The organism is Exiguobacterium sp. s101 (genome assembly GCF_018617835.1).
Lineage (GTDB): Bacteria > Bacillota > Bacilli > Exiguobacteriales > Exiguobacteriaceae > Exiguobacterium > Exiguobacterium marinum.
This window is the reverse complement of record NZ_JACSKX010000002.1, coordinates 227,817-274,218: the sequence shown is the minus strand read 5'-3', so window position 1 is coordinate 274,218 and position 46,402 is coordinate 227,817. Positions and strand designations below refer to the sequence as shown.

Genomic DNA, 46,402 nt, shown 5'->3' with positions numbered 1-46,402 from the left:
CGTCAGACCTGAAAGGCATGACGTTACAGAGCGCAATGAGCATCGTCGCGGTCAATCTGAAGCGAATCATCGCCCTCAGGAAAGAAAAACAGGATGAGGGCAAGGGAAAAAGGACGATTGTCCCGACACTAGTCGGTCCAATCGTCCTTTTCTCTGTTCACGCTCGGATAGAGCGAAGGTTTTTCAGCGCCCTCGTACACGACTACGTCATCACTTAAATCAATTCACCGATGGCTCTTTGTCAGGTGCGACACTTGGTGCCATGTTAACAGCCTTATTCCAATCTTCTTCGGTCACTACGTTGATGACGATTGGATTTGTGAGTTCAGGGCTCCTCACGTTCACACAATCGTTACCGCTCGTCATTGGAGCCAATGTAGGGAGTGCGACGACAGGGTGGATTATTGCCGTCCTTGGCTACAATTTAGACGTGCGCCAGTTGTTTCTACCGCTCATTGGAATCGGGATGGCGTTTCGTCTCTCCCGTCCGCGCCTTCGCCGTATTGGATTGTTTCTCGTCAGTATCGGGTTGATTTTTGTTGGAATTGGAACACTTCAAGAAGCAATGCGGGATGTCGTCACGTTCTCGTTTGGCTCAGTCGGTGAAATGACTATTCTGCATCAGGCAGTTCTGATTGGAATCGGGTTCATGATGACCGCCATCCTTCAGTCGTCGACGATTGGACTCGTGTTAACGATGACGGCCCTTGCGACAGTGGCGATTTCACTCCCACCGGCTGCTTATTTGGTGCTCGGTCAGAGTGCTGGAACGAGCCTTGTCGTGGCACTCGGTTCGATTGGTGGATGGAAATCGGCGCGGCGCATCGTGTTGGCTCATGCCATCTACCATGTGTCGATTGTCCTCATGGGGTGGTTGTCATTTCCCGTTCTCTTCGAGGTCGTCAATCGAGTGGCCGATTGGTTCAACTGGAACGATTTGTTGCGCCTCGCTTTATTCCATACGACATTCCATCTACTGGGTGTGATCTTGTTCCTGCCTTTTTATCAAACGTTCGCACGTCGATTACTGAAGTGGATTCCAAGTCGCTCCGAAAAATTGACACGTCTGCTCGATAAAAACATGTCACAACTTCCGACAGTCGCTTTGGAAGCGGCACGACGTTCCTTACTTGAAATCGAGCGTTATTTAGGGAACGAGACCGAGTTGCTCGTCCGTGAAGGGCGACTACGTGAAGATGAATTGATCCTCGTCGACAAGACGTTGAGCGACGTTCGTTTCTTTTTGAGCACGATACGTCTTGAGGATGATGGAAAGCGAAATGATTATGGTCAACATTTATCTCTCTTGCACACGATTGACCACCTGGAACGCTGGTTATACGTCTTGCGGGAAGTCGAACCGGTCCACGTACTTCGGGACACCGACTTTTTAGTAGCACGAGAACTTGTGTTACATGAGCTTGACCTTGTGAATCAACTGAATCATCATACGCCGCCGGAGGATTCAAAGCTGTGGAAACAGGCCTCGAAACAACTGGCGGAGTATCGGAAAGCACATCGTTCGGAACTGTTAGAAGAGACGGCAGCGAATCAACTGGAGATGGACCTGACGATACAAAAAGTGCAAGTATTGCTCTGGCTCGACCGTATCGGCTATCACATCTGGCGAGCGACGCGTCACTTGATTAAGCCGACCATACCGAGTGAACGGTTCGACGTGAACAGGGAAGATTAGAATAGAAAACGGACTCCATATCAGGAGTCCGTTCGTCACTTACTTCTTATCTGCGTGCATTACACCGGCTTGTCCGTAATGTGTCGCATCCATCTCTTCGATGAAGACGGTGATGTTTTCTTTTGGCGCATTCGTCGTTTCGGAGACGGCATCCGTCACTTTTTCAATCAACGCGCGCTTTTGTTCCACGGTACGGCCCGGGAGCATTTTTACAGTTACATAAGGCATGGTCATTCCTCCTTTGCTGAAGTCTCTTATATTGTAGTGAATCCCGTTCGCTGAGAAAAGAAAAATTCTCATCTACCTCAAAGCAGGCGCTCATTTTTTATATATTTCGGGTATGTAACAAGACAGAGCGAATGTAGGAGGAATGAAGATGAAGTGGAAAGGAAGACAACAGAGCCGTAACGTCGAGGACCGACGGGGACGGAGCATCGGAGGAAAAGGGATTGCCGGGGTCGGGGGTGGTCTCGGATTGATTCTCGTCATCGTCTTTACGTTATTGAACGGAGGCAGTCCGACGGATCTCGTCAACAACATCGGACTTGGGGAACCTCAATCGGAGGGAACGTATACGGGAACGGCTCGTGAAGAGGAGATGGCGGATTTCGTAGCGGTCGTTTTAAAAGATACGGAAGAAGTGTGGACAGACATATTCGCTAAAAATGGGATGACATATGAAGAGCCGACGCTCGTCCTATTTTCGGGACAAGTCGAATCCGCTTGTGGTATTGCCGGGTCGGTCGTTGGTCCATTCTATTGTCCCGGCGACCAAAAACTATATATCGATTTGAGTTTTTATGATGAATTGAGCCAACGTTTCAATGCACCTGGTGACTTTGCGATGGCATACGTCGTCGCCCATGAGGTCGGGCATCATGTACAGACACTTCTCGGGGCGACAGGAGAAATCATGCCGCTTCGTAACGAGATGAGTGAAACGGAATTCAACCGTTATCTCGTTCGCTTTGAATTGCAGGCGGACTACTACGCAGGCGTATGGGCGCATCATGCGCAAGGTTTAGGGTATCTCGAAGCAGGAGACGTCGAAGAGGCGATGAATGCCGCGCATCAGATTGGGGATGACACGTTACAACGTCAGGCGCGTGGATACGTGACACCGGACTCGTTCACGCATGGTACTTCTGAACAACGGATGCGATGGTTCGAAAGAGGATTTGAGAAGGGATCGATTCAAGGTGGGGACACGTTCAATACGAACAACTTATAGGCCGGGTGAACGCTCGACCTTCTTAGCCGATTGGAATATGAGGAAAGAATCCGCTATCATAAAAGAACAAAAGTTGCAGGAAGGGGATGACCCGATGGAATCCTTAATTACGAAAATTGATTTAGCAAAAGACGATATGACAGCGGTTGAAAAGAAAATTGCGGACTACATTTTGTCGCATTCAACGCTCATTCCAAATATGACCACGAAAGAGCTTGCCCAAAAGACGGATGTGTCTGAGGCGAGTATCGTTCGCTTCGCTAGAGTGATTGGAATCGATAGTTTTAAAGCATTTAAACTCGCGCTCGTGAAAGACCTGGCCGTCACGGAGACGACATTGACAGATTTCAATGTCCTTCAGCAAAAAGATACCCCGTACGACTCGTTTCAAAAAGTCATTCACGTCAATAAAGCGGCGATTGAAGCATGCGCCGAAGCGATGGATAAACGAGAACTCGAACATGCGGTGGAGTTGTTCGCACGTGCAAACCGTGTCATTTTTTAAGGGGTCGGCGGATCTTCGACGGCGGCGATTGATGCGCAATATAAGTTTACGAAATTGGGATATGCAGCCATGACATCTCCGGATTTTCATTATATGTTGTCGCTGATCCCGCATTTAGGAAAGTCTGACGTATTTGTCGCGATTAGTACGTCAGGACGAACGAAAGATGTGCTTGAGCTCGTCCGATTTGCGAAAAAGAAACGTGTTCCTGTCATTGCCATCACCAACCTCGACAAATCACCACTTTACCGGGAAGCGGACGTTCGACTCTGTACGCCGAACGTCGAGAGTGACTTCCGAATCGCAAGTATCGCCTCACGGATGACGCAATTAACGATTGTCGATACGTTATATATGGGACTCCTTCACCGAAAAGGAGAAGGATTGATCGATCGTTACGCAGAAGCCCGAGATGAGATGGTGAAATTGCGCCGATGATTCGACCATATGCGGTAGAGGATCGACCGGAGTTGGAGAACTTCTTGATGCGGCAGCGCACGTTCGCTCGTATGAATGGACAATCCACTGAAACGTTTCGCGACGAGAACGTGGCGGATGTTGAAGAAGAAGGGACAATGAGCCTGATTTTTCGCGAAGGAGAGCGAATCATAGCAATCGCAGACCTCTTAAAAAACACCCGGTAGATGGCTCGCTTTGGCTCGGTTTGTTCGTCGTCGATGGGTCGCTTCACGGGACAGGTCTGGCGCAAACGTTGTATGAACAGTTGGAAAATCAATATATGCGTCCATATCAAACAGAGTTTCGGTTAGGAGTGCTTCCTCATAATGAGAGAGCCCGCCGATTTTGGGAACGGAACGGCTATGAATACGAAAAGGATTCGGTCACGAATAAAGACGTGCGCGTTCACGTCCTGAAGAAACAACTCATTCGATTGGAGTGAGTTTTCTTTTGAATCTCATTTGAAATTAAATTTCATAAAAATTAAATTGTAAATTGACTTTAAGTTTCAATATAGTACGATGAAATCATAGAGAAGAAAGGATGGTGGCGATGCTAGATAAATTGGCTACAGAAAGACGGAATGAACGAACGATGCAACTGGACGAGATGTCGATTGAGGAACGATTGACGATTATGAATGCAGAGGATCAAAAAGTCCCTCAAGTGATTCAAGAACAACTCCCGGTCATCGCGCAAGTTGTAGAGCAGGTCATCGCTTCCTTTCGTAAAGGCGGTCGCTTGATTTACATCGGAGCGGGTACGAGTGGGCGACTCGGTATTTTAGACGCTGCAGAGTGTGTGCCGACGTTCGGTGTGTCACCGAATCAAGTCATCGGACTGATTGCAGGTGGCGAACGTGCGCTCGTTAAAGCCGTCGAGGGAGCAGAAGACAGTAAGGAATTGGCGGTTCAAGATTTGAAAGCGCTTCAATTGTCAGCGGACGATACGGTCATTGGGATTGCGGCGAGTGGTCGGACACCATACGTGGTCGGGGGTCTCGACTACGCACGTGAAATCGGTGCGGTGACGGCTGCTATTTCATGTAACCAAGATGCGATTATCAGTCGACATGCGAATTATCCGATTGAAGTGGAGACCGGACCGGAAGTGTTGACAGGTTCGACGAGATTGAAGGCAGGAACGGCTCAAAAACTTGTCCTCAACATGATATCGACGACGTCGATGATTGGAGTAGGGAAAGTGTATCAAAACTTGATGGTCGACGTGAAGCCGACGAATGAAAAGCTAGAAATGCGTGCCAAGAGGATGATCGCAGAAGCGACAGGGGTCGACATGGAGACGGCCGCGCGTTATTTTGTGTCATCCAAAGGCCACGTCAAAACAGCAATCGTCATGATTTTAGCCGACGTCTCTTATGAAGAGGCTATCAAACGATTAGAGAGTGCGAACGGATTCGTCCGTGAGGCGCTATAAGGGGGAATTCAAGGTGAAGAAAGAAGAGGTTTTAGCACGGGACATCCTCGCACATGTCGGGGGGAAAGAGAATATTCGTCAACTCGCGCATTGCATGACACGTGTAAGGTTGACGTTGAAAGATGCGACGAAAGCAGATCTTGACGCACTGAAAAAGATTGACGGGGTCATGGGTGTCATCGATGACGAGACGCTGCAAATTGTCGTCGGTCCGGGTACCGTCAATCGGGTTGCGGACTATATGAGTCACGAGACGGGTCTGGCGATCGGGGAAGAGTCGGTGGATGCGAACTTAACGTTAGAGGAACGTGCGGCTGTTGAACGCCAGAAGGTGAAAGAGAAGCAAAAGTCACCGTTCAAACGATTCCTTCGTCGCCTCGGAAACATCTTCATTCCGCTCATTCCTGGACTTGTCGCTTCGGGGATTATTAACGGTGCGGCGAACTTCGCTGTCAATGCCGGTGTCGACCGGACAGAGACGTGGATGCAAATTCTGCTCGTGCTCGGGAGTACAGTTTTTGCGTACTTGGCCATCCTTGTCGGGTGGAATACAGCAAAAGAGTTTGGGGGAACGCCGGTACTCGGGGCAATTGCCGGGGGAATTCTATTCAACCCGCTCCTCGCGGATATCGTTATTTATGGGGAACCACTCGTTGTCGGGCGTGGAGGGCTGTTTGGTGTTATTTTTGCCGGTTGGCTCATGACTTATATCGAGAAGCACATTCGTCGCTTCATGCCGGTATCGATTGATATTATCTTTACACCACTCTTTACTGTCCTAATCGTTGGATTTACTGCCCTTTATGCCATCATGCCAGTCGCAGGATTATTATCAGACGGCATCATGCGAGGCATCAATGCGACGCTTGAAGTCGGGGGGCCGGTAGCGGGAGCAGTACTTGCCGGATTCTTCTTACCACTCGTCATGGTCGGGTTACACCACGGATTGACGCCGATTCATTTGGAACTGTTGAATACGGTCGGGACGACAGCACTCCTTCCGATATTGGCGATGGCCGGTGCGGGTCAAGTCGGTGCAGCACTTGCGATCTTTGTGAAGACACGCAACCCGCGCCTGCGTAATATTATCAAAGGAGCCATCCCGGTCGGGTTCCTTGGAATCGGCGAACCACTTCTTTACGGGGTCACGCTTCCACTCGGACGTCCGTTCTTGACAGCATGTCTCGGAGCCGCGGTCGGTGGTGCCTTCCAAGCAACGATGAAGACAGCGGCGCTCGGAATCGGTGTATCCGGTCTATCGCTCACACCATTGATTGATAATGGCATGTATTTGACGTACATTGCAGGACTATTGATTTCATATACGGCAGGCTTTTTATTCACGTATTTCTTCGGCTTTAAAGAAGAGATGGCGGACGGAATCTAATAAACAAAGATGGCTCAGAAGCGAGTCATCTTTTTCTCTACTTTTGGTAAGGAGTGATGGGTATGAGAGGGATTTCAATTTACTTGAGCGAGGAACTGTCACCTGAATTAATTGATTGGATGGAACGTATGCGAGAGGTAGGGTTTACGAGCATCTTCACGTCGCTTCATATTCCAGAAGACGACCCGACAACCTATACGGAACGACTCCAGCAGTTAGGTGCGTTGGCAAGACGCCTCGATATGGAACTCGTAGCAGATATTGCCCCGTCTTCTCTACAGGCGCTCGGCAAGGACTGGGACGATGCGCATACGCTTTTAGATTGGGGCATCACGGGATTACGAGTCGATTATGGCGTTACGCCGAAACAAGTCGCTGCTTTATCGAAACAGATGATGGTTGCATTGAATGCGAGTACGCTCACAGAAAAAGAACTCGAAGAGATGCTTCGGCACGGATTACAACGAGAACGCGTAGAAGCGTGGCATAATTTTTATCCTCGTCCGGAAACAGGGCTCGAGCGTACATGGTTTGATGAAAAAAACCTTTGGCTCCGGTCACAAGGAATCAAGATACAAGCGTTCATCCCTGGAGAAGAGCGGTTGCGTGGTCCCCTTCATGAGACGTTACCGACACTCGAAGCGCATCGTCACAAGTCTCCTTTTTCGTGTTATGTCAATTTGCAAACGACAGTCGATCGTATCTTGATTGGCGACCCGTATGTATCAGATACGACGATGCGACAGTTTCAGGCGTACGATGAGGGAATCATCGTCCTTCGAGCGACTGCACGGGGTCGTGATGATTCTCTTCCGACCCGTCACACGAATCGGATGGACCCTGCCCGTGATGTCCTTCGTTCCGTTGAGTCTCGTGCTTACGGCAGACCCGGAAATCAACGGATTCAACCGCGATACACAGAAGAAAGGCTGATTGGCAGTATCACGATCGACAATGAACGTTACGGTCGATATGCAGGAGAATTACAAGTGACGAAGCAGAATTTATCGGCAGATGAACGAGTCAATGTCATCGGAAGAGTCATCGAAGAAGACCGTTCACTGATTCAACAAATCGGTCCAGGCGGACGCTTTCAAATCGACTGGGTGTGACTCATGATTGCCACAATCCTATATCATTGTGTACAGTAGAGAGGGAGGGTGGAACATGAAAGACATTAATTTTAATATTATTTCAGACGATGCAACGGACGGGCATGGTGGTTTTGGTGTCGGTTCGCTTAGTTTAAATAACATGTCCCCGGTGATTATCGATGTCGAGACGGGCACAGCGACAATCGACATGGGCGCAATGCATGCGAAGTCTGCCATTGAGAAACGCATTAAGTTTTTGACGGACCAGGAGGCGGTACCGAACGGGAAACTGTACTGGATTGTGTGGGTCACAGTCGGTCGAAAACCAGAAGGCTTTTACTACGGTGGAATTGCGGCATGTGATATGTTGGTTGACTTAGAAACGAGACGCGGCTATAAATTATTGCCATATCACGTCAATCAGATGGACAAGTCGTTGAAGGGTCGGATTTTAATCGAGATGATGGATGCTCCGTCCCGAGACGTATTAGCGAATTTCTTACAGGAACATCGCCCCGAGATTTGGGAACAGTCGACTGAACTTCATGCAGAGCTCGAGCGCTTACGCGATGAGTAAAAAGATTGGACGAATTTTCGTCTCCAATCTTTTTTGTTTCGACTTTTTGGTATTAAAAGGGAATTTTGTAACTGAAGAGATATTCATTTGTAATTGTATGAAAATTCAGTATTATGATATACTGACTACATTATGAAAAAAGAAAGGGTGATACGATGAGCGAAACGAAAAAAATCTTAATCGGTCTCGCGCTAGGTGTTGTAGTTGGTCTAGGATTGGCGGGATTGCCGGATAATATTTATGAAACTGTGAATCCATATATTTTATCTCCGGTCGGAACGATTTTCTTGAATTTGATTAAAATGTTAGTCGTACCGATTGTCTTCTTCTCGATTATTTTAGGTGTCATGGGTCTCGGGGATCCGAAAGAGTTAGGCCGAGTCGGGACGAAATCGATTTTATTCTTTTTGACGACGACAGCACTCGCCATCATGTTAGCGATGGGTGTCGCATCTGTCTTACAGCCAGGGGAGCGTGGGGACTTCCAAACAACAGGTCTTGAATTTGAATCAACAGCGACCGAGGAATCGTCAAATATCGTACAGACATTCGTCAATATGATTCCGACAAATCCGATTACGGCACTCGCTGAAGGAAACATGCTTCAAATCATCGTCTTTGCGGCATTGATTGGATTTGCATTAATTGCTCTCGGGGATAAGGCGAAGACGTGGCGTCAATTCATCAAACAAGGTGATCGTATCATGATGTACTTGATTCATCTTGTCATGAAGCTCGCACCATACGGCGCTTTCGCATTGATTGCTTCTGCGATTGGAGGCATCGGTCTCGATGCGGTCGTTGCGATGGCATGGTATATGATTGCCGTCGTCTTGACGCTATTCTTACATGCAACGATTGTATACGGAGCAGCCGTTTACTTCATCGGGAAGATGAGTCCTGTATTCTTCTTCAAAAACTTCTATGAAGCGATGACGTTCGCCTTCTCGACGTCTTCATCAAACGCGACCCTTCCTGTTTCTATGGAAGTGGCACAAAGAAAACTTGGTGTCCCGCGTTCAATTTCTTCATTCGTGCAGCCACTAGGAGCAACGGTCAACATGGACGGGACGGCAATCATGCAAGGGGTTGCGACGATTTTCATCGCACAAGTATTTGCTTCTGATTTAACGATGACTCAGTTGTTGACGGTCGTCATCACAGCGGTCCTCGCATCCATTGGGACAGCAGGTGTGCCAGGAGTCGGGCTCGTCATGCTTGCCCTCGTCCTTCAGTCGGTCAACTTACCGGTAGAGGGAATCGCCCTCATTATCGGGGTCGACCGTATTCTCGATATGCTTCGCACATCAGTCAACATCACGGGGGATGCGGCATGTGCGGTCGTCGTTTCGAAATTGGAAGAAAAACATTTACCACCAGTCGACGAAGACTCGTGGGATGAAGCAGGCGCAACGTCTTCTTCATCACTATGATATAGTGAAGGACCATGACGACATGTCATGGTCCTTATTTTGTGCATAGAAAGAGTGATCGTTATGGAATGGGAATTGCTCCCGCTCCCTTTATTTTTGATTATCAGTATTTTATTGAATAGTGTAATCGCGGTCGCCGGTGTCCTACCGAGTGCTTTTCTAACAGCCATCAATGTGAGCGTCCTCGGTTTCGTACCGGGCATACTCGTATCGATTATCGGGGAGGCAATCGGCGCCATCGGGAGCTTCATTCTTTACCGAAAAGCGCTACACCGTTATACATCCCCGAGTGGTAGCCGATTTCAACGCCTCCGGGAGTCCGATGGAGCCGAAGCTTGGTTCCTCGTTCTCGGGATGCGTCTCATGCCGTTTGTCCCGTCTGGTCTCGTCACGTTATCGGCAGCATTTAGTCGCATGACGCTCGCATCGTTCGCGATGGCGAGCACAATCGGCAAAGTCCCCGCCCTGATCTTCGAAGGACTCGCGGTGACGGCGGCCATGCAGTTGACGATGGGATGGCAGTTGTTTTTAGTCGGACTCGTTGCCGTTTCATACCTCGTTTGGCGAATGCGTCAAAGTAGTGGCGAAAAGATATGACAAAACGCCTCGACGAAACGTTTCCTCGTCGTCTTTTTTCGTAACATGGTCCAGTCAATCAAAATCGATTCTTCAAAATCCTTTAAAAAGGTGTCGTGAAGCTCTTGTATGGATGTCGTATCGAATTGGGCAATCGTCATCTCATGATTTAGAAACATGCTTCGAAAATCAAAGTTGGCCGATCCGACAAGGGCAACCTTGCCATCAATCAGAAGCGTTTTCGCATGGATGAAATGTCGATTATATTTATAAATTTTAATGTTTCGTTTAATCAGCTGTTCGAAATAATATTCGGAAGCATGAAAACTGAACCATTCATCGCCTTTCCCCGGTACGACGATTCTTACATCAATCCCGCTACGACCGGCGACCTCGAGAATCGCCAACAGTTCAGGTGGTGGAACGAGATAAGGGGTCGTGAGCCAGATGGACTCTTTAGCCTCCATGAGCAAGCGCATGAGTCCATCACGAATCGTGACATCTTTCCCGGGTGACGTGACGAGAAGTTGCGTCGCGCCGTTTTGTCCTTTCGGTTCATTCACAAAATACCGAGATAGATGTTCTTCGTCTGCGAACAAGTCCCATGTCTCATCTATCGTACCTTGACCCGCATATAACCAATTCTCAACGAAGAGCTGTTGGAGTTCTCGGACGAGTGGTCCCTCAAGGTGTAAATGGGTATCTCGCCAAAAGCCTAGCTTCTCATTTTTACCGAGATATTCGTCTCCTACGTTTAATCCACCGGTCAAAGCGATTTGACCGTCCACGACAATCAGTTTTTGGTGATTTCGAAAGTTCGCGTTGAAGACGAGATAAGGGTGCAAGACCGGGTCGAACGCCTGGACGTGAACGCGTGATTCACGTAACGGTTGAATGAAGTCTTCTCCGATTTCTTGACTACCGAGTCCGTCATACAAAAAACGAACGGTCACGTCTTCATTTGATTTTTGGATGAGTGCATCTCGGACTTTCAAAGAAATCTCATCCGTTCGAAATAGATAGTACTGAATATGAATATGATCTGTTGCATTGTTGATGACTTCTAACAAAGTCTCAAATTTCGATTCACCATTGACGAGAAGCTTCGTCGAGGTATGTCCGTTCGCACCGGTCGCACCTAACTTTTCGAGTGTTCGTGTCAACGGATAGGCGGACACGATCTCAGGTGAGGTCTCAATTTTTTCGCTCTCGATTGCTTGTCTTAGCATCCGAATTTCAGATGACGTCCGTTTAAAGCGTCGATGACGACGTGGAGTGCGTCCGAACATGACCCACGCCAACACACCGATGAACGGTATGAAGAACACGGTAAGTAACCAGGCGAGCTTTCCTTGGGGCTGTACTTGGTCAAATAGAATCTGCCAACCGACGACAAGCGGTGCGACGATGGCGATGCCGATTAAAACAGGTATAAGGATATCCAGCCAAAAAAAGAGACTGACTAGCAAAATGACACTGATGACCATAATCATCAATTGGATGACACAACGTTTCAAACGAAACACCACCTTTCCAGAAACGATGAAAACGAGGGGATGCATCCCCTCGTTTTTAGTACACGCTGTTCAGAACAGCGTTGATTTCATCCGCGTAACGGACAAAGAAGTACACATTTACTGCGAGAGAGAACAAGACGAGGAAGAGACCGAACTGTGCTTTTGTCCAATTCCGATTCCAGTAATAGAAGACGGACAACAACACGGCTAGAGCGATGACTTCAACGATTCCCCAGACGATATCTTTGGATAAAAACATGTCGACGATTGTCATGACGACATTAAACGAAGACGACAATCCCCATAATCACGACTAAAATAGCTAGAATAATGCTAATCCAATCTGAGCTAACTGAGTCAATTAGGTTTTCAATGACCATTTCGTATTCGCTCACAACCGTTCCTCTTTTCGAGAGACTGCATAACTATTCATCTATTCCCCTTTTTTCTATTTCTAAAATTAAGCTTTCACTGGAGAGTGCATAAATGACGGCAATGGAATTTTGGAAACGATGGCTACGACCGCAAATATATAAAGCCAACTATTCGGTGGGAAAAAAAGTACGAGTAGTACGATAATCGCCAACGGTTGTCGCATAGCTGTCGCAAGTAAGGCACTCGTCGTGAGGACGACGGAAAACGTCATATCAATCTCAAATAAGAGGCTGAAAAAATAGCCAAGAGTGAACGAAGAAAAAAGAAATGGGTATATATGACCGCCACGCCAACCGGTAGCTAGGCAGAATGCCGTAAAGAGCAGTTTTAACACACTGTAAAGGAGAAGTGTGTATAGCGGGATGAGTTGCCACTCATCTACGTACTCAAGGATTGTTTCTTCACCAGAGAAGAGTAAGTCTGGATAGAGGAAAGCCATTCCCCCGATTCCGATGCCGCCAAGCGTAGTGAGCAATAAAATAGGAATGTTTGAAAAAAGTCGCATTAATGTATGTTCACTGACTAAGTAGAGCCATCCGAGAATCATACCGGCAAGGACAATCAATAAAATTGACCAATCGATTTGGACGCTTTCAATTGCTGGGAATTTAATGATAAACGGTGGGCGTTCGTCGAGTTGATTGAGTAGATAGAACGTTCCGATTCCAGCGAGTGTAGCAAGAAGGTTCAGCATCGGTTGTTTCTTTCGCTCAGTTTCCTCAGCCGCAATCGCGCCGAAGAGTGGCGCGTTGAAGACAATCCCGAGAACGACCGCATGACCGACTTCTTGTAATTCACCTAATTCTTGGCGCACGTAGCGGATGCGCTCTGAGAACCATGTCGTGAGCCCCCCGACGATGCCGACGAGTGCCGCTTCAGGTCCTAAACTTGCCCCTCCGATGAGGACGAGTAAAGCGGTCAATGTCGTGAACCCGATCAAGCGGTAGTCAATACGGCCGGTCCCTTTCCGTTCTTCTAGTACTTCTGGCATGAGGCGCGGCATCCGACCATAACGGTGTTGCAAAAGACCGATCAACACCCCGGCGAGGACCGGGACGAGGAATAGATACAACCGAACATCAAATTGTTCAGGGACCGTATGCCATACAAAATGAATCCCTTTATAGACGACGGATAAGAAGAGCCAACTCACTAAGCCAATGATAATTCCGAGTACAATCGCATAGCCACTGACAATCCATGATTTCATCTACATACTCACCTCTTTCGCCCGCATCAATCTTCTATAATTATGCTATCTCCTGAACACCTCTGACCGAAACCTAAAAATTAATGAAATAAAGAGGAAGGAATGGGCGGCAGACATTTACTCATCATAGAAAAACGAAAAAGAGTGCAGGGTTTCGACAAGGTCGATGCCTACACTCCTCGTTAAGAAGTTTACTTATGTAATTTCAAAGGTGTGCTTATTCGCTGGTGCCGGTTTTCCAAAGAAATACCCTTGTGCCAAATCGAATCCGAGCTCACGACAGACATCTGCCTCCTCTAGACGCTCTATGCCCTCGGCAAGAAGCGTGATTCCCATCGAATTGGTCAAAGTTCGTACTTTTTTGAGGAAGGACCGCTTCTCGGCATCTTCATCACAAAATGAAATATAAGAGCGGTCGATTTTGACATAGTCTGGTTCGAGTCGTTTCAACATATCGATGGTAGAGAAACCTGCACCGACATCATCTAATGCGACTTTCATCCCCCGTTGTTTATACGTTGAAAAAACGTGTTGAAGATGATCGACGTCATGTACTTTCTCCGTCTCTACGACTTCGAATATAAAGCGGTCTGGGTTGAGTCCATATCGATCGATAATATCGAACGTATGTTGTAAATAATAGTCCGGATTATAAATCGTCGATGGTAAAAAGTTGATAAACGTCTTTTGATGTGGAGCCACGGCTTCGAACGTCGCTTTAATCGCCTCGGCGCGAGCACGTTGATCGAGCTTCGAATGCAACCCAAATCGGTTGGCCGTTCGGAACAGATCACCGGGTGAAATAGAAGCACCACTACGGAGAAGTGCCTCATACCCGAACGTTTCCTTAGAATCGAGGAAGATAATCGGTTGAAGGTGACTCTCAAACGTTCCGTGCTGAATTTGATCAATGATATGACGATGTGCGAGTTGATCGCGTAACACCTCGACCTCGAGTGGAGGCGTTTGATGACTGTTCGATTGATTGTCGACACAGTATACCGTACCCTCAACGTGCATCAGAAGTGCATCTAATTCTTCGAATGATGTATAAGAATATTCTTTCGTTTTTGTGATGAGTTCCCCTTGAGAAATTAAAGGAACCGTTGTGTTACAGGAAGCACAGGGTGACCACATAATATTCCACCTTTCCATTCAAAATTAGTTCATTCAGTATATCGGCTACATCTCACAAAAAACTCACATTCAAGATACATTTCGCAAAAAAATCGTGCAAAATGGGTACAGGTTTTGTATACTTCCTATCGTATGAATAAGAAGCGCCTCAAAACGCCACTCGCATACGAACAACTTTTTGAACAGAAAGGGGTTCTATCGATGGACCAAAAATTAAAATTATGGTTTACGGAGCACCAAACAGAAGATTACGGAATCACGTTCCGTGTAAACCACGTTTATGAGAGCGAACAAACGGAGTTTCAACGATTAGAAATGGTCGAAACGGACGAGTTCGGAACGATGTTGTTACTTGACGGGATGGTCATGACGACGGATAAGGACGAATTCGTTTATCACGAGATGGTCGCACACGTCCCACTCTTTACACACCCGAATCCAAAGCATGTACTGGTTGTCGGTGGAGGAGACGGCGGTGTTATTCGTGAAATTATGAAACACCCATCAGTGGAAAAAGCTGTTCTCGTTGATATCGACGGGAAAGTCATTGAATATTCGAAGAAATACTTACCAAATATCGCAGGTGAACTGGATAACCTACGCGTGGAAGTCATCGTCGGTGACGGGTTCATGCATATCGCTAAGTCTGAAAACGAGTACGACGTCATTATGGTCGACTCGACAGAACCGGTCGGACCAGCAGCGAACCTATTCACAAAAGGGTTCTATGCAGGGATTTCGAAGGCGCTCAAAGAGGATGGCATCTTTGTCGCACAGACGGATAACCCATGGTTCACACCAGAACTCATCCAAACGGTTCAACGTGACGTGAAGGAAATCTTCCCGATCACGAAATTGTACACGGCAAATGTTCCAACGTACCCGAGCGGCATGTGGACGTTCACAATCGGTTCGAAGAAGTACGACCCTGAACAAGTATCGGCCGAGCGCTTCCATGACATCGAAACAAAATACTATACACCGAAGCTTCATAATGCAGCATTCGTCCTTCCAAAATTCGTGGAGGATTTGACAAAATGATCAAACGTTTCGATGAAGCATACTCAGGTAAAGTGTTTATCGCCAGTCTCCCAGAGGTGACAGAGGCGAAGACCGTTCTTTACGGGATGCCGATGGACTGGACGGTTAGTTTCCGTCCGGGCTCGCGTTTCGGTCCGAACCGGATTCGTGAAGTGTCGATCGGCCTTGAAGAATACAGCCCATATTTAGACGGTGACTTGGCTGATGCTGCGGTGTACGACGCAGGAGACATCCCACTTCCGTTCGGGAACGCACCAAAGTCACTCGACCTCATCGAAGCATTCGTCAAAGATGTCGTCAAGGCGGGCAAGTTCCCACTCGGAATGGGTGGCGAACACCTCGTCACATGGCCGATTATCAAAGCGATGCACGACGTATATGGTGACGACTTCGTCATCATCCACTTGGATGCGCATACGGACCTTCGGGATGAGTATGAAGGCGAGCCACTCTCGCACTCGACCCCACTTAAAAAGGCGGCAAACTTGATTGGACCATCGAACTGTTACTCGTTCGGGATTCGTTCAGGGATGAAAGAAGAGTTCGAATGGGCACGTGAAGTTGGCTACAATATGCACCAGTTTGAGGTGATCGAGCCACTCAAGCGCGTCTTGCCGACACTCGCTAGGAAAAAAGTATATGTCACCATCGATATCGATGTCTTAGATCCATCGGCAGCACCAGGTACGGGCACACAAGAAATCGGTGGCATCTCGACGAAAGAATTGTTAGAAGCGGTACACGCCATCGCAAATGCGGACCTCGACATCATCGGAGCGGACCTTGTCGAAGTATCACCGGCATATGATCAGTCGGATATGACGGCCATCGCGGCGGCTAAGATTCTTCGCGAGATGATGATTGGATTCGTGAAGTAAATGCGGAAAAAAGGTCAGCTGGAAATGGAACTGAGCGCCCGCATCACCCAATGGGAGAAAGAATACCTGGGTCGCGGATCATTGACGTGTAAGGCAGACCTGCTTCGAGACCTCGCCATCGTCACACTCCAAGGGGTGTTGACGTCGGCCGAGTATGATTTGGCCACCAAGTCGTCAGGTCGCGAACAATTAAAGAAATACCGCAACAATCTTGTCGAAGCGGGACGCACTCAACTCGAGTCCATCGTCGAGCAAGTACTTGGTCGCTCGCTCGTCTCTCTCCATACGGACATCAGTACGAAAACGGGAGAGCGTCTGATTGTGTTTCGTTTGGACGCGCCTTGGGATCAAACCGATTGACAACGGGAACATGACTTTTTAAAATGACAGTCAGAGACGTATATAGGAGCGACTGGACGAGTCATCATGAAGCGTGCTGTTTGAAATCTTGTTACGGAGCTACTGACCAATTTAATAACCGACAGTTGTCGGCCTGACGGAGCGATTGTTCGAGCCGTCGGCATACAGCGCACGCCTATTTAGGTGTGCGCTTTTTTGTCGCCAAGGAGGAAGACGTATGGAATTGTTTTTATTTTTATTGACGAGCGCCCCGGTGCTTCTGTTTGTGACGGGGGTCATCGCCGCAGTCGGAAAATCAAATCTCAAGATTCCCGATTCGCTGAGCACGACGCTAAACATTTACTTACTACTCGCCATTGGGCTAAAGGGTGGCATGGGACTCGCCTCGGTATCTTTTGAGGAGATTGCGTTACCGCTGACCGTGACGCTTTTGATTGGAATTTCACTGCCGATTCTCGCGTTTTTCGTCGGAGGAATGCTCAACTTTTCATTCCATGAACGAATTGCGATAACTGCGACGTTCGGTTCCGTTTCACTCGTGACATATGTGGCTGCATCGACGCAACTTGAGCGACTCGGGATTGGATATGAGCCGTTCATGACGACACTGGTCGTTGTCCTTGAAATTCCAGGTTTGATTGTGGCGTTACTGCTATATAATCAGACACAAGTTTTGGGCATCACGGCGACATCCAGCAAAACAAACTCATTGTCTGTGCTACGGGATAGCTTATTCTCAAAGAGTATTCTGTTGATGCTTGCAGGTCTTGTCGTAGGACTCGTGACACCAGATGCAACTCCGCTCAAGCCATTCTTTGTAGACTTGTTTCCAGGGGTGTTGCTCCTCTTTTTATTAGGGTTAGGCGTCAAAGTCGGACATCAGTTAAAGACGGTGTCGACGTACGGACTGAAGTTCGTCATCATGGGAACACTCTTCCCGTTGATTGGAGCACTTGTCGGCTTTGTCGCAGCAGGAGTCGCTGGTCTGTCCGATGGAGGGACGATTCTTCTGATGACACTTGCGGCGAGTGGGTCATACATTGCTGCCCCAGCGATGCTACAAGCCTCGGTCCCAGAAGCGAAACCATCCTTCTATTTGACCTTGTCTCTCGCGATTACCTTCCCGTTCAACTTATTAATCGGAATACCAATGTATATCGCAATCGTCACATGAAAAAGCGCCGACTTATTAGTCGGCGCTTTTTCATGTCTCATCTTGGATTATTGCGTAATCTTTTGTGTCTCCATGCATTTGAGAGCGGCAGTCCAGCTTCCGAATAGGACATTAATCGTAGACGTACTCGGCACGTTCCGTCCTTCAGCCCATTTTCGGTAATGGAGGATACTAAAGTGGGATAATTCTTTTTTCGCAAGACGCAACGCTTCAATGACATCCTCTTCATCCCATTTTCTTTTTGGTGGAGCGATGTCCAACACGAAAAGTGCATAGCTCCAAGAACCGTACTTCCGGGCAATTGTGGCGACTGTCGGATAGCCACGTTCTTGTGCCCACACTGCATAGTGTTGTGACGTTAAACGTTCGAGCTCTTCAGACGCTTCAATCAAGGCTTGAATGATTCGTTCTTCACTATTTTTAGCGGCCGTCGTTTGAAGTTTGGCCTCTCGAAGTGCATTCGACCATGAACCAAAACGACTACTGATAAGTGTGAGGGAAGGAGAACGCGTCACTTTTGACCATTCTCGGTACGTTTGACTCGTGAACAGAGCGAGTTCTTCTGCAGCTTTGTTTAATGCGAGTAGAATATCTTCGTCTGAATAATAATGGAACGAGAGCTTAATTTGTGCGGCAACGAGAGCTTCACGCCACGATCCGAATTGGTGAATGACGGTAGAAAGGGAAGGGACATTTTTGTCATGTGACCAAACACTGTATTGTTTGGAATCGAGTTCTGAGTATTCTTGGGCAGCGAGTTGCAAAGCTTGTACGATTTGAGGTCGTGTCCATTTTTTCATCTTGGTGTCTCTCCTTTTGTAGGGACGCTAGCAGGCGTCTTAGAAGGTCTCTTGGTGTGAATGAACATGTATGTTGTCAGAACGGTCGTACAGAAGTGAACAGTGATGCGTTGCAGGTACCTCCTTTTCAATCAAAACACAGTTGTCAACAACACCCAATTTTATTTGGTTTATTCTTTTCATTCCCGTTAGGTGGGAAATTATTCATTATGTGAATGAAATAGTGAGAATAACTTTGTAAACTTATTTGTTACAGCGATTTCATTAATAACAAAAAGCTCGAATTATCCTTAAATTTGTTACAACGACTCGGGTAGTTTACTATCATCAACGTATTCTTCGCACAATCCATGACCCAACAAGACCAAACAACTTAGACATTTGGAGGTGCAGTAAACGATGGCTACACTCGTTAGCGTATATCGGAGAAATCGTAGAAACTTACTATTTTTCTGTGTCGACATTGCAATCGTTTCAATCGTGTTATACATGACGTTTGATATTTTGTTCTCGAGAGTGATGCCTTATACGGCAACGAATTACGATTTGATGCTGATGGTATCCATCAAGATGATCAGTTTTATGTTCGTCGGAATGCTTTTGAAAATTCACCGAATCGATTGGCGTTACGCATCCATTCATGAAATGAAACAAGTGACGATTGCGTTGATTAGCAGTGACTTGATTTTATTCGCTTACAATCAAATTCAATTTGGGCGCGGACTTGGGGTAATGATTGCCGTTCAAGGCTTGCTTGCGTTTAACTTCATTCTGTTTACTCGTGTATTAGCACGAAACCATGTTCTGCATACGTTTAAACTACATGCTTCTCCTCAAGGTCGAAAAACACTCATCATCGGAGCCGGGAACTCAGGTCAACTCATCGTGCGTGAATTGAAGGAGTATCGAACAACAGTACTTCACGTAGTGGGCATACTCGATGACGATTCGATGCTTGAGTCGTTATACGTTCATGGTGTTCCGATTCTTGGAACGACGGATGAATTAGAACGAATCATCGAAGATCAAGGAATTGAAGTTGTGATTCTCTCGATTCCTAGCTTGTCGTACACAAGACGAATCGAGTTGTTAAAACGAATTGAGAAGACAGGCGTTGAATCCCACGCTTTACCGATGATATCGGAACTTGCGACTGGAAATGTTTCAATCAACGAAATCCGCGAAGTGAAGATTGAAGACTTGTTGGGACGTGAGCCCGTCCAACTCGATATTTCTGGTATCTCGAAACATGTAGAAGGCGCAACCGTTCTAGTGACTGGAGCTGGGGGGTCAATCGGCTCAGAACTTTGCCGTCAATTGATCAAGTTCAAACCAGCCGAGATGATTCTTCTCGGACATGGTGAAAACAGTATTTATTTAATCGAAAAAGAACTGAGCGGTCTTGGACTTGAGACGAAGCTTCATCCGGTCATCGGAGACGTGCAGGACATAGAGCGCCTCGAGTATGTTTTTCAGATGTATCGTCCTGAAATTGTGTACCATGCAGCGGCTCATAAACACGTCCCATTAATGCAAGACAATCCGTTAGAAGCCGTCAAAAACAACGTGTATGGAACGAAAAATATGGTTGATGTTGCCTCCAAATATCGAGTTGATCGATTCGTGATGGTTTCAACCGACAAGGCGGTGAATCCGACGAACGTCATGGGGTCGACAAAGCGGATCGCAGAAATGATTGTTCAAGAAAAATCACGATCGAGCGAGACGATCTTCGCGGTCGTTCGGTTTGGTAACGTACTCGGTAGTCGTGGGTCCGTCGTCCCACTTTTTAAAGAGCAAATTGAACGAGGCGGTCCTGTCACCGTAACCCACCCAGAGATGACACGTTACTTTATGACGATTCCTGAGGCGAGTCGACTCGTTATTCAAGCGAGTGTGTTGTCACGAGGCGGTGAAATTTTCGTGCTTGATATGGGCAATCCGGTAAAAATCATCGACTTGGCCAAGAAAATGATTGAACTCAGTGGATTTACCACCGATCAAATTCCGATTGAAGTGACGGGCATCCGTCCAGGCGAAAAATTATACGAAGAGTTACTGGCTACCAATGAACTGGACCCAGAGGCAAATATTTTCCCTAAAATCTTTGTCGGTTGCACGCGTCCATTCACATCAGCGACTCCTATTTTGCGGTTAGTCGAACACTTTAGAGACAATAGTGCAGCACTGACTGATGCCTTACTTTTTGTTGCGAACAGCGATGATATTGATGGAGATTTGCAACGAATCTTTGCAAGTGGATTTGAATTCATCCCAGCCCAGCAAGTGCGGATCCGCGTCGCCGATGGAAATTAAAGGGGGGAGTGCAATGAGTAATCGTGTCATGGTGGTCGGTGTGTCAACGTTTAAAGGATTTCATATTGCTCGACGTCTATTAAAAGAAGGTTACGAAGTAATCGGAATCGATGACGAAGGACAAGCGAAACATCAACTCTCAAAGCAACGACTCTACGTATTGTCTCACCCAATGTTTCATCTCATTCGAACAGATACTTTACACAGGCCGAATATGCGTCAAGTCATGACGATGTATGAGCCCAATCACGTCATCTTATGTGGAGGACCTTCAAGTGTTTATACAGGGAGGGAGATGGAACGCTTTGAACAGGTGAAGCAATTGATCAGAAGTCAAAAAAATAGGGTGTCCGCCCCATCGTTCATCACTTTCGACCTTCCAATCGAAGATACACGACATTCCTCGTCGGCACTGCACCTCGTGACAGAAGATGTTTACGGCCCTTGGGACGATTCGACTACGTTGTTCTCAAAAGTAGTGCTCGCTATTGATCAAGGTCATCGTATGGTTGGTTACTATGCAACGGATATCGTGAAAGCTTCTTATATCGATGATGTGGTTGAAACAGTCGTTCGAGTTCTACGGCTCATTCAATCAGATTTGACTCTCGTTGGGCAGTTTCGAATTAACGCTTCCGACTATGTCCATGTTCAAACGTTATTAACTGAAGTCGGATATTTGATGCATCATCCGGTAAACCTGACGCTTCCGGTTCGTGATCAAGTGTTTCATGAAGTAGATTTGCCTACGCTAGAAGCTATGACTGGTTTTAACCCTCAGACATCCTTATATGAAGGGTTGAAGGAATTGATTGAATGGTACGACACCTATCAAACGATGATGAAGGAGGACATGAGCACATGAATATTCTATTATCAAAGCCGCACATGTCCGGTCGAGAAATGATCTATGTAGAGGAGGCGTTCTCGAGTAATTGGATTGCCCCACTCGGTCCGAACGTCAACGCATTTGAAGACGAACTTGGAAAGTACACCGATCATGCGCATATGTTGGCAACTAGCTCCGGTACGGCGGCGCTCCATCTTGCCTTGATGACGCTCGGGATAGAGAAGAACGATCTCGTCTTTTGTCAGACACTCACTTTTGTCGCTTCGGTCAATCCAATCCTTTACGTCGGAGCAACACCGGTCTTCATTGACTCAGAAGATGAGACGTGGAACATGTCTCCGGAGGCTTTGCGGAAAGCACTCGTTCAAGCTGCTACGAAAGGGCGATTACCTAAAGCAGTCATCGTTGTTCATCTATATGGGGTGGTCGCAAAAATCGGTGAGATTCGTCAGATTTGTAAGGAATTTGAGGTCCCGTTGATTGAAGATGCCGCAGAGTCACTCGGTTCGACGTGGCAAGGTCTAATGACCGGTACGATTGGAGACATCGGTTTTTATTCATTCAATGGTAATAAAATCATCACAACATCAGGCGGAGGGATGCTACTGCTCGGCTCTGACAGTCAACGTCAACATGCGTTAAAACTCGCAACACAAGCAAGGGAGAATGAGTTGCACTATGAGCATGAGGAAGTAGGTTATAACTACCGTTTAAGTAATGTCTCGGCAGGTATCGGTCGTGGACAGTTAGAGGTCATCGAACAGCGGGTACGTGCGCGACGCAATGTCTTTAAACGATATGAACGCATGTTTTCGGAAATGGATGTCACGTACCAACAAGAGGTTCCGTATTCGCGTGCGAATCGTTGGCTGACTGCGATGCAACTTGGTCGAGACGTCGTCAGCCGTGATCAATTGATTCAACACTTAACAGGGGCTGATATTGAATCACGACCTGTGTGGAAACCAATGCATTTACAGCCGCTCTACCGAGATGCTGAATATGTCACAGTCGATGGAGAAGATGTCAGCCGTCGATTATTTGAAAACGGGATTTGTTTACCGTCGAGCTCCAATATGACGATTGGAGAACAGCAAAAAGTGATTCAAACCGTGCTTGATACACGTTCTTTCATAAAAGAAAAAAGCGTGTGAGGAGGAACATATATGACGAAGGAAGCAAAGGTCATTCAAGCGCTTCAAACTGCTGCATCTCTGACTCCATCCCTCACGGTGACACAATATCAGCGATGGAGCCAAAATCGAGATGCCCCCACGTTTCTAGACATTTTGAAAGTATACGGGACGTGGACAAGTGCCTTGAAAGCGTCAGGGTTGTTAGAACCAAGGCGTTATGAATCTCATGATTTTATACAAGCGCTTCGGCTCGCATCGATACAAGGAGGAAAGTTAACGAGCAGTCAATATCAACAATGGGCAGCTGGTCGGAACGTCCCTTCATTAGGTGATATTATTACCCACTTTGGGTCATGGAGTCTCGCTGTAAAAGCGGTCGAACATTTAGAAGAAGAACATTTCACGGTACAACCCGCGAAAGAGAAAGCGGAGATAGTGCAAGCGTTGTATGAGGCCTATCGGGTGTTAACCCCGTTCAATGCGATTACTTATCAAAAATGGGCGAAACAATTTCATAAACCGAGTGTGGCAAAAGTGTCAAGACGTTTTGGTTCATGGAAGCGGGCTCTATATGAACTTGGGATTCAAGAAGTGACGGATCGAAAGCGATAAGTGTGGAGGGATGTGGAGATGACTAGACCCATTGTGCTCATGATTAGTGATCATCATACGTCTGTTTTTGTATATCATGCTATTCGTAATTTTGGAGTAACACATGTCATTCAAGAAGATGGGCCAACCGAACATCGACCGCAGTCTCTCAAGGAATGGCTTATCCATCGATACATTCGGTGGGCGACACCGTTTATGCGTTGGACGAGTCAAAAGCGTATTCAAGAAGTGAGAAAACGGTATCCGTTAAATGATCTATCGATTCCACCCCACCATATCATTCATGTGTCATCATTGAACGATGATAAGACGATGATGTGGCTTGAAAAACTTGCCCCAGAGTTAATTGTTGTCCATGAGACAGGGCCGATTGAGCCGAGTCGATTGAATCAATTTCCGTGTCCGATTCTCACGATACGTCCATCAATGGCGGAAGGACAGCTACAAGCGTATTGGGCGATTCAACATCAGCCTTCGTTCTGTGAGACGACGCTTGAACAATGGACCACACAAGGATGGCGGGTTCTCGAGCGAGTGGTCATCTATAAAGGTGGGACCGACAATTTTGCCACATATCCTTACCTACAATTGACAACGGTCTTACCGATGTTACGTCGACACATCGAAGCGATGGATAGTATGAAAACAGACCACCGACAAATCAAAGTCCAAGCCTGAGGCTTGGACTTAACTGTTGACGATACAATAATATTGGATGGCTTCGTTGTAATAGGCAGCAAGACCTGGCTCGAAACGGTCATAAGATTCGGTGAATCGTTCATCCGCCACATACATCTGTCCGAGTCCACTGAACATGTCGAGCGAACAATCGTAAAAGTGTGTGTCGATGAACAAATGATTGTCTCTGACAATCGATTGAACCCGTTCATCCTCGATTGCGACTTGTGAGCGGAACAGGTCGACGAGTGGCGCAATCAAATCGAGTTGCATCTGATTCATGCGCTCCCAGTCCGTTTTCGAGCGCTTCGCCGCCCGTTCTTGTGTGGTTTTGTAAGCTGAACTGTTCCCCCACCGCTCCTTTACCTCATCTTGATGCTTTGCCTCATGTGCTTGAATCTCTTCATAAGACAATCCGTTGAACAATGATTTGTCTTCCATCGGGATCCCTCCTTTTAGTGAGGTGAGGGTCGCTTCAGCGGTCTCCGCCAACTTCGCAAAATAAGCCGCCTTCTGTCGTAACGCCTCGATATGCTCACTCAACACCTCGATTCGGTCGAACGTCGTCGAATCAAGCAATTGTCTGATTTGATCGAGGGGGACATCGAGTGTTCGGTAGAACAAGATAAGTTGCAACCGTTCTGCGTCGCTCGACATGTAACGCCGGTAACCGTTATCATCGCGAGCGGGAACGAGAAGACCAATCGCGTCATAGTGTCGAAGCGTTCGTGTCGTCGTCCCTGCGAGTGCCGCGAGTTGTTGGATGGTGTACATCCCTTCACCTCCTTAGCTTCAGCGTAAACGTTGACGTCACGTCAAGGTCAAGCCCGTTTTTCAAATAACGAAAATCCGTTCCGTTCCCCGATGTAACGGAAACCGAACTGAGGATAGTACCCATTCAAGAAGGTGTTGTCGGCAACACAGTCTAACCGAATCGTTGATGGTGAATGGGAGAGCGCATATTCCATTAATTTCTCTCCAATCCGCTCACCCTTTAAACTTGAGTCCGTGACGAGTCGATGCAAGTAAACGGCATCGTCCGGTTCTTCCCATAGGTTATGGTCCCAATCGGTCGGTGGGATGAGACTGACCGAACCGACCACTTGCGCGTCACGTTCATATACAAACACGTACCCTTTCGTTAAATCGTGTCGTACATAATCCGAGCGGCTCGGCTCTAAATACTTGACCCATTGTGACTTCCCGGCGACTTGAAACTCTTTCGCTTTCTTCAGAATTAAGTGATCGATTGCTGGGAAATCCCGAAATGTAGCAGGTCGAAACATGATAAAACACCTCGCTTTCATTTCTTTTCAAAATCGTGTAGGGTACACGTTAAGTATGCTGATGAAACATCTTTGTATCATTGAATGTTTTTTGGTAAGATAAATTTATTGCAACGTGCAAACGATTGCGCTAATGATATAAAGTTCACAGCACGGATAAGGTGATTATATATGAAGAGCAGTGAGTTTTGGGATAAGGAGTATCTAGATCACATGCAACTTTTAAAACGAGAACAACAAAAACAAACAAAGACGCTTAAACGCAACTGGTGGAAAGAAGCCGTCGCCTATCAGATTTATCCGCGCAGTTTTTACGACGCGAACGGAGACGGAATAGGAGACATCCAAGGAATCATTGATAAGCTCGACTATTTGAAAGACCTCGGCATTGACGTCATCTGGATTTGTCCGATGTATAAGTCACCAAACGATGACAACGGCTATGACATTAGTGACTACCAAGACATCATGGACGAATTCGGCACGATGGAAGACTTTGACCGCTTGTTGGACGAAGTGCATCAGCGCGATATGAAACTGTTGCTCGACCTCGTCGTCAATCATACGTCGGATGAGCACCCATGGTTCGTTGAATCGAAGAGCTCAAAAGACAATCCGAAACGAGACTGGTACATTTGGCGCGATGGGAAGCTGGATGGATCGAAGCCGAACAACTGGGAATCGATTTTCGGCGGGTCGGCTTGGGAATTCGATGAGACGACAGAGCAATACTACTTGCATGTCTTCTCGAAGAAACAGCCGGACCTCAACTGGGAAAACGCTCAGATGCGTACAGCCGTGTACGATATGATCAACTGGTGGCTCGAAAAAGGAATCGACGGGTTCCGAGTCGATGCGATCAGCCATATTCGCAAGAATCCGACGTTCGCCGACTTACCGAACCCGAACGACCTCGATTTCGTGCCGTCGTTTGAGATGCATATGAACGTGGACGGGATTCACGACTATTTAGAAGAACTACGTGACGAGACGTTCAATAAACATGACATCATGACAGTCGGTGAAGCGAACGGTGTATACCCTGACGATGCGCACCTTTGGGTCGGTGAAAAAGAAGGGAAGATGAACATGGTCTTCCAATTCGAACACATGGACCTATGGAGTGAAAATGCCGATTCGAAACTCGATGTCGTCCACTTGAAGAACGTGTTGACGAAATGGCAAAAAGGACTTGAATCCGACGGATGGAACGCGCTTTACGTCGAAAACCATGACCAAACGCGTACCGTCTCAAAATGGGGAGACGATGAGCGTTACTGGAAAGAGAGCGCAAAATCGATTGCGATGATGTACTTCCTCATGCAAGGGACGCCGTTTATCTATCAAGGTCAAGAAATCGGGATGACGAACGTCAAATTTGAGTCGATTGACCAATATGATGACATCGCGACACGCAATCGCTACTATATCGGCGTCGAACAAGGGAAGAGCCATGACGAAATGATGCGCATCACGTGGAATTCGTCACGCGACAACACGCGTACACCGATGCAGTGGAGTGATGCTCCGAATGCCGGGTTCACGTTCGCGGAGAAGCCGTGGTTCGGGATCAATCCGAACTATACAGACATCAACGTCGAATCGCAGCTTGAAGACGAGGACTCGATCTTCAACTTCTATAAAAAGATGATTCAACTTCGTAAAGGTGATGAGACGTTTGTATACGGTTCGTATGACGTCGTCTTACCGGATCACTCGGAAGTGTATGCTTATACGCGTACGCTCGGGGAGACGCAATACCTCGTCGTCACGAACTTGACGGCGAAAGAGACGATGTTTGACATGGATCAAACACTTCGTGCGAAAGATGTCGTCTTGAGCAATATGCCGATTAAAGGCGATGTTGAATCAACACTCCTTCATTTGAAACCATTCGAAGGCCGTGTGTATAAAGTAAGCTAACCTTTTGACTTTTCATAGGGAGACCGCGGGCACATCATTGCCTGCGGTCTTTTTCTGGAGTTGTCTTTCTAGCGTATCGAGACACATATCAATCTTGACAATGAAGAATCCATCCATTTCACAGAGCGTGTCGGAATGTCGTACGAGTGCACAAGAGAAGGATTCTTCTATGAAAACGATGAATGGATGAATCACTTTGTCTACGTGAAGACGAAGCAATGTCAATAGAACGATATGTGGAAGATGTGGTACGATGAGTTGACGGAAAGGGGGATGAGCATGGCGATTGAACCACTTCGCGTGCGTGTCCAGCAAACAACACAGATGAGTGATATTCCAGAAGCGATTGAGTTAACGATGGATGGATTATACTATCCATTGAAGACTGGATTTATTCTCATGTTTGACCAGCAACAAGAGGACGGACCAGTCCCGACGACAATCAAGTACACACCAGAACGGTTGGCGCTCATCTGCAAAGGACCGATTGAGATGAACCATTCATTCATCGAAGGGCGCTTCACGCAAAGCCTATACAAGAATGCATATATGTCGATGACGATGGCCACGACGACATCGCGCCTCGACGTGTCCGAAGAGTCGTGTACGTTCGTATACGAATTGTCCATGAATGAAGAAAACGTGGGTATATATGAAGTACACGTCACATGGACGTTTGAAGGAGGAGAGAACGAATGAATTTTACAGAACGTGTAAACAAGATTGAAGAGATGTTAAATGAAGATTGGTTCGAGATGCTCGAGACGAACGAAGAAGAGTATGAAGAGTGGCGTGGTCGTCTCGAAGACCATGCTGAACAAGTCATCGTGCATTACGACCAGGAGAACGGGATCGATGTCAATTCGATTGATAAACTGCTTCAATTGAACGACGAGTTCCCTCTTCTTTACGGTGAGGATACGGTTCGCCTGTATATCGCACTCATTGAGGCACGCCCTGAAGACAAAGCGGTCTACGATCGGTACGTCGATTATTTGGCGGCCATCAGTGATGCATCACATGAACAGTTTTTACATTTCCATACGCTCGTCGAGGCAGGTCGGTTGGAAGAGGCGAGACAACTCGCTCCGCATATGCCGCAGCGTCTCGGACTCGAAGAGTGAGTCTACGAAAAGTGTCATCTGAACAAGATGGCGCTTTTTTTCATGCCTAAAAGGGGGACAATATCCAATCAGAACGTCCATTTTATTTCGAGTGAGCATTCTCTAAGATGAAGGAACAAGGAAATCAAATAGAGAACGTGAATGGAAATGAATAAAGGGGGAATTGTGATGTTAAGACTAATCAAAACATCTGTCGAACAAAAAGAACAGATTCTGGCGTTTTTACAGGAATGGCATGAGCGCGATGAACGAATCGTCCCGACCTCAGTCGACCGTGAGACGATGGACTTCGAGGCATACGTCAACACGTTACGCCAGAAAGAGTTACGTGAACATATTGAGGAAGGCTGGGTCCCGAGTACGACGTATTGGCTCACGGATGGGGAAGAACTTCTCGGCGCGGCGAACATTCGTCACGAGTTGAACGAGTCGCTTTTGAAGATTGGTGGTCATGTCGGGTACGGGGTGAAACCGAGCGCGCGTGGTCGTGGACTCGCCACACGTCAACTGCAACTTGCGCTTGAGAAAGTGAAAGAGCTCGGCATCGAGCGTGCACTCATCACGTGCAACCGAACGAATATTGCTTCACGTCAAGTCATTTTAAACAATGGTGGCGTTGCGGATACACCATACACGGAAGAAGATGGGACGATTGTCGAGCGGTTTTGGATTGACTTGAAAGGGTGAAGACGAGATGGCGAACTGGATCATCATCTATTTGACGTTGATTAATTTCTTCGGCATCTATTTGTTCCGGGAAGAGACCGTTCCTTCTAAGAAATGGTTCTCATTCTCGAGTGGGGTCGCCATCACGTACTTTTTCATGTATCTCTTGCCGTCGCTGAATAAACGCCAGGACACGCTTCGTGTCGACTGGCTGAATTTGGCCTTACCTTCCGAGATTTACATCGTCAGTCTCATCGGGTTCACAATATTTTATGGCACCATGCGATTCGTTCGAACTCCTCACTTCCAAGATGAGGCGGTCGACCGGGCTGTCTCGTATTGGCTACAGGTGACACTACTCACGACATATATGACCTTTTCAGCGTATGTGGTGACGGCGGATTCCGTGACGTTCGTCGCGAGAAGCTTCTATGCGACGGCTCTCGGGGTCCACTTCTTGGCGCTCGGTCATGACTTGAACCGCCATTACGGGGAACGCTATATGCGACAAGGACGCTACTTGTTGAGTGGTGGAATTTTACTCGGAGGTTTCGTTTCACTATGGATTGACTTGGCCGCGCACGTCGAAGCGCTCTGTTTTGCGTTTGTGGCCGGGGCGATGATTCTCAACATCGTGAAATTTGAACTCCCGTCCGACCGGAATTTACACTTTCGCACGTTCGTTTTGGCCGTGTTCAGTTATGGCGGCTTACTCCTTATTTTGAAACATCTTCTAAACTTCTGATGAGAACTTCGCAAAAATGAATGACTGTTCATTCATCATTTGATATACTGAATTCAAGATTGAATCCGTTTTCATAAGGGGGAGTTTTGGGGATGTCTACATTTTTAATCGTCAACTGGATTCTATTCTTGCTCGTCTTCGGCTATGGTGTGTATTTATTTGCTACGCTGGTTCATCAGCGCTATACGTTCATCAAGCTGGGGAAGAAGGCAGAATGGAACCAAACGAACAAAGAACGACTCGAACAGGTCATGATCAACGTGTTCGGTCAAAAGAAATTGTTAAAAGATAAGAAGAGTGGCGCAATTCACGTCATGATGTTTTATGGCTTCATCCTCGTCCAATTTGGGGCGATTGATTTTATTTGGAAAGGACTAGCGGTCGGAACACGTTTCCCACACATCCCGCTCGGTCCGCTCTATCCAATCTTTACGTTCATGCAAGAAATCGTCATGCTCATGATTCTCGTCGCGGTCGTTTGGGGGTTCTACCGTCGTTACGTCGAGAAGCTTGTACGCTTGAAACGAAACTTTTTAGCAGGTCTCGCCCTCATCTTCATTGGCGGGCTGATGGTTTCCGTCTTGTTCGGGAACGGGTTTTACCTCGTCTATAAAGAAGAGCTTCCGATGTGGGGCGAACCGGTCGCGACACTCATCGGTTCAGCGTTTGCTTGGGTACCAGGATCAGTCGCATTCGCGTTGTTCGTCGTCTTTTGGTGGATGCACCTCTTATTCTTACTCAGCTTCATGGTCTACATCCCGCAAGGCAAACACGCTCACTTGATTGCTGGGACGCTCAATGTCTGGCTTGGTCGTACCCATAAAGTCGGACGCTTGGCACCTGTCGATTTTTCAGCGATGGAAGAAGCGGAAGAGTCGGATGAAGAGATCGTCTTCGGGGTCAACAAGATTGAAGACTTCAACCAGAAGCAACTCGTCGACCTATACGCCTGTGTCGAATGCGGACGTTGTACGAATGTATGTCCGGCAACAGGAACTGGGAAGATGTTGTCGCCGATGGACTTGATCGTCAAGCTTCGTGACCATATGAATATGAAAGGTGCGGCGGTCACGAGAAAATCACCGTGGGCACCGGCCCTCATGTTCCAAAACACGCAAGGTGCTGAAATCGCAGCAGCGGCGCAAGACGGTCATATGCTCGTCGCAGACGAATTGATCGGCAACGTCATCACAGAAGAAGAAATATGGGCGTGTACGACATGCCGCAATTGTGAAGATCAATGTCCGGTCATGAACGAGCACGTCGATAAAATCATCGACCTTCGTCGCTACCTCGTCATGATGGAAGGGAAGATGGACCCTGAGGCGCAGCGAACGGTCGCAAATATCGAGCGTCAAGGAAACCCGTGGGGAATGAACCGAAAAGAACGCGAGAACTGGCGCAAGGATACAGAACTCGTCATCCCGACGGCGAAAGAGAAGAAAAAAGCAGGAGAAGAGTTCGAGTATCTCTTCTGGGTCGGCGCGATGGGCTCTTACGATAGCCGTAGCCAAAAAGTCGCGCAAAGCTTTGCGAGCGTGTTGAACAAGGCGGGCGTCTCATTTGCCATTCTCGGAAATGAAGAGAAAAACTCAGGGGATACACCACGTCGAATTGGGAATGAGTTACTCTTCCAAGAACTCGCTGAAACGAACATTAAACTGTTTGAGAAGTGTGGGGTGACGAAAATCGTCACGGTCGACCCACACGCCTACAACACATTCAAAAATGAGTATCCAGACTTTGGTTTGACTGATGTGAAAGTGTATCACCATACGGAATTACTCGCCGAGTTGCTCGATACGGGTCGAATCCAACCGGATCTTCAAGTGAATGAGCGTGTCGTCTACCACGATTCTTGCTATCTCGGTCGTTACAACGGCATATACGATGCACCGCGGTTCGTCCTCGAGCGGATTCCTGGTGTCGAACTCGTCGAAGCGACGCGTAACCGTGAAAACGGTATGTGCTGTGGAGCGGGTGGTGGTCTCATGTGGCAAGAAGAAAAAGTCGGGACACGTGTCAACGTGGCTCGAACGGAGCAGTTACTTGAGACGAAACCGACCGTCATCGGTTCGGCGTGTCCGTACTGCTTGACGATGTTGTCAGATGGAACGAAAGCGAAGGAAGTCGATGAGACGGTCGGCACGTTCGACGTCGTCGAATTGCTCGATCGTTCGCTGAAAGCCATCGTGATCCCAGAACCGGTTGTCCAATAATACAGGAAGGCACGGTCCGCGGACCGTGCCTTATTTGTTTACTGCATTTCGGAAGTAGATAAAAGAGAGGAGGTCAAGTGAGATAACCCTTGTGTCGTCTCGTTGATGGATGAAATGGTTTCGACCATCTGCCCGAGGTCTTGTTTGTTTCGTTCGAAAGAAAGGACGTATTGTCCCATCTCTTCTTGGACGGTCGAAAACCCAACTTTGACGGCGTTTAGTTGACGCATCGCTTCATCGTTCGTCCGATGCATGTGACCCATTTGATCGAGGAGAGCCGCGATGTTCGCCTCATTCTCATGAATGAGCGCATTGATTTGACTGCTCAGTTGTTTCGCGTTCTCCGCGAGTGTGCGTACTTCGGTGGCGACGACGGCGAACCCTTTGCCGTGTTCACCTGCACGGGCCGCTTCAATCGAAGCGTTCAAGGCGAGTAAGTTGGTTTGATTGGCAATTTGTTCGATGCTTCGCGTCATGCTGACGATATCTTGAGAACCGTCCTTCAAAGCTGTTATTCGATCGAGTGAGGTATCGACATAGGTAGCCGACTGTTTGAATTCAGCTTCCATCTGTTCAATTTGTTCTCCACTTGTATGAGTCAACGTCATCAAGTGGCGACTCATCTTTTCTGTTTGTTCCGTCTCTGCCAAGACTTGATGAGCGCGATTGCTTGTATCGGACATAGCTTGCCCTGTATGCTCCATTGTCGTCGCCACTTCTGTACTGACGCGTGACACGTCACTTAATAGAGCGGCACGGGATTGGTTCGCAGACTCAAGCTCATCGAGACGGGCGTTCACATATTGTTCGGTCACGATTTGAGCGTCCAAGTTCATCGCGTGTGACAGAGCCAAAAGGGATTCGGTCAGAACGGCCGGATCGTGTTGATACGTTTCGACCACTTTCGGGATGAGCAAGGTGTTAAACGCCGAGTATGTTGCCAAAAACCAGACGACGGGGACTGAAAAATGGTGATGGGTTTGTCCCATTCGCTTCCGCATTGCTAAAAATTTATCATCGATGTTCCCGGTTAACAGACTACGGAAATAAGCAGCAAATACATTTTTTAAACGTTCTCGTGTCGACGAGCCATTCGCAATTTGAACCATCTCTGGTTGAAGCATTAAGTGGTCAAGTACATTTTCGAGTACCTCGTCTAGGACGGACTCGACGAGTGGAGCCATGTCTTGTAGCCGTTTCACTTGAGATGATGTATATCCCATATAGTGTGCGCGCCCGTTTAAGCTCGAGTCGGCTGGTTTAGCGATTGTGTGAATCTCAGGAAAGCCTTCGGAAGCAACGAAATCTTTTGAGGTTGTCTTAAGAAAAAATGCCATATTTTTATTCTCCTTCTATTTCATATCTAAAGTGGCGTTCTCTTCTATATCGGCAGAAATATGAAGAAGCTAAGAAGTCAATGTGTTGCAAAACAGGTTCATCGACAAATAGAACTGGAAAAGGAAAAATGAGGAGTAGAATATTCCAGTTTCAGTGATGGGTGGACTTATGAAAAACATAGTGATCCTGTTGACGATTGTAAGTGCCCTAAGTAGTCAAATTCTTCCACAGATTTTGTTCTTATCCATCATGGCGGTCGAAGAAGGTGTCGGACGTCTCATTCCATTTTTAATTTTTTATGTGGCCAGTATGTCAGGTCTTTTACTGTAGGTGTATGTCATCGGTCGACGCGGTTCAAAAAACACGTTTTTAACAATAGTAGGCGAGAATTCTCCCTCCTCTAAGCGTCTGGGGGCGAAGCCCAGCGTAGATGGGAGATGAATCGCCCGTCTTGGCAAAAATATATGTGCTTGATATAATCAGTGCAACCAATCAAAAGGACTGATATATCAATGAAAATGGATACAAATAAACATTCAGTCTTTCTTCTGGATTATCACCTCGTCTTGGTAGTCAAATATAGACGCAAGGTGATTGACGACGACGTCTCGGAGTTCGCGAGACGAACGTTCGAACGGATCGGCGCGTCATACCATATCACACTGGCCGAATGGAATCATGACGGTGATCACGTCCATGTGTTGTTCAAAGCCCACCCGAACACAGAGATGTCGAAGTTTCTGAACGCCTACAAGAGCGCCAGCAGCCGACTGATCAAACGAGACTTTCCACACGTCAAGAGACGACTGTGGAAAGAAATGTTCTGGTCTCGAAGCTACTGCCTCGTGACGACCGGCGGTGTGACGATCGACGTCATCAGGCAATACATCGAAAAACAAGGGAAGGAGTGATCACGTTGCTGAAGGCGTACAAGTTTCGACTATATCCGACAAAGCTACACCAAGAATACTTCATAAAGACGGTCGGTTGCGTCCGTTTCGTGTACAACAAGATGCTCGAAGAGCGTATCCGGCTGCATGAAGAGTCGAAGCTGAAGCCTGACGCGAAACAGAAGCTCCCGACCCCGGCGAAGTACAAGCCCGAATTCCCTTTCTTGAAAGAGGTCGACAGTCTGTCCCTTGCCAACGCCCAGATGGATCTGAACAAGGCATACGCCAACTTCTTCCGGGACAGGTCTGTCGGTTTCCCGAAGTTCAAATCGAAGCACAGTGACCGCGCCTCCTACACGACCAACAATCAGAACGGTAGCGTCCGGATCGAGGACGGGAAGGTGAAACTCCCTAAGATCGGCTTCGTGAAGTTCAACCAACATCGTCCTTTCGAGGGGGTCATCAAGTCCGTGACGGTCTCGATGACGAAGACGGGCAAGTTCTTCGTCTCCATCCTCGTCGATCAAGATGAGAAAAATTGGATTCCTGCCAAAAGTAAAATCGGTATCGATCTCGGCCTTGAACACTTCGCCATCATGACAAATGACGAGATGGTTTCAAACAAGATTGACAATCCTCGCTTCCTTCGCAAGTCGGAAGAGAAGGTCAAGAAGGCGCAGCGCGCTTTGTCACGAAAGAAGATCGGGAGCAAGAACCGAGAGAAGGCCAGGCTGATTCTCGCCAGGAGACACGAGAAAATCGCAAACCAACGCAAAGACTTTCTTCATAAATTGTCGAAACGAATCGTTGACGAGAACCAAGTCATCGTCGTGGAGACATTGAAATCGAACAACATGATGAAGAACCACAAGGTCGCCAAATCGATCGCCGACGTCAGTTGGTATGAGTTCGTCCGACAGCTAGAATACAAGTGTAAGTTCTACGGACGGACGCTCATCAAGGCGGATCAATGGTACGCATCGACGCAAATCTGCTCTTCCTGCGGCGAAAAAGGCGAGAAGAAAACAGTGGATGTACGCGAATGGACGTGTACGTGTGGCGCTCATCATGACCGCGACATTAATGCGGGCATCAACCTGTTGATGTTGGCAAACTAAAACGAATTCCTTCAGGGTGGGAACCATCCGACGAGCTTGGTAAACAACCGTGGCTAGTAAAAGTGCGGTCTTCCCAAGAAGCTCCCACTTCAATTTGCGAAGCAAATAAGTGGCGAGTAGTTCACTATCGGATTGATTAGTCTGTACTGGTTCCGAATCAAAGCCAAGACATCACACGAATCATAATTTACTCTAGCTTTTTCATATCGCTTTTGTTTATAATGAGGAGTGATGTTTAACTAGTGACGGAAAAGGAGTGTCCTTTAATGAATAAATCGTTGATTGATTTCGTTTATGAACTTCTCCAAGAAACTGGCGAGCAGCCTGTTTCTTTTGATGAGATTCGCGAAAAAATCAAGCAAAATTATACGTTTGCGAGTGAAGAGGAAGAACTCGAGAAAATCGCACAACTTTACACCGATTTGAACATCGACGGGTTGTTCGTCAACTTAGGTGCAAACCGCTGGGCGCTTCGCGTATGGTATCCATTCGACAAGTCGGATGAAGATCTCGTCATCGAAGCACGTCAACGTGGTGAACTTGACGAATTCGAAGAAGAGTTCGAAGAGGCAGACGAAGGTATCGTCGACATCGAAGATGACTTGGATGTATTCGCAAAAGTTGAAGATTACGATTCAACTGAATTTGACGATGCGGGCGAACAAGAAAAAGTTGATGGCCTAGATGACTTCAAGGATGATGATTTGGACGACGACCTCGATCTCGAAGACGAGGATGATTTATAAGAGACCGCAAAAAGCCGGGCATTGGGCCCGGCTAGGCGTGTCTCTTTTTCTTTTTTAATGATTTTGAACAACATGAAAAAAAGAAAAAATAATATCTTGACGACTGTATCGTCTCTGGCGTAAATTAGTCATGGGCTAGTTTAGCACGTAACGATGCAGCAAAAGTGTCCTCCATTCACGGGGGCACTTTTGCTTTTTTTGTTTTTTCGTTTTCCGACGGTTGGTATTTAAGAGAGGAGAAAGAAACATGACAAAGTACATTTTCGTAACAGGCGGGGTAGTTTCTTCGCTCGGTAAAGGGATCACGGCAGCTTCACTCGCACGTCTACTCAAAAATCGTGGACTCAACGTGACGATTCAAAAGTTTGACCCATATATCAACATCGACCCAGGTACGATGAGCCCGTATCAACACGGAGAAGTATTCGTCACAGATGATGGTGCGGAGACTGACCTTGACCTCGGACACTATGAGCGTTTCATCGACATCAACTTGTCGCAAAACGCGAACGTCACATCAGGGCGCATTTATTCGACTGTCTTGAAGAAAGAGCGTCGTGGAGACTATAACGGCGGAACGGTTCAAGTCATTCCGCATATCACGAACGAAATCAAAGACCGTGTCTTCCGTGCGGGACGCGAAACGAACGCCGATGTCGTCATCACAGAAATCGGTGGAACAGTGGGGGATATCGAATCCCTTCCGTTCATCGAAGCGATTCGCCAAGTGAAAAATGATATCGGCAAAGAGAACGTCATGTACGTCCACTGTACACTCGTTCCTTACCTCCGCGCGGCAGGCGAATTGAAAACAAAACCGACACAACATAGCGTCAAAGAACTTCGCAGCTACGGGATTCAGCCAGACATCATCGTCCTCCGCACGGAGCATGATATTCCGGAAGACATGCGTGAGAAAATTGCGCTCTTCTGTGATACGCGTAAAGAAGCAGTCATCGAGGCGCAAGACGCATCGACGCTTTATGAAGTACCACTTAACCTTCAAAAACAAGGGATGGACCAACTTGTCAACGATTACTTCGGCTTCAACACACCGGCTGCGGATATGACGGCATGGAAAGAACTCGTTCACACGGTCACGCATCTTGAGAAGAAAGTGAAAATCGCACTCGTTGGAAAATATGTCGAATTGCGTGATGCCTATATCTCGGTCGCAGAATCGCTCAAGCATGCGGGTTATGCGTTTAATGCAGATATCGACATTGACTGGGTCAACGCAGAGGACGTGACGGCTGAAAACGTCTCGGACATCCTTGGTGATGCAGACGGTATCCTCGTCCCAGGTGGATTTGGTGAGCGTGGAATCGAAGGGAAAATCGAAGCGACACGTTTCGCACGTGAAAACAACGTTCCATTCTTCGGGATTTGTCTCGGGATGCAACTTGCTACGGTCGAGTTTGCACGTAACGTCTTGAAGTTGGACGGTGCACATACGGCTGAAATCGACCCATCGACACCGTATCCGATTATCGACCTTCTTCCAGAGCAAAAAGACATCGAAGACCTTGGAGGTACACTCCGTCTCGGATTGTACCCATGTAAACTTGAAACAGGGACGAAAGCACACGCGGCATACGACCAAGAACTCGTATACGAACGTCACCGTCACCGTTATGAGTTCAATAACGAATACCGTGAAGCATTCGAAGCGGAAGGATTCAAGTTCTCAGGTACGAGCCCAGACGGTCGTCTCGTGGAAATCATTGAGATTCCAGAACACAAGTGGTTCGTGGCATCACAGTTCCACCCAGAGCTCATCTCACGTCCGGAACGCCCACAACGTCTATTCCATGATTTCATCCAAGCATCACTTGGAGAATAAGCAACGTACGAAAGCCACGATATGATTGAATCGTGGCTTTTCTACATCAAAAGCATGAGGTGCAAGACGTCCTTGGCAGGATACATCACCTTCACTTTCTGGGTACACTAGAAGTAGAACGGGGAGAGGGTGGTGGCTCATGAAAGAACGACATTCGATTTATCTTGGATATGGATTGGGGCTTGTCGCGCTCAGTCTGTTGCCATTCGTTGTCTTACCTTCCCTCCTATTGCCGTATCAACTCGGGTGGACGGGCGTTGTCTTGCTCGCGCTCTCGGGCGGGCTACTTCGAGCGATACGCGACGGCTCGAATGTCATCTTGAAGCAGATGTGGAAAATCACATTTTCTCTTTTTTTAATCTTCATGTTCGTCTATTACGTATCATTTGGACTTGTCTTATACGATACGTATGGACTGGATCGTCTATTAGAACAGTATGAGCGTCAGGCGGTTTGGGTGTTCGCGGCATTCAGCTTTCTACAGCCAATCGCCTTACCGGTCCCAGAAGCGGTCAGTGTGCCGATTGGGAGTGTGGCGCTCGGTCCATTTCGTGCCGCTCTGGTTGGGAGTATTGCGACCACGCTTGGTATCTTCGTCATGTATGGATTGGCACGATTCGGCCGAGAGCGAATCATCCGCTGGGTCGATAAGGAGAAGTTGAAGACGTACGATCGATATGTCGAGAAGTATGGCCTTGGCATCTTGCTCGTCTTGTTCATTATTCCGATTTTACCGGACGAGGTCATTTGTCTCGCCGCCGGGTTTAGCCGCGTGCCGTTCCCGCGTTTCGCGGGCATCGCGTTCGGCGCGAAACTCGTCACATCGTTCGGGCTTGCCTACTCTGTCTCCATCGGACAATTGTTTATGACGGATTCGAGTCCAATCGCCATCGCTTCCGTCATGGCGAGTTTGCTCGTCTTAATCCTCGCGTTCATTTGGCGCAAACGAAAAAAAGGGGATTCGAACGAGACACACGAATAAGGTGAGGACTTTCATATGGATGAAAACAGGTACGAAATCTATTTAAAGACTTCGTACCTGTTTTGTATGATTTTGTATATATTTGTCACCATATTGACGATTTCAGTCGTAATGAGTTTGTTACAATCGAATCGATGAAATTAAATAGGAGAGAGCAAGAATGAAACGACACATGTTAGTTATTTTGATGTTATTGATTGGAATGGGTACATGGTATTACATCATCGGATCCGCCCCGACGATTAAAAAAGTTCCGACATCATCCTTTACTGGACAATACCCCGGGTTACATTTAACGGTAGAAAGTGAACAAGCAAAAGCATATACGACAGCAATCTCTCTTCCAAGAACAGATTATGAAGTGCTAAACGATGAGCTTGATGCGTTCATTTTAGAAAAGAAAGAAGCGTTTCAACACAACTTAACCCCTAATCACGGTCAAAAGGGTCACTTAAATATCCAGACCGATACATATCAAACGAATCAGACTGAATACACGCTAGTCGCCTATACTTATGCATTCACCGGTGGAGCGAATGGTCAAACTAACGTCGATGTATTTCGGTTGAACCTTTCGGACGGTACATTCATTGAATGGGATGATGTCTTACGTGATGATCAACATGTTTTAGAATGGTTTCAGAGTAGCGTCATCACACAATTGCAAAATCAAGAATACGTATTTGAAGATCAGTTACGTGAAGCGATTAAACACCCTAAATCGACGAAGTGGATACTGACATCCTCTGGTCTAGTTGTCATGTTTGATGAGTATGAAGTGACAGCGGGAGCAGCGGGTGTGGTAGAAGTTCATATCCCGATGAAGGAAGTTGAGCCGTTTTTGTTATCCAAATTAAATGCGTCCGCTGCACAAGAAGAGGATTCTCCAATCATGAGTCCCTCAAATAAGCCGCTTGAACCCAATGGGAAATATGTTGCGCTGACGTTCGATGATGGACCACATCCGGTAGTCACACCTAACATTCTTGAGGCACTTGAGAAATACCAAGCGCGTGCTACGTTCTTTATGTTAGGGAGTCAGATGGAATTCTATCCTGATGTGGCGAAGCAAGTAGCGTTGTCAGGACATGAGCTAGCAAACCATACTGAACATCACCCGGATTTGACACAATTGTCTGAGAAGGGAATGGAAGTTGAACTCAAACAGGTTGATGAACGAATTGAGAGGCTGACAGGAGGACGTTCAGCATTAGTTCGTCCACCATACGGAGCAAAAAATGAAATGATTGAGCAAATTCTTAAAACAAGGGAGCAGACCCTTGCGTTGTGGACAGTCGATTCTCTTGATTGGAGTCATCGTAATGCCGATCAAATGTATCGCTTGATTATGGATAATGTCCATCCGAATGCTGTTGTACTGATGCACGATATTCATGAGTCTACAGCCGAGGGATTGCCGAAAGTTCTCGATGCGCTGAAACGTGAAGGATACACATTTGTGACGATGAGTGAGCTCTTGACTTTGGAATAGTAATTGAACCCACCGTGATAAACGGCGGGTTCATTTTTTTACTTCACTTTTTGATCTTTAATCGGGAACCACCCGGCACGAGTCGTGATCGCATTCCAAAGTGGGGCCGGGACAGCAAGTTCGGCTTGTTTATCCAAGTCGAGTTCTGTCTCGATGTCATCTTCACGGTCCGTCTTCACTTTTTCGAGCCATTCAGGGTCGATGATGAGTTCACGACCGAGCGCGGCGAAATCGACAACGTCGAGTGCATCTTCGACTTGAGCAGGACGTTGGAGTTGTCCGACTCCAATGAGTGGGATGGCACCATTGATGCGTTTGGCGATGCGGTCAATCGAACGTTCCGTGACGTTTTCGTCACGCATAGAGGCTGTATTGAAGTTCCAAAGAGAAGCGTGAATATAATCCACACCTTCTTCTAAAATCATATCGAGCAACACATCCGTGTCGTCGAGTGTGATTCCTGGTTCTTCGATTTCTTCTGGTGAGAAGCGATAACCGACGAGGAAGTCTTCTGCATCTTCAGCTGCTTCTTTGACACGACGAATGACTTCGCGTGGGAACGTCAAACGTCCATGAACATCACCACCGAAGCGATCTTCACGGCGATTCGAATGCGGTGAGAAGAATTGTTGAATCAAGTATGTGTTCGCCCCGTGAATCTCGACTCCGTCAAACCCGGATTCGATGGCACGACGTGTCGCTTCACCGAACGCCTCGATAATGGCTTCGACTTCTGATGTCTCAAGGGCACGGGGTGTGACGGCGCCTTCTCGGACAGGCGCGACAGCACTTGCACTGACAGGTTGTTCGTTCGGGACGAGTTCAGGTGGTGACATACGCCCGGCGTGGAAAATTTGAAGGATGGCTTTTGCACCTTCCGCTTTTAAACTTTCCGCCAATTGACGGAGACCCGGGATGAATTTGTCGTCATTGACCCCGAATGCGTTCGGGAAACCTTTCCCGTCTTCTGTCACGTACGCGCATGCTGTAATCGCAAGCCCGACGTTTTGCGCCCGTTTCCGATAGTAGGCGAGCTCATGCTCGGATACTTCGCCCGTTGGTTCTGATGAGTAATGTGTCATCGGAGCCAAGACGAGTCGGTTCGGTACTTCGACGCCATTTTTGAATTGAAAAGGTTGTAACATACGTTTCATCTGAAATCCTCCTTCAACATGATACCTTGAAGTCTAAGCTTCTCGACTCAAAAATGCGAGTCGGATGCTTGTGAATGAACACATTACAGATTGCGCAAGCGTAAGAGATGATTGAACTGAAAAGAATAGGGTATAATACAGGAGAAAAGTTGATATTCGGTTCGAGACAATAGAGAGACCACAACAGAAGGGGGAAGCCTTGTTTTTGTTGTGGTCTCTTTTTCTATTCATTGAACCGTACTTACTATAGGAGGGAATAAGATGGAAATCAGAAATTTCTCAGCGAAAGAACGAGCGAAACGATACGAACAACTGACAAGCGAACGTCATGACGTTCTTGTTGTCGGTGGAGGGATAACCGGAGCAGGGATTGCGCTCGATGCGTCGTCACGTGGGATGAAGACAGCGGTTCTCGAAATGCAAGACTTTGCGGCCGGGACGTCAAGCCGTTCGACGAAACTTGTTCACGGGGGACTCCGCTATTTGAAACAATTTGAAGTGGCGCTCGTCGCAGAAGTCGGGAAAGAGCGTGCCATCGTGTATGAGAACGGTCCACATGTCACGACACCGGAACAGATGCTATTACCGATGCACAAGGGAGGCACGTTTGGTCCTTTCTCAACTTCAATCGGACTCATGGTGTATGACTTCCTCGCAGGCGTCAAACGGGCAGAACGTCGCATGATGCTCAAGCCGAATGAAGTCATCAAAAAAGCACCACTCGTCAAAAAAGATGACTTAGTCGGTGGTGGATACTACGTCGAGTATCGGACGGATGATGCACGATTGACAATCGAAGTGGCGAAAGAGGCCGCGAATCACGGCGCGCTTCTTATGAACTATGCAAAAGTAACTGGATTGATCTATGAGAACGGTAAAGTGGCTGGTGTACACGTCGAGGACCAGATTGACGGGTCGACGTATGACGTATATGCGAAGAAAGTCATCAATGCGACGGGCCCGTGGGTCGATGAATTACGAGAAGAGGATAACTCGAAGAAAGGGAAACAACTTCGCCTCACAAAAGGGATTCACTTGGTCATCGATCAATCGAAATTCCCGCTCAAACAGGCAATTTATTTCGATACACCAGACGGGCGTATGGTCTTCGCGATTCCGCGCGGAAACAAAGCGTACGTCGGAACGACGGACACGTTCTTTGATAAAAACAAAGCCCATCCACGCATGACGACAGAAGACCGCGATTATATTTTGGATGCCATTCACTATATGTTCCCTGACGTCCATGTCACGGCAGACGATGTGGAATCGAGCTGGGCAGGTATTCGTCCGTTGATTTATGAGGAAGGAAAGGACCCTTCTGAAATTTCACGTAAGGACGAAATTTGGCAGTCAGACAGCGGTTTGATCACGATTGCCGGTGGTAAATTGACAGGGTATCGGAAGATGTCAGAAACGGTCGTCGACCTTGTCGCTAAATTATTGAAAGAAGAGGACGGTGTCGTTTACTTGGCGAGTCGGACGAAGCATATGCCAATGTCAGGTGGTCATGTCGGCGGGTCGAAAGGCTTCAACGATTTCCTCGAGAAGAAAACGAAAGAACTTCAAAATCATGGTCTAGACGCAAACCACGCGGAAGAACTCGTTCGTCTATACGGTTCGAATATTGACCGCGTTATTGAACGGATGGACTCCAATGCGTATGATCTTCCGGAAATTGTCTACGCGCAGTTAGTCTACGGGATTGAAGAAGAGTCGGTCGTTCGGGCCATCGACTTCTTGATTCGCCGGACTGGGGCGATGTTCTTTGATATCGACTTTGTCCGTCAGTATAAAGACGGTGTGCTTCGATGCATGGCTGACGTCTTCAAATGGTCAGATGAACGCTTGAAAGAGGAACGTGAAGAGGTCGAGAAGGAGATTGAAATCGCAGTCGTTCCAGTGACAGTCGAGTCCTAAAGTTTAACGTAGCGCCCGAGAGGTTCATTCTAAACAGGATGAACCTCTTTTTGTGGAATGGTTTCATGACTTCGGAATAACGGTATACCTACATAGGTAGTGATTCTTATATCGAAGGAGAACTTTTTATGAAGCGAAATCTCATCGCCGTATTGTTAATCGGCGTTTTATTAGGGATTGGTTGGCGCTATGTCGACCCGAATCGTCTACTGGCGGACGTTTATTATGTCAAAGTACCTAATGCGGAAGTGGCGACAAAAGTCTCTGATGGTTATCGCTATGACCTGATTGGATACGATGCGGATGGGAAAAAGCGCCCGTTAGCCATAACAACCTCTGCATTACTAGCGGAAGGTGAATATCTGAAAGTGTTTGTGAAAGAGGAGAATCCTGAAGTGACCGACTATGAACGAGTGAGTGATTTAGAGGTACCACAACAGTTAAAGGAGGAACAAGAAGATACATCTGAGTCATCGTTCCCTTGATTTCAAAAGATAGGCATCGCGAAAAAAAGATGAGTTTGGTATGGTTAAATTGTTTGATTATGGAAAACGATGAATGAAAGAAGGGACATGCATGTCACGGATGTTGATTGCGGATGACCAGGATGGTATTCGTACGATGCTCGCGCAAGTGTTCACAAACATGGGTGTAGATGTGGACTCGGCACAAGACGGCATCAGCGCCTGGGAATTTTTAGAGCGGGAACGATACGACCTAGTCTTGCTCGATATGAACATGCCTCGAATGCTTGGGCATGAAGTGTTGCGAAGAATGCGCGAAGAGAAGTTGGAAACGCCTGTAATGATTATGACGGCGTTTGGAGAAGAAGCGGTGATTGAAGAAGTACGTCGACTTGGAATAATCGCGCAGTTCGAAAAACCGTTTGATATATACGGGATGATTGAAAAAGTGAAGGAAGTCTTGAAAATCTGACATTTCGTCACGAAGATGACATATGTAAACGCTTGCGCCGAGCCATTTCTATGCCCGAATAGCATAGGCACATGTTTTACGGTGTGTTATAATGGGAACGAATTGCACGGGGGTACTTTCCCTAAACGTGTATAATAGCGAACAGACAGGAGGATGTCATTATGCCATTAGTATCAATGACAGAAATGCTTAATAAAGCATTCGAAGGCAAGTATGCAGTCGGCCAATTCAACATTAACAACCTCGAGTGGACGCAAGCGATTCTTCGCGCTGCGGAAGACGAGAAATCACCAGTAATCCTCGGTGTATCAGAAGGTGCAGCGAAATACATGGGTGGCTTCACTACAGTTGTCAAAATGGTTGAAGGTCTCATGCACGACTACAGCATCACTGTTCCAGTTGCAATCCACCTTGACCACGGTTCTTCATTCGATAAGTGTAAAGCAGCGATTGACGCTGGCTTCACATCAGTCATGATTGACGGTTCACACCATCCGATCGACGAAAACGTCGAAATGACGAAGCAAGTTGTCGAGTACGCGCACGCTAAAGGTGCTTCTGTTGAGGCAGAAGTCGGTACAGTTGGCGGCGAAGAAGATGGCGTAGTCGGTGGTGTACAATACGCTGATCTTGATGAGTGCGTACGTGTCGTCAAAGAAGCGAAAGTGGATGCACTTGCTGCAGCACTCGGTTCTGTACACGGAGAATACGCAGGCGAGCCAAACCTCGGCTTCAAAGAGATGGAAGAAATCGCAGAAGCGACTCAAACTCCACTCGTTCTTCACGGTGGATCAGGAATTCCTGAGCACCAAATCAAAAAAGCAATCGAGCTCGGACACAGTAAGATTAACGTTAACACAGAGTGCCAACAAGAGTGGACTCGTGCCGTACGTGAGAAAGTTGCTGCTGATGCAAAAGTATATGACCCACGTAAAATCATCGGACCTGGTATTGAAGCGATCTACAACGTCGTTACTGGTAAGATGCGTGAGTTTGGTTCAAGCAACCAAGCATAATCCTGCTTGATCAAGTCGGTTCTCTATGAGGACCGACTTTTTATATTCTCTCTGTCGTCTCGTTCCGAATCTAACAAAGGGTGTAGTAATTCGCCAAGTCTTTCCTCATAATAGAGATTGTAAGCGATCACAACTTGAGGAGGACACACATATGCGTTTTTTTATTGACACAGCGAATGTGGAAGACATTAAAAAGGCCCATCAGATGGGCGTCATCGGAGGCGTGACGACGAATCCATCGCTCGTTGCCAAAGAAGGTGTCGATTTCCATACAAGACTTCGTGAAATCTGTGAGATCGTCGGGGATCTCTCGGTCAGCGCTGAAGTTATTGCACTCGATGCATCGGGTATGGTGGAAGAAGGAAAGGAACTTGCCGCTATTGCGCCGAATATTACAGTAAAAGTACCGATGACTTCAGCGGGAATGGAAGCAGTGAAACAGTTCAAAGAGCTCGGGATCAAAAC

Annotated in this window: 48 protein-coding genes and 1 pseudogene (1 of these 49 running past the window's edge); 39 read left to right on the top strand and 10 right to left on the bottom strand. The window is 47.3% G+C overall.

Features of this window, described 5'->3' with window-relative positions:
* Both KNO76_RS03560 and KNO76_RS03555 read left to right on the top strand, forming a co-directional pair.
* On the top strand, positions 1–218 hold a 218-nt coding region (locus tag KNO76_RS03560; RefSeq protein WP_214882610.1), incomplete at its 5' end, for a hypothetical protein.
* A gap of 20 nt (positions 219–238) precedes the next feature.
* Positions 239–1,696, top strand: coding sequence for a Na/Pi cotransporter family protein (locus KNO76_RS03555; RefSeq protein WP_251127864.1), 1,458 nt, complete (start codon positions 239–241; stop codon positions 1,694–1,696).
* Positions 1,697–1,735: 39 nt separating this feature from the next.
* On the opposite strand, the gene KNO76_RS03550 is transcribed toward KNO76_RS03555, so the two are convergent.
* Entirely contained in the window at positions 1,736–1,924 is a 189-nt protein-coding gene (locus KNO76_RS03550) for a 2-hydroxymuconate tautomerase (protein ID WP_012727443.1), read from the bottom strand.
* Between the two features lie 148 nt (positions 1,925–2,072).
* Between KNO76_RS03550 and ypfJ the strand changes: the two genes are divergently transcribed.
* The 10 genes and pseudogenes from ypfJ (at position 2,073) to KNO76_RS03505 (ending at position 10,416) form a co-directional block, all read left to right on the top strand.
* Entirely contained in the window at positions 2,073–2,927 is an 855-nt protein-coding gene (gene ypfJ, locus KNO76_RS03545) for a KPN_02809 family neutral zinc metallopeptidase (RefSeq protein WP_214882607.1), read from the top strand.
* Positions 2,928–3,021: 94 nt separating this feature from the next.
* Positions 3,022–3,870, top strand: a pseudogene (locus tag KNO76_RS03540) (MurR/RpiR family transcriptional regulator).
* The gene (locus KNO76_RS13985; protein WP_251127863.1) at positions 3,867–4,076 is read left to right on the top strand and encodes a hypothetical protein; all 210 of its coding nucleotides are present in this window, start codon (positions 3,867–3,869) and stop codon (positions 4,074–4,076) included. The pseudogene KNO76_RS03540 and the gene KNO76_RS13985 overlap by 4 nt, the downstream one beginning before the upstream one ends.
* A 20-nt stretch (positions 4,077–4,096) precedes the next feature.
* Positions 4,097–4,333 carry a GNAT family N-acetyltransferase gene (locus KNO76_RS13980; RefSeq protein WP_251127862.1) on the top strand — a complete coding sequence of 79 codons (237 nt, stop codon included), beginning with the start codon at positions 4,097–4,099 and terminating at the stop codon, positions 4,331–4,333.
* Between the two features lie 101 nt (positions 4,334–4,434).
* Entirely contained in the window at positions 4,435–5,328 is an 894-nt protein-coding gene (gene murQ, locus KNO76_RS03530; RefSeq protein ID WP_214882603.1) for an N-acetylmuramic acid 6-phosphate etherase, read from the top strand.
* A 13-nt stretch (positions 5,329–5,341) separates the two neighbouring features.
* Positions 5,342–6,715: a PTS transporter subunit EIIC gene (locus tag KNO76_RS03525; RefSeq protein WP_214882600.1), complete on the top strand. Its 1,374-nt coding sequence runs from the start codon at positions 5,342–5,344 to the stop codon at positions 6,713–6,715.
* Positions 6,716–6,777: 62 nt separating this feature from the next.
* Entirely contained in the window at positions 6,778–7,827 is a 1,050-nt protein-coding gene (locus KNO76_RS03520; protein ID WP_214882598.1) for a DUF871 domain-containing protein, read from the top strand.
* Between the two features lie 55 nt (positions 7,828–7,882).
* The gene (locus KNO76_RS03515) at positions 7,883–8,386 is read left to right on the top strand and encodes a YwhD family protein (protein ID WP_214882595.1); all 504 of its coding nucleotides are present in this window, start codon (positions 7,883–7,885) and stop codon (positions 8,384–8,386) included.
* A gap of 155 nt (positions 8,387–8,541) precedes the next feature.
* Positions 8,542–9,819 (top strand): dicarboxylate/amino acid:cation symporter, encoded by a 1,278-nt coding sequence (locus KNO76_RS03510; protein WP_026825031.1) that lies wholly within the window; start codon positions 8,542–8,544, stop codon positions 9,817–9,819.
* Between the two features lie 63 nt (positions 9,820–9,882).
* A complete protein-coding gene (locus tag KNO76_RS03505; protein ID WP_251127860.1) occupies positions 9,883–10,416 on the top strand; it encodes a TVP38/TMEM64 family protein in 534 nt (177 codons plus the stop codon).
* Here the strand turns inward: KNO76_RS03505 and cls are convergent.
* The 4 genes from cls to KNO76_RS03485 form a co-directional block, all read right to left on the bottom strand.
* A complete protein-coding gene (cls, locus tag KNO76_RS03500) occupies positions 10,392–11,921 on the bottom strand; it encodes a cardiolipin synthase (RefSeq protein ID WP_353047864.1) in 1,530 nt (509 codons plus the stop codon). The two genes, KNO76_RS03505 and cls, sit on opposite strands and share 25 nt — an antisense overlap.
* 46 nt (positions 11,922–11,967) lie before the next feature.
* The gene (locus KNO76_RS03495; RefSeq protein WP_214882591.1) at positions 11,968–12,210 is read right to left on the bottom strand and encodes a hypothetical protein; all 243 of its coding nucleotides are present in this window, start codon (positions 12,208–12,210) and stop codon (positions 11,968–11,970) included.
* A 162-nt stretch (positions 12,211–12,372) separates the two neighbouring features.
* Positions 12,373–13,557: a chloride channel protein gene (locus KNO76_RS03490; RefSeq protein ID WP_214882589.1), complete on the bottom strand. Its 1,185-nt coding sequence runs from the start codon at positions 13,555–13,557 to the stop codon at positions 12,373–12,375.
* A gap of 195 nt (positions 13,558–13,752) precedes the next feature.
* Positions 13,753–14,694 carry an EAL domain-containing protein gene (locus KNO76_RS03485; RefSeq protein WP_214882586.1) on the bottom strand — a complete coding sequence of 314 codons (942 nt, stop codon included), beginning with the start codon at positions 14,692–14,694 and terminating at the stop codon, positions 13,753–13,755.
* A gap of 201 nt (positions 14,695–14,895) precedes the next feature.
* Between KNO76_RS03485 and speE the strand changes: the two genes are divergently transcribed.
* The 4 genes from speE to KNO76_RS03465 all read left to right on the top strand — a co-directional run bounded on the left by speE (position 14,896) and on the right by KNO76_RS03465 (position 18,147).
* The gene (speE, locus tag KNO76_RS03480) at positions 14,896–15,735 is read left to right on the top strand and encodes a polyamine aminopropyltransferase (protein WP_214882583.1); all 840 of its coding nucleotides are present in this window, start codon (positions 14,896–14,898) and stop codon (positions 15,733–15,735) included.
* The gene (speB, locus tag KNO76_RS03475) at positions 15,732–16,613 is read left to right on the top strand and encodes an agmatinase (RefSeq protein ID WP_214882580.1); all 882 of its coding nucleotides are present in this window, start codon (positions 15,732–15,734) and stop codon (positions 16,611–16,613) included. Before speE ends, speB begins: the two co-directional genes overlap by 4 nt.
* Positions 16,614–16,973, top strand: coding sequence for a Na-translocating system protein MpsC family protein (locus KNO76_RS03470; RefSeq protein WP_214882578.1), 360 nt, complete (start codon positions 16,614–16,616; stop codon positions 16,971–16,973).
* A gap of 217 nt (positions 16,974–17,190) precedes the next feature.
* Positions 17,191–18,147, top strand: a complete 957-nt coding sequence (locus tag KNO76_RS03465) for a sodium-dependent bicarbonate transport family permease (protein WP_214882576.1) — start codon at positions 17,191–17,193, stop codon at positions 18,145–18,147.
* Positions 18,148–18,194: 47 nt separating this feature from the next.
* Here the strand turns inward: KNO76_RS03465 and KNO76_RS03460 are convergent, their stop codons facing one another.
* Positions 18,195–18,947: a homing endonuclease associated repeat-containing protein gene (locus tag KNO76_RS03460; RefSeq protein ID WP_026825040.1), complete on the bottom strand. Its 753-nt coding sequence runs from the start codon at positions 18,945–18,947 to the stop codon at positions 18,195–18,197.
* A 399-nt stretch (positions 18,948–19,346) separates the two neighbouring features.
* Here KNO76_RS03460 and KNO76_RS03455 point away from each other — a divergent pair, with 399 nt between their 5' ends.
* From KNO76_RS03455 to KNO76_RS03435, 5 genes are read left to right on the top strand one after another with little or no spacing between them, the layout of a single operon-like run.
* Positions 19,347–21,263, top strand: coding sequence for a polysaccharide biosynthesis protein (locus KNO76_RS03455; RefSeq protein WP_214882574.1), 1,917 nt, complete (start codon positions 19,347–19,349; stop codon positions 21,261–21,263).
* Positions 21,264–21,276: 13 nt separating this feature from the next.
* Entirely contained in the window at positions 21,277–22,128 is an 852-nt protein-coding gene (locus tag KNO76_RS03450; protein WP_214882572.1) for an NAD-dependent epimerase/dehydratase family protein, read from the top strand.
* Positions 22,125–23,267: an aminotransferase class I/II-fold pyridoxal phosphate-dependent enzyme gene (locus KNO76_RS03445; protein ID WP_214882569.1), complete on the top strand. Its 1,143-nt coding sequence runs from the start codon at positions 22,125–22,127 to the stop codon at positions 23,265–23,267. The genes KNO76_RS03450 and KNO76_RS03445 overlap by 4 nt, the downstream gene beginning before the upstream one ends.
* Positions 23,268–23,279: 12 nt before the next feature.
* Positions 23,280–23,861, top strand: coding sequence for a hypothetical protein (locus tag KNO76_RS03440; protein ID WP_214882567.1), 582 nt, complete (start codon positions 23,280–23,282; stop codon positions 23,859–23,861).
* An 18-nt stretch (positions 23,862–23,879) separates the two neighbouring features.
* On the top strand, positions 23,880–24,539 hold the full coding sequence (locus KNO76_RS03435) for a hypothetical protein (RefSeq protein ID WP_214882564.1): 660 nt from the start codon (positions 23,880–23,882) through the stop codon (positions 24,537–24,539).
* A gap of 9 nt (positions 24,540–24,548) precedes the next feature.
* Here the strand turns inward: KNO76_RS03435 and KNO76_RS03430 are convergent, their stop codons facing one another.
* Positions 24,549–25,313: a MerR family transcriptional regulator gene (locus KNO76_RS03430; RefSeq protein WP_214882561.1), complete on the bottom strand. Its 765-nt coding sequence runs from the start codon at positions 25,311–25,313 to the stop codon at positions 24,549–24,551.
* Between the two features lie 47 nt (positions 25,314–25,360).
* Positions 25,361–25,825, bottom strand: a complete 465-nt coding sequence (locus KNO76_RS03425) for a GNAT family N-acetyltransferase (protein ID WP_214882557.1) — start codon at positions 25,823–25,825, stop codon at positions 25,361–25,363.
* Positions 25,826–26,038: 213 nt separating this feature from the next.
* Here KNO76_RS03425 and KNO76_RS03420 point away from each other — a divergent pair, with 213 nt between their 5' ends.
* From KNO76_RS03420 to KNO76_RS03395, 6 genes are all read left to right on the top strand, one after another.
* Positions 26,039–27,748, top strand: a complete 1,710-nt coding sequence (locus tag KNO76_RS03420; protein ID WP_214882554.1) for a glycoside hydrolase family 13 protein — start codon at positions 26,039–26,041, stop codon at positions 27,746–27,748.
* Positions 27,749–28,027: 279 nt separating this feature from the next.
* Positions 28,028–28,447, top strand: coding sequence for a YwiB family protein (locus KNO76_RS03415; protein WP_214882551.1), 420 nt, complete (start codon positions 28,028–28,030; stop codon positions 28,445–28,447).
* Positions 28,444–28,872 carry a hypothetical protein gene (locus tag KNO76_RS03410; protein WP_026825050.1) on the top strand — a complete coding sequence of 143 codons (429 nt, stop codon included), beginning with the start codon at positions 28,444–28,446 and terminating at the stop codon, positions 28,870–28,872. Before KNO76_RS03415 ends, KNO76_RS03410 begins: the two co-directional genes overlap by 4 nt.
* Before the next feature lie 168 nt (positions 28,873–29,040).
* Positions 29,041–29,559: a GNAT family N-acetyltransferase gene (locus tag KNO76_RS03405; protein WP_214882548.1), complete on the top strand. Its 519-nt coding sequence runs from the start codon at positions 29,041–29,043 to the stop codon at positions 29,557–29,559.
* A gap of 7 nt (positions 29,560–29,566) precedes the next feature.
* On the top strand, positions 29,567–30,283 hold the full coding sequence (locus KNO76_RS03400) for a hypothetical protein (RefSeq protein WP_214882545.1): 717 nt from the start codon (positions 29,567–29,569) through the stop codon (positions 30,281–30,283).
* A 92-nt stretch (positions 30,284–30,375) separates the two neighbouring features.
* The gene (locus tag KNO76_RS03395; RefSeq protein WP_214882542.1) at positions 30,376–32,502 is read left to right on the top strand and encodes a heterodisulfide reductase-related iron-sulfur binding cluster; all 2,127 of its coding nucleotides are present in this window, start codon (positions 30,376–30,378) and stop codon (positions 32,500–32,502) included.
* 38 nt (positions 32,503–32,540) lie between these two features.
* Here the strand turns inward: KNO76_RS03395 and KNO76_RS03390 are convergent, their stop codons facing one another.
* Complete coding sequence (locus KNO76_RS03390; RefSeq protein ID WP_214882539.1) at positions 32,541–33,839, bottom strand: globin-coupled sensor protein; 1,299 nt, start codon at positions 33,837–33,839, stop codon at positions 32,541–32,543.
* A gap of 169 nt (positions 33,840–34,008) precedes the next feature.
* Between KNO76_RS03390 and KNO76_RS03385 the strand changes: the two genes are divergently transcribed.
* The 7 genes from KNO76_RS03385 (at position 34,009) to KNO76_RS03355 (ending at position 40,911) form a co-directional block, all read left to right on the top strand.
* Positions 34,009–34,170: a hypothetical protein gene (locus KNO76_RS03385; protein WP_214882629.1), complete on the top strand. Its 162-nt coding sequence runs from the start codon at positions 34,009–34,011 to the stop codon at positions 34,168–34,170.
* A gap of 182 nt (positions 34,171–34,352) precedes the next feature.
* Positions 34,353–34,751: an IS200/IS605 family transposase gene (gene tnpA, locus KNO76_RS03380; protein ID WP_214882537.1), complete on the top strand. Its 399-nt coding sequence runs from the start codon at positions 34,353–34,355 to the stop codon at positions 34,749–34,751.
* A 5-nt stretch (positions 34,752–34,756) separates the two neighbouring features.
* Positions 34,757–35,848: an IS200/IS605 family element RNA-guided endonuclease TnpB gene (gene tnpB, locus KNO76_RS03375; protein WP_214882535.1), complete on the top strand. Its 1,092-nt coding sequence runs from the start codon at positions 34,757–34,759 to the stop codon at positions 35,846–35,848.
* Between the two features lie 266 nt (positions 35,849–36,114).
* The gene (rpoE, locus tag KNO76_RS03370; RefSeq protein ID WP_026825056.1) at positions 36,115–36,594 is read left to right on the top strand and encodes a DNA-directed RNA polymerase subunit delta; all 480 of its coding nucleotides are present in this window, start codon (positions 36,115–36,117) and stop codon (positions 36,592–36,594) included.
* A 247-nt stretch (positions 36,595–36,841) separates the two neighbouring features.
* The gene (locus KNO76_RS03365; protein ID WP_214882533.1) at positions 36,842–38,437 is read left to right on the top strand and encodes a CTP synthase; all 1,596 of its coding nucleotides are present in this window, start codon (positions 36,842–36,844) and stop codon (positions 38,435–38,437) included.
* A gap of 139 nt (positions 38,438–38,576) precedes the next feature.
* Entirely contained in the window at positions 38,577–39,419 is an 843-nt protein-coding gene (locus KNO76_RS03360) for a TVP38/TMEM64 family protein (RefSeq protein ID WP_214882531.1), read from the top strand.
* Between the two features lie 160 nt (positions 39,420–39,579).
* Entirely contained in the window at positions 39,580–40,911 is a 1,332-nt protein-coding gene (locus KNO76_RS03355; RefSeq protein ID WP_214882528.1) for a polysaccharide deacetylase family protein, read from the top strand.
* A 38-nt stretch (positions 40,912–40,949) separates the two neighbouring features.
* Here the strand turns inward: KNO76_RS03355 and KNO76_RS03350 are convergent, their stop codons facing one another.
* Complete coding sequence (locus KNO76_RS03350) at positions 40,950–42,065, bottom strand: NADH-dependent flavin oxidoreductase (RefSeq protein WP_214882519.1); 1,116 nt, start codon at positions 42,063–42,065, stop codon at positions 40,950–40,952.
* A gap of 261 nt (positions 42,066–42,326) precedes the next feature.
* Between KNO76_RS03350 and KNO76_RS03345 the strand changes: the two genes are divergently transcribed.
* The 5 genes from KNO76_RS03345 to fsa form a co-directional block, all read left to right on the top strand.
* Complete coding sequence (locus KNO76_RS03345; RefSeq protein WP_214882516.1) at positions 42,327–43,985, top strand: glycerol-3-phosphate dehydrogenase/oxidase; 1,659 nt, start codon at positions 42,327–42,329, stop codon at positions 43,983–43,985.
* 128 nt (positions 43,986–44,113) lie between these two features.
* Positions 44,114–44,470, top strand: a complete 357-nt coding sequence (locus tag KNO76_RS03340; RefSeq protein ID WP_214882513.1) for a YxeA family protein — start codon at positions 44,114–44,116, stop codon at positions 44,468–44,470.
* A gap of 91 nt (positions 44,471–44,561) precedes the next feature.
* Entirely contained in the window at positions 44,562–44,921 is a 360-nt protein-coding gene (locus KNO76_RS03335) for a response regulator (protein WP_026825063.1), read from the top strand.
* Between the two features lie 161 nt (positions 44,922–45,082).
* A complete protein-coding gene (gene fba, locus KNO76_RS03330; RefSeq protein WP_026825064.1) occupies positions 45,083–45,937 on the top strand; it encodes a class II fructose-1,6-bisphosphate aldolase in 855 nt (284 codons plus the stop codon).
* Positions 45,938–46,088: 151 nt separating this feature from the next.
* Positions 46,089–46,402 carry the start of a fructose-6-phosphate aldolase gene (gene fsa, locus KNO76_RS03325; RefSeq protein ID WP_214700194.1) on the top strand. 337 nt of this gene lie beyond the right edge of the window, so the window shows 314 of its 651 coding nt (coding positions 1–314); its start codon is at positions 46,089–46,091; its stop codon lies off the right edge, out of view.

Excerpts from the sequence above, each read along its gene's own strand:
- KNO76_RS03550 (WP_012727443.1), bottom strand. The coding sequence starts at position 1,924 with ATGCCTTATGTAACTGTAAAAATGCTCCCGGGCCGTACCGTGGAACAA.
- ypfJ (WP_214882607.1), top strand. The coding sequence starts at position 2,073 with ATGAAGTGGAAAGGAAGACAACAGAGCCGTAACGTCGAGGACCGACGG.
- KNO76_RS13985 (WP_251127863.1), top strand. The coding sequence starts at position 3,867 with ATGATTCGACCATATGCGGTAGAGGATCGACCGGAGTTGGAGAACTTC.
- murQ (WP_214882603.1), top strand. The coding sequence starts at position 4,435 with ATGGTGGCGATGCTAGATAAATTGGCTACAGAAAGACGGAATGAACGA.
- KNO76_RS03520 (WP_214882598.1), top strand. The coding sequence starts at position 6,778 with ATGAGAGGGATTTCAATTTACTTGAGCGAGGAACTGTCACCTGAATTA.
- KNO76_RS03515 (WP_214882595.1), top strand. The coding sequence starts at position 7,883 with ATGAAAGACATTAATTTTAATATTATTTCAGACGATGCAACGGACGGG.
- KNO76_RS03510 (WP_026825031.1), top strand. The coding sequence starts at position 8,542 with ATGAGCGAAACGAAAAAAATCTTAATCGGTCTCGCGCTAGGTGTTGTA.
- KNO76_RS03505 (WP_251127860.1), top strand. The coding sequence starts at position 9,883 with ATGGAATGGGAATTGCTCCCGCTCCCTTTATTTTTGATTATCAGTATT.
- KNO76_RS03490 (WP_214882589.1), bottom strand. The coding sequence starts at position 13,557 with ATGAAATCATGGATTGTCAGTGGCTATGCGATTGTACTCGGAATTATC.
- KNO76_RS03485 (WP_214882586.1), bottom strand. The coding sequence starts at position 14,694 with ATGTGGTCACCCTGTGCTTCCTGTAACACAACGGTTCCTTTAATTTCT.
- speE (WP_214882583.1), top strand. The coding sequence starts at position 14,896 with ATGGACCAAAAATTAAAATTATGGTTTACGGAGCACCAAACAGAAGAT.
- speB (WP_214882580.1), top strand. The coding sequence starts at position 15,732 with ATGATCAAACGTTTCGATGAAGCATACTCAGGTAAAGTGTTTATCGCC.
- KNO76_RS03470 (WP_214882578.1), top strand. The coding sequence starts at position 16,614 with ATGCGGAAAAAAGGTCAGCTGGAAATGGAACTGAGCGCCCGCATCACC.
- KNO76_RS03465 (WP_214882576.1), top strand. The coding sequence starts at position 17,191 with ATGGAATTGTTTTTATTTTTATTGACGAGCGCCCCGGTGCTTCTGTTT.
- KNO76_RS03460 (WP_026825040.1), bottom strand. The coding sequence starts at position 18,947 with ATGAAAAAATGGACACGACCTCAAATCGTACAAGCTTTGCAACTCGCT.
- KNO76_RS03455 (WP_214882574.1), top strand. The coding sequence starts at position 19,347 with ATGGCTACACTCGTTAGCGTATATCGGAGAAATCGTAGAAACTTACTA.
- KNO76_RS03450 (WP_214882572.1), top strand. The coding sequence starts at position 21,277 with ATGAGTAATCGTGTCATGGTGGTCGGTGTGTCAACGTTTAAAGGATTT.
- KNO76_RS03445 (WP_214882569.1), top strand. The coding sequence starts at position 22,125 with ATGAATATTCTATTATCAAAGCCGCACATGTCCGGTCGAGAAATGATC.
- KNO76_RS03440 (WP_214882567.1), top strand. The coding sequence starts at position 23,280 with ATGACGAAGGAAGCAAAGGTCATTCAAGCGCTTCAAACTGCTGCATCT.
- KNO76_RS03435 (WP_214882564.1), top strand. The coding sequence starts at position 23,880 with ATGACTAGACCCATTGTGCTCATGATTAGTGATCATCATACGTCTGTT.
- KNO76_RS03430 (WP_214882561.1), bottom strand. The coding sequence starts at position 25,313 with ATGTACACCATCCAACAACTCGCGGCACTCGCAGGGACGACGACACGA.
- KNO76_RS03425 (WP_214882557.1), bottom strand. The coding sequence starts at position 25,825 with ATGTTTCGACCTGCTACATTTCGGGATTTCCCAGCAATCGATCACTTA.
- KNO76_RS03420 (WP_214882554.1), top strand. The coding sequence starts at position 26,039 with ATGCAACTTTTAAAACGAGAACAACAAAAACAAACAAAGACGCTTAAA.
- KNO76_RS03415 (WP_214882551.1), top strand. The coding sequence starts at position 28,028 with ATGGCGATTGAACCACTTCGCGTGCGTGTCCAGCAAACAACACAGATG.
- KNO76_RS03410 (WP_026825050.1), top strand. The coding sequence starts at position 28,444 with ATGAATTTTACAGAACGTGTAAACAAGATTGAAGAGATGTTAAATGAA.
- KNO76_RS03405 (WP_214882548.1), top strand. The coding sequence starts at position 29,041 with ATGTTAAGACTAATCAAAACATCTGTCGAACAAAAAGAACAGATTCTG.
- KNO76_RS03400 (WP_214882545.1), top strand. The coding sequence starts at position 29,567 with ATGGCGAACTGGATCATCATCTATTTGACGTTGATTAATTTCTTCGGC.
- KNO76_RS03395 (WP_214882542.1), top strand. The coding sequence starts at position 30,376 with ATGTCTACATTTTTAATCGTCAACTGGATTCTATTCTTGCTCGTCTTC.
- KNO76_RS03390 (WP_214882539.1), bottom strand. The coding sequence starts at position 33,839 with ATGGCATTTTTTCTTAAGACAACCTCAAAAGATTTCGTTGCTTCCGAA.
- KNO76_RS03385 (WP_214882629.1), top strand. The coding sequence starts at position 34,009 with ATGAAAAACATAGTGATCCTGTTGACGATTGTAAGTGCCCTAAGTAGT.
- tnpA (WP_214882537.1), top strand. The coding sequence starts at position 34,353 with ATGAAAATGGATACAAATAAACATTCAGTCTTTCTTCTGGATTATCAC.
- rpoE (WP_026825056.1), top strand. The coding sequence starts at position 36,115 with ATGAATAAATCGTTGATTGATTTCGTTTATGAACTTCTCCAAGAAACT.
- KNO76_RS03365 (WP_214882533.1), top strand. The coding sequence starts at position 36,842 with ATGACAAAGTACATTTTCGTAACAGGCGGGGTAGTTTCTTCGCTCGGT.
- KNO76_RS03360 (WP_214882531.1), top strand. The coding sequence starts at position 38,577 with ATGAAAGAACGACATTCGATTTATCTTGGATATGGATTGGGGCTTGTC.
- KNO76_RS03355 (WP_214882528.1), top strand. The coding sequence starts at position 39,580 with ATGAAACGACACATGTTAGTTATTTTGATGTTATTGATTGGAATGGGT.
- KNO76_RS03350 (WP_214882519.1), bottom strand. The coding sequence starts at position 42,065 with ATGAAACGTATGTTACAACCTTTTCAATTCAAAAATGGCGTCGAAGTA.
- KNO76_RS03345 (WP_214882516.1), top strand. The coding sequence starts at position 42,327 with ATGGAAATCAGAAATTTCTCAGCGAAAGAACGAGCGAAACGATACGAA.
- KNO76_RS03340 (WP_214882513.1), top strand. The coding sequence starts at position 44,114 with ATGAAGCGAAATCTCATCGCCGTATTGTTAATCGGCGTTTTATTAGGG.
- KNO76_RS03335 (WP_026825063.1), top strand. The coding sequence starts at position 44,562 with ATGTCACGGATGTTGATTGCGGATGACCAGGATGGTATTCGTACGATG.
- fba (WP_026825064.1), top strand. The coding sequence starts at position 45,083 with ATGCCATTAGTATCAATGACAGAAATGCTTAATAAAGCATTCGAAGGC.